This window comes from Stenotrophomonas sp. STEN023, from assembly GCF_056760135.1.
In genome coordinates this window covers 1-56,899 of record NZ_JBRREF010000026.1, presented here as the reverse complement: position 1 = coordinate 56,899, position 56,899 = coordinate 1, and the positions used below count along the sequence as shown (strand labels likewise).

Genomic DNA, 56,899 nt, shown 5'->3' with positions numbered 1-56,899 from the left:
CCCCCCCCCCCCCCCCCCCCCCCCCCGGGCGGTGCGGGGGGCGCGTACCCGGCCGCCCCACCCCCCCCCCCCCCCCCCCCCCACCGGGGGAGTGGGGTTGGGGCGAGGGGAAGCTTCTAACAAGCAGACCCAGCTCCTGACTTTCCTCTGCAGCGCCCGAGCCGCGACTCAAGCCCCAGCCAAGGCCTGCTCCAGATCCGCCAGCAAGTCATCGATATGTTCGATGCCCACCGACAGACGCACGGTATCCAGCGTCACCCCCGCCTTCTCCAGCTCCGCCGCATCCAACTGACGGTGCGTGGTGGATGCCGGATGCGTAGCCAAGGACTTGGCATCACCAAGATTCACCAGCCGCGTGAACAGCTGCAGCGCATCCAGGAAGCGCGCCCCCGCCTCTCGCCCACCCGGCAAACCAAAGGTCAGCACACCCGAGCCCTGCCCGCGCAGGTACTTCTGCACCAGCGCATGCTCCGGATGGTCGGGCAGTGCCGCGTAGTTCACCCAAGCAACTTTGGCGTGCTTCTGCAGGTAATTGGCTACCGCCAACGTATTGCTGTTGATGCGGTCCATGCGCAGCGCCAGCGTCTCGATGCCCTGCAGGATCTGGAACGCGTTGAACGGTGAAATCGCCGCGCCCATGTTGCGCAACGGCACCACCCGCGCACGGCCAATGAAGGCCGCCGGGCCAAGTGCCTCGGTATAGACCACACCGTGGTAACTCACGTCCGGGGTATTGAGACGCGGGAAGCGTTCCTTGTGCTCAGCCCACGGGAAACGACCAGAGTCCACGATCGCACCGCCAAGGCTGGTGCCATGGCCGCCGAGATACTTGGTCAGCGAATGCACCACGATATCCGCGCCGAAATCGAACGAGCGCTGCAGATATGGCGTAGCCACGGTGTTGTCGACGATCACCGGCACGCCGTGGGCGTGGGCGATCCTGGCGATGGCTTCGATATCAGTGATGTTGCCGCGCGGGTTGCCGATCGATTCGACGAACACCGCCTTGGTGCGCTCATCGATCAAGGCCGCAAACGCCTGCGGATCGCGGTAGTCGGCAAAGCGGGTCTGGATGCCGAACTGCGGCAGCGTATGCGCGAACAGGTTGTAGGTGCCGCCATACAACGCGCTGGAAGCCAGGATGTTGTCGCCGGCTTCGGCAATGGTCTGGATGGCGTAGGTAATCGCGGCCTGGCCCGAGGCCAGCGCCAACGCACCGATGCCGCCCTCCAATGCAGCAATGCGCTTTTCCAGCACATCGGTGGTGGGATTCATGATGCGGGTATAGATATTGCCCTGCACCTTGAGGTCGAACAGATCGGCACCGTGCTGGGTGTCGTCGAAGGCGTAGGCAACGGTCTGGTAGATCGGCACCGCGACGGCGCGGGTGGTCGGATCGGGGGAATAGCCGCCATGCACGGCGATGGTTTCAGGCTTCCACTGCGGATCGGTCATCGGAGTGCTCGCTAAGGAGTGACCGCTGACGATAGCCGAGGATGGATGGCAACCGGTGGACGGTTGCAGGGGTTACTTGTGAGGGGGCGTTATTTGCTGATGCCTTTTTGAAGCGTGCATCTCCAGCCAGGAGCTTCCCCTCACCCCACCCCCTCTCCCGCAGGCGGGAGAGGGGCTAATACACTAGCCGCCGACACGATCCTAGCCCCTCTCCCGCCTGCGGGAGAGGGGTTGGGGTGAGGGCAGCTCTTAGAGCTTTTGAAGCGTTGGCTCAGGCTCTCAACCCTTACCAAACTGCAAATGCCCGCCACCACCGGCTTCCACCTTGATGGTGTCGCCGCTGACGAACTCGCCGGACAGAATCTTCTGCGCCAGCGGGTTCTCCAGCTGGGCCTGGATCGCACGCTTCAACGGGCGTGCGCCATAGATCGGGTCGAAGCCGACATTGCCCAGCACATCGAAGGCCGAATCGGAAACCTCCAGGCGCAGACCACGTTCGCCAAGCCGCTTCTCCAGCCCACGCATCTGGATGCGCGCGATCTGCTTGATCTGCTGCTTGTCCAGCGGGTGGAACACGACGATGTCGTCCAGGCGGTTGATGAACTCCGGACGGAAGTGCGCCTGCACCACGCCCATCACCGCGGCCTTCATCTGCGTATAGGCTTCCGGGCTGTCGTCGCCACTCATGTCCTGGATCTGGTGCGAGCCCAGGTTCGAGGTCATCACGATGACGGTGTTGCGGAAGTCCACCGTGCGGCCCTGGCCGTCGGTCAGACGACCGTCATCCAGCACCTGCAGCAGGATGTTGAACACATCCGGATGCGCCTTCTCCACTTCGTCCAGCAGGATCACGCTGTACGGGCGACGACGCACCGCCTCGGTCAGGTAGCCACCTTCTTCGTAGCCCACATAACCCGGGGGCGCACCGATCAGACGCGACACGCTGTGCTTCTCCATGAACTCACTCATGTCGATGCGCACCATCGCGTCCGGCGAATCGAACAGGAAGTCGGCCAGCGCCTTGGTCAGCTCGGTCTTGCCCACGCCGGTCGGGCCCAGGAACAGGAACGAGCCACTCGGGCGATTCGGGTCCGACAGGCCAGCGCGGGAACGCCGCACCGCGTCGGAGACCACGCGGATCGCTTCTTCCTGCCCAACCACGCGGTTGTGCAGCATGTCTTCCATGCGCAGCAGCTTGTCACGCTCGCCCTCCAGCATCTTGCTGACCGGAATACCGGTCCAGCGTGAGACGACCTCGGCGATTTCCTCGTCGGTCACCTTGTCCTGCACCAGCCGGAAGTCCTTGCGGTCCACTTCCTGCGCGGCAGCGAGCTGCTTCTCAAGATTTGGCAGCAGGCCGTACTGGATCTCGCTCATCTTGGCGAAGTCCTGGCGACGCTGTGCGGCTTCCAGATCCAGCTTGGCCTTCTCGACCTGCTCCTTGATCTTGGTCGCGCCCTGCAGCGCAGCCTTCTCCGACTTCCAGATTTCGTTGAGGTCGGAGAACTCACGCTCCAGCGTGTCGATGTCGGCTTCCAGATCGGCCAGGCGCTTGCGCGAGGCGTCGTCCTTCTCCTTCTTCAGCATCTCGCGCTGGATCTTGAGCTGGATCAGACGGCGTTCCAGACGATCAAGCTCTTCCGGCTTGGAGTCGATCTCCATGCGGATGCGCGAAGCGGCCTCGTCCATCAGGTCGATGGCCTTGTCCGGCAACTGCCGGTCGGTGATGTAGCGGTTCGACAAGGTCGCCGCCGCAACCACGGCCGGGTCGGTGATCTCCACGCCATGGTGCACCGCGTAGCGTTCCTTCAGGCCACGCAGGATGGCGATGGTGTCCTCGACCGTCGGCTCACCGACAAACACCTTCTGGAAGCGGCGCTCCAGCGCAGCGTCCTTCTCGATGTACTGACGGTACTCGTCCAGGGTGGTGGCGCCGATGCAATGCAGCTCGCCACGCGCAAGCGCCGGCTTGAGCATATTGCCCGCATCCATCGCGCCCTCGCCTTTGCCGGCGCCGACCATGGTGTGCAGTTCGTCGATGAACAGGATGATCTGGCCTTCATTCTTGGACAGGTCATTGAGCACGGCCTTCAGCCGCTCTTCGAACTCGCCGCGGAACTTGGCACCGGCAATCAACGCGCCCATGTCCAGCGACAGCACACGCTTGCCGCGCAGGCCCTCGGGCACTTCGTCGTTGATGATGCGCTGGGCCAGACCTTCGACAATCGCGGTCTTGCCCACGCCGGGTTCACCGATCAGCACCGGGTTGTTCTTGGTACGGCGCTGCAGCACCTGGATGGTGCGGCGAATTTCCTCGTCGCGACCAATCACCGGGTCGAGCTTGCCGCTCTCGGCACGCGCGGTCAGGTCGATGGTGTACTTCTCCAGCGCCTGGCGCTGCTCTTCGGCATTTTCGCTTTGCACGGTTTCTCCGCCGCGCAGCTTGTCGATCGCGGCCTTTATCTTGTTTTTATCAGCACCAGCAGCACGCAGGGCCATGCCGGCCGGGCCGCCATCGTCCACTGCCGCCAGCAGGAACCACTCGCTGGCGATGAACTGGTCGTTGTGCTGCTGGGCCAGCTTGTCGGTGTTGTTGAGCAGGCGATTGAGATCGTTGCCCATCGACAGGCTGCCGGCCTGGCCGGACACCTTGGGCAAGGCATCCAGCGCCTCGGTCAGCCGCTCGCGCAGCACCGGCACGTTGACGCCGGCCTGGGCCAGCAAGGGCCGGCTGCTGCCACCGGGCTGATCGAGCAGCGCGCTGAGCACATGCACCGGCTCGATGATGTTGTTATCACGGCCAACCGCCAGCGACTGGGCATCTGCCAAGGCTTTCTGGAAATTGGAGGTGAGCTTATCCATCCGCATGGGTCTTCTTCCTCAAAGTTGGGAGGCCAGCAGTGCTGGCGATACTGATTCAGATGCGGTTGCAACGGCGTGATTCAAGGGTGAATAGCGCCCTTGTTCAGCTGCAATCACAATCCAGCTCCAGTATCACCAGCTGCCGTCGCCGCAACCTTGATCCAACGCAAGCGGCAGCGCGGCTCAGCCGCGCGTGATCGCCGTGCGCAGCGCCCGCAGCTGCTGCTTCACCGCCTGTTGCTGCCCGGCATCCATACGCAGCAGGGCTTTCTGCCCGATTGACAGTGATTGCAGGGCCGGATCGACGAAGCGATAGCGGCCCTTGCCGTTCGGCTCCACCGCCAGCGGACGGGTCGGCTCGGGGGTCTGCAGCAAGTGGTCGATCACCGCCACCAGCCTGTCGTTGAAATGACCGTCGGGGTGGCCGATATCGCGGTAGGCCTGCTGCAGCAGCGGGTAGAAGCGCTTGTAGGCGGCCGCCACGGCACCCGCATCGGCGCGAACGAAGGCATCCACGTAGGGCGCGTAGCGCGTGGCATTGGCGGCTGCCAACTGCTCACCGCCAGCACTGCCCTGCTCCACCTGCAGCGCGCCGGGCAAAGGCCGTAGCGCCATCGCCGCACCGGGCAGACTGGGCTGGGTGAGGTTGTCGACATGCACCACCACGCGCTGGATCAGCTGCTCACGCAGCAGTACGGCCAAGGCATCTGCGGGGAACAATCCGTTCAAGGCCTGCCAGCTGGAGGCATCACTGTCGGCCAGGGCGGGCAAGGCCGGATCGGCAGCCACGTCGAGCGGATACTTCGGCTCGGCCGCTGGTTCGGGTGTAGCCGGCGCTTGGATGGCCGGTGTAGCCGGGCTATCCACCAGCGGAGCAACGCTTGCCGTTGCCTGCCGCAGCTGCGCCACATCATCACGGAACAACCACCAGCCAGCACCGCCTACCGCGGCGACGCCAACCACGGCCCAGGGCCACACTGCTTTGCGCTTCTGCATCACTTGCACCTTTATTGCATGTGATGGTGTGACCCCGGCAATCCCGCTGGGTTCCCCCAGCGGCTCAAACCCTGTACAGCCAAGCCCTGTGCATCAACGCTGTTTCTGCAGTGACATCAATCCGATGACGACCGCCAACACCGCATAGGCAGCGGTCACCTGCAAGGTGATGGCCTGGCGCAAGCCTTCCAGCTGCCACGGCAGGTAGATGCCGCCGCGCGGATCAGTGGAATGGATCACACCGAACGCACTCAGCGCGGCAGCCACGAACAGCAGACTCACCGCCACGCCAGCGCGACGCTCGATCAAGGCCACCAATGCTGCCGCCCAGATCATCGCGGAGATGATGAAACCATTGCCGAGCAGCTGCAGCGTGGCCACATCCGACAGGCCGTGGCCGTCGACCGCCGCATACAGCGCTGCCGCCGCATCCGGCGCCACCCAGGTGCCGAACTTGATGTTGATCAGGTAGGCAATCGCCGGCAGGAACGCCAGCGCGACCGCGATCGCGTGCTCACGCTTGGTCTGCTGAAACGCCTGTACGGTGATGTCCAGGCCGACGAAGACGATGATCGGCGCCAACACCGCCACCGGCAGCCACTGCACCAGCCCGGCGACCACACCGAGCATGCCGCCGATGCCGATGAACAGACCGGTCAACAGCGTGTAGCCGGTGCGTGCGCCCAGGCGCTTGTAGGCCGGCTGGCCGATGTAGGGCGTGGTCTGTGCGACACCGCCGCAGACGCCGGCGATCAGCGTGGCGATGGCCTCGACCAGCAGGATGTCGCGGGTGCGGTAATCGTCACCGGCAGCGCGTGCGCTCTCGGCCACGTTGATGCCGCCAACCACCATCAACAGACCGAACGGCAGCAGCAGCGACAGATACGGCACGGTCAACGGCAGGCCTTCGACGAAGCCCAGCGTCGGCAGCGGCAAGGCCGCAGCGAAGGAGATAGCCGGCGGCCACTGGAAGCCGGTCAGTGCACCCGCCGCGCCCAGCCCGTAGTACAGCACCACACCAACCAGCAGCGCGAACAGCACGCCCGGCAAACGCAGCGGCACCACGCCACGCGCAACCAGCACATAAAGCAGCACGCCCAGCGTGACCAGGCCGACCAGCGGCTGGCGCATGCTCTCGATCAGCGGCAGGAAGCCGAGCAGGGTCAGCGCCGCACCACCGATGGAGCCGAGCAGCGCCGCACGCGGCACATGGCGGGTAACCGCATCGCCGACGAAGGACAGCACCAGCTTGAGCAGGCCCATCACCACCAGCGAGGCCATGCCAAGCTTCCAGGTGGCCATTGCCGCTGCCTGAGGGTCCATGCCCAACTGCTTGAAGCCGACGAAGGCCGGGCCCAGCACCAGCAGTGCCATGCCGATGCTGGTCGGCGCATCCAGCCCCAGCGGCATCGCGGTGACGTCATCGCGGCCAGTGCGGGCAGCCAGGCGGCGTGCCATCACCGTGTACATCAGGTTGCCAATCAGCACACCGAAGGCAGTGCCGGGAAACATGCGGCCAAACACCACATCGGCCGGGAACTGGAAGATGCCGACCAGCGCCATCGCGATGAAACCGAGGATCGACAAGTTGTCGACCACCAGACCGAAGAAGCCATTGAGATCGCCGGTGACGAACCAACGTGGGCGGGAGGCGGATGCAGAAGAATTCATGGGGGATATCGTCAGGAAAGCGGAGCGATGGTAACGCTGGAAAAATGCGTGCGGATGGAACAGATCATTCGTTCGTGGGCAGCTTCACCCAGCCCTGCACCGAGCCACGATGGGGATTGCGGTAGCGCAGCTGCAACCAGCCATCGGCTTCGTCCAGCAGCTCGACGCGGTCGCCCTTGAGCAGGTAACGCTTGGTGGCAGTGTCGCCGGCCCGGCTGTACAGCAGCAGCTTGTCCGGCACCACCGATGCGCTGCGGCCTGGCATCGGCGCGTCCTTCAGCGGCGGATCGAAGGCATTCCAGATGGCGGTTTCGAGCCGCTTGCCTGCGGCATCCCAGGTGCTCCACACCGTGAGGATCTCCGCATCTTCCACTTCAGCCAGCGCCAACACCTGCGCGAGCGCTTCGGTATCGAGGAAGGCATTGCGCATCGAGCGGTACAGGTAGACCCTGTCGCCCTCAAAGCGGTAGATATCGCTGTACCACATCGGCCCGCTACGACAGCTGCTGCTGAGTGTGCGTGTGGCCGGGTCCGGAGTCAGCGACCAGAAGCCTTCGCAGCTGATCTCCGGGCCCTCGGGTGCGGCCAATGCGCGGAACTGGCCACTGGCCGGCTCGTACAGGTAAACCGTGACCGATTCGTTGACCTGGCCCAACGTGGCACTGGAATCCAGGTCCTGGTAACCGTCGAAGTTGTAGTCGGCGTGGCCCAGGCGCGTACCGCCGCCGTCCTCGTTCGTGGACGCCGGCAGCACCTGCCGGGCTGGCGAGCGGTTGCTGCCCACCTCCACGCTGCCGTCGCCGAGCAAGCGCGCATGCGCGCTGACGCCGGCTGCGACCTCGAAGCGGATCTGGCTGTCATCTGCCGCGAATGCTGGCGCTGCCAGCAGCGAAAAAACTGCAACCAGCAGACCATGGGCGGCAAAGCGGCAGCGGGACGTGGATATCAGGGGCGTCATCGAGAAGCTCATCTGCCGTTGGCGACTGCCCGCAGGCTAGCCGATCCAGTGCGGATCAGAACGAAACCTCGACCGCCTGCCGCGACCACAGCACCGACTGGTGCCTGGTGGCCTGCTTCCAGGCCAGGCGGATGGCTTCGATGTCGTTGCGGCGCTGCGGGCTGTCCTCATGCAGGATCACCAGCACCTTGGTGCGCAGCCGGTTCGGCTCGGGTGCGCCGCGGAACAGCCACTGGCCGTAGGCATCGAACACGGTCAGTCCGTCGGGGAAGCGCGGGGTGACTTCCTTGTCGAGGAAGGCGCGCCACTGCGCATCGCTGATCACATCGGTCTGCGCACGTGCCGATGGCCCGGTTTCCTCGCCGACGCCGAAATACAGCTCGCTGCGCACCCAGCCACCGGCTTCGGCCGGTCGCGCGGCATCACCGTGCAATTGGGCACTGGGCGCAGGTTCGGCAGCAGGCGGAGCGGCGTGGGCACTGGCGGCAACGGCAAACAACAGGGGCAACAGGACAGCGTGCAACTTCATGGAAAACCTCCGGACAGGAACAACACGGTGGCATCCAAGGCACCGCAGGGGATATCGCGTTTGGTTATCAGCCCATTGCCAGCAGGACTTGCATCCCGGGCGCTGTTAACGCGAAGATAATATATCGCTTCATCCGGATGGATGTAAGTGTTAACTGAAACCTTTCCGCCATCCGCGCCTCCCCCACGTCCCGCCTTCCCCACAGTTTCTGGAGTTTCCATGTCCCGCCCCACCTCGGCCCCGCTCGGCCTGGCCATCGCGCTGGCGCTGTCTTCCCCCGCTTTTGCCCAAAATGCCCAGCAGGCCACCAACCTGGACACGGTGATCGTCACCGGCACCCGTGCGGTCGACCGCACCGTGCTGGAATCCACCTCGCCGGTGGACGTGCTCAGCGCCGAGGACATCCGCAAGGCCGGCGTGGTCAACGGTGAGCTGGGCAGCGCGCTGCAGGCGCTGCTGCCCTCGTTCAACTTCCCGCGCCAGTCCAACTCCGGCGGCGCCGACCACATCCGCGCCGCACAGCTGCGCGGCCTCTCGCCCGACCATGTGCTGGTGCTGATCAACGGCAAGCGCCGCCACAACAGCGCGCTGGTCAATACCGACAGCAAGATCGGCAAGGGCACCACGCCGGTCGATTTCAACGCGATCCCGGTCAGCGCGATCAAGCGCATCGAGGTGCTGCGTGACGGCGCCGGCGCGCTATACGGCTCCGATGCGGTGGCCGGCGTGATCAACGTGATCCTCGACGATGCCCCGGAAGGCGGCGCCATCGAAGCCAGCTTCGGCGCGCACCACACCGACCTCAAGCCGATCGACCGCACCCTGACCGACGGCCAGACCAGCTACTTCAGCGCCAAGGTCGGCACCGCGCTGACCGACGACGGCGGCTTCCTGCGCGTTGGTCTGGAACTGAAGAACCGCGAAGCCACCAACCGTGCCGGCTTCGACCAGATCCCGCCGTGGGAGGCGCAGACCCCGGACAATCTGGCCCTGGCCGGCAAGCGCAATTACGCACTGGGCGATGGCGCCAGCAAGGACCTCAACGCCTGGTTCAATGCCGAGATTCCGTTCGGCTCCGCCTCCAAGGCCTACGCCTTCGGTACCTACAACCAGCGCGACACCGAAGGCGCCAACTACTTCCGTTACCCGGATGGTGAGGCCAACTGGAAGGAGCTGTACCCGAACGGCTACCGCCCGATCTCCGAAGGCGAGAACCTGGATGTGCAGCTGGTGGCCGGCGCCCGTGGCGAACTGGGCGACTGGAACTACGACGCCAGCCTCGACCACGGCCGCAACGAGTTCACCTACCGCCTGCGCAACTCGCTCAATGCCTCGCTCGGCCCGACCAGCCCAACCCGCTTCAAGACCGCTGATTTCAGCTTCGCCCAGACCGTGGCCAACTTGGATTTCGGCCGCATCTTCGTGCGTGCCAATGACACCCACAGCCTCGGCTTCGGCATCGAAGGCCGCAACGAGCGTTATGAAACCAGCGCCGGTGACCCGGCCAGCTATGCAGCCGGCCCCTACACCGACCGCCCGACCGGTTCGCAGGCCGGTGGTGGCCTGACCCCACAGGATGAAGCCGATCTGTCGCGCGACGTGATCAGCGCCTACACCAGTCTGTCGTCCACGTTCGGCGAGAAGTTCTCCACCGATATCGCCGCGCGCTACGAGCACTACCAGGACTTCGGCGGCGAGCTGACCGGCAAGCTCGGCGCGCGTTACGCCTTTGCCCCGGCCTTCGCCCTGCGTGGCTCGATCTCCAACAACTTCCACGCGCCGTCGCTGAGCCAGATCGGCTACGAATCCACTTCGACCGGCTACACCGCCGGTGGCCAGCTGGTGCAGGGTCGCCTGTTGTCGGTCAACAATCCGATCGCGCGCGCCCTTGGCGCCACCGACCTGAAGCCTGAGAAGTCGGTCAACTACAGCCTGGGCTTCACCAGCCAGATCGGCAGCCATTTCGACCTGTCGCTGGACCTGTTCCAGATCGACATCGATGACCGCATCGCACTGTCTGAAAGCATTACCGGCGATGCACTGACCGATTTCGTGCAGCAGCAGTTCGGCATCGGCGGGCTGGAAAGCGCGCATTACTTCGTCAACGCCGCCGACACCCGCACCCGCGGCGCCGAGTTCGTCGGCAACTGGCGGCAGTCGCTGGGTGACGGCGAGCTGCTGTTGACCGGCACCTGGAGCTACGCCAAGACCGAGCTGAAGAACGTGGTCGCCACACCGTCGCAACTGCTGGCGCTGAATCCGGACTACGTGCTGTTCGGCGTCGAGGAAAGCAACACGCTGACCGACGCCGCCCCGCGTACCCGCGCGCAGCTGGCAGCCAGCTGGGCCAATGACAAGTGGTCGTTGAGCAGCCGCGTAAGCCGCTATGGCAGCGCGACGCGTGTGTTTGATTTTGGCGGCGGCTACATCCCGACCCAGACCTACCAGGCCGAATGGCAGCTGGATGCGGAAGTGGAATACCGCATCACCCCGCAGTGGAGCGTGGCTGTTGGCGGCCAGAACCTGACCGACAACTACCCGGACAAGTCGAACGAGGACATCTACTACTTCGGCAACCTGCCGTATGACGTGCTGTCGCCGATCGGCAGCAACGGCGCGTACTGGTATGGGCGGGTGCGGTTTACGTTCTGATTTGGGTGCTTTTCGGGGAGGATTATTTGCTTAAAGCCTCCCCTCACCCCAACCCCTCTCCCGCGCGCGGGAGAGGGGCTCGCACCGCTTGCACTCGTAGTCCACTGGCCCCTCTCCCGCCTGCGGGAGAGGGGTTGGGGTGAGGGCAAGCTCTTAGCTAATGCCCCCACTCCCCCCGAATTCATCCAGCTTTAACAGCGCTAGGCGCTCCTTACGCCTGCCGGCTCATTTCAGTCCGGTTCATCCCTTGCGGAGGCGTATATGTTCGAGTCGTTGATTCGCGAAGCGGCCAGCCGCTTTCATCTCGGTGACAATGCAGGACGCCTCGTGCGCCAGCTTGTCGATGTCATTTTCGATCCTGCCAACGGCGGCTTTGCCGGCCTGAAGAAGCGCTTTGCCGATGCAGGCCTGGATGGCCTGTTTTCGTCGTGGATAGGCAACACACCCGGTGACAATGTCCTGCAACCGGACCAGTTCAGTGCCGGCTTCGGCCAGAACCTTGCCGGCGGTATTGCCAGCAAACTCGGCATTCCGTCCGCAGCAGTCAACATGGCCGGCGCTTGGCTCCTCCCCAAGATCGTTGGTCAATTGACGCCCGGCGGCAGCATCCCCAGTTCCCGCCCAGCGGACTACGATCGCTGGTTCGGCACCAGCACACCTGCCGCTGGTTACAGCGGTGGCAGCACGGTACCGGCGAAGGCATCGGGCGGCTTCTGGAAATGGTTGATTCCGCTGATTCTCCTGCTTGCTGCATTCCTGCTGTTCCGCAGCTGCAAGAAGGAGGAGGTTATTGCGCCAGCGCCGGTCGAACCGGTTGCAAGCACACAGCCAACTGCTCCCGTGGTCCAGGCCAACCCGCGCTTTGGTTTCGACAACACCGACGGCAAGGTCACGGTCAGTGGCCAGGTCGCCAGCGAGGCCGACAAAACGCGTCTGTGGGACGCGCTGAAAGCCAACTTCGGTGAAGGCAATCTGGCCGGCAACATCACCGTCGATCCGGCAACCTTGCCAGCCGGTTGGTTGGACAAGCTGATCGCCGCCTTGCCGGAGCTGAAAGCCAAGGGCCTGAAGTTCGGTTTCGATGGCGACAAACTCAACATCGACACCAGTGGACTGTCCGAAGCAGATCGCTTCACCGTCAGTGACAAGTTGCGCAGCCTGTTTGGAGGCTTCGAGATCAGTGGCTTGTGGGATCGTGCGGCGGCGGCATTGTCAGGGCTCAAGGCCGGCTTCAGCGGCGATGACCTGGTCAAAGCCCTGAACCTGATGAACATCTACTTCGACACAGGTTCGGCCACCATCACCCGCGACAGCCTGGAAACGCTGACCAGCGCAGCGAATGCGATCAAGCAGGCACCCGCCGGCACGAAGATCGAGGTGGGCGGGCACACCGACAACACTGGTGATGCAGCGGCCAACGTCACCTTGAGCCAACAGCGTGCAGATGCGGTGGTTGCCAAGTTGGCCGAGCTCGGTGTTGCTGCCGATGCGCTCACCGCCAAGGGCTATGGCCAGGAAAAGCCGCGTGCCAGCAATGACACCGATGAAGGCCGCGCGCAGAACCGTCGGATTGAGTTTGCGGTTACCAAGTGATGTTCTGCATTGGGTGGGTTCGCTTGCTTTCAGAGCGCCCTCACCCCAACCCCTCTCCCGTAAACGGGAGAGGGGCTCGCATCGCTCGCACTCGTAGTGCAGCAGCCCCTCTCCCGCCTGCGGGAGAGGGGTTGGGGTGAGGGCGCTCTTGAAGCACGTAGAGCAAGCCCCATTCACCGCAAATGACTTTCGTGTAACAACCCCTGCGGCATAGTGTCCGCATGCTTGATGACCTACAGCGACCGCCCCCTCCGGCGCTGGCAGATGACGACGCACTGTTTCTCGACGTAGATGGCACCCTGCTCGCCTTTGCCGACCATCCGGACAAGGTAGCGCCCGACCCGTCCCTGCTCGCGCTGCTGGCCAGCGTGCAGCAACGTCTGGGTGGCGCGCTGGCGCTGCTCAGTGGCCGCCCCGTCAGCCAACTGCAGGCGATGTTCGCGCCATTGCGCCTGCCCATGGCTGGCCTGCACGGCGCGCAACTACTCACTTCCAACGACGCAGAACTCACCCAGGCAGACACCGCAGCCTGGCTGCACGCACTACACCAGCGCGCGATGCAACTGGCACACGCCCATCCCGGCGTCATGATCGAAAACAAGGGCCAAGCGCTGGCCCTGCACTGGCGCAATGCGCCGGATGCTGGAGAGGCTGTCATTGCATTCGCAAACGCACAACTACCCCAACTGCATGATGTGCGCCTGCAACCAGGCAACCACGTGATCGAGTTCGTCGGCAGCGGTCATGACAAGGGCCGCGCCCTGCAGCACCTGATGCATTCCCCGCCTTTCCAGGGCCGGCGCCCGGTTTTCATCGGCGACGATCTCACCGACGAACACGGCTTCCAGGCCGCTCAGCAACTCAAAGGCATTGGCGTACTTGTCGGCCAACGCAGCGACAGCCTGGCCGCTGCAACGCTGCCCGACATCACCGCCGTACACGCTTGGCTGCGCGCAGCCATCACCTGACCCACCCGGAGGCAACAGCGACGCCAGCGGCGCTCGCGCAACAAGGAGAATGCAATGCAAGACGCCACCCTCGATCTTGGCGTAGTTGGCAACGGCAGTTTTGGTGCACTGATAGACAAGCACGCGCGTGTGGTCTGGAGCTGCCTGCCCAGCTTCGATGGCGACCCGGCCTTCTGCGCCCTGCTCAACCCCAATCAGCACCCCGGCGGTGACTTCGGCATAGAGTTGGAGGACTTCCTCGACAGCGAGCAGTCCTATCTCACCAATACCGCCATCCTGCGCACCGTGCTGCGCGACACGCATGGCGGCGCGGTGGAAGTCATCGACTTCGCCCCGCGCTGGCGCCAGAACGAACGCTTCTACCGCCCGCTCAGCCTGATCCGCCAGGTCACGCCACTGTCCGGCAATCCACGCATCACCGTGCGTGCGCGGCCGCTCGCCGATTGGGGTGCGCGGCAACCGGAGACCACCTGGGGCAGCAACCACATCCGCTGGTTGTTGCCGGATCTGGTGCTGCGTCTGACCACCGATGTACCGGTGCGCTTCGTCCGCGATGCCCTGCCCTTCGTACTGAATCATCGGGTGCACCTGGTGCTCGGCGTGGACGAGTCACTCAATCGCTCGCTCAGCGGCTATGTGCAGGAAACCATGCAGCGCACCCGCGATTACTGGCGCGAATGGGTACGTTACCTGTCGGTTCCGCTGGAATGGCAGGACGCGGTGATCCGCAGCGCCATCACCTTGAAGCTATGCCAATACGAGGACAGCGGCGCGATCATCGCGGCCATGACCACCTCCATCCCGGAAGCCCCCGGCAGCAGCCGCAACTGGGACTACCGCTATTGCTGGCTGCGTGATGCTGCCTTTGTGGTGCGCGCGCTCAACCGGCTCGGCGCCACCCGCACCATGGAGCAGTTCCTCGGCTACATCTTCAACCTGGCCACCACCGATGGCAGCCTGCAGCCGCTGTACGGCATCGGCTTCGAGGCCAAGCTCGATGAGGAAGAAGTGGCATCCCTGTCCGGCTACCGCAACATGGGGCCGGTGCGCCGCGGCAACCTTGCCTGGGTACAGCGCCAGCACGATGTCTACGGCAGCGTGGTGCTTGCCTCCACCCAGCTGTTCTTCGACCAGCGCCTGCAGGACCCGGGCGATGCGCATACCTTTGCGCGCCTCGAGCCGCTCGGCGAACAGGCGTTCGCACTGCATGACGTACCCGATGCCGGCCTGTGGGAGTTCCGTGGCCGCACCGAAGTGCACACCTATACCAGCGCGATGTGCTGGGCAGCATGCGACCGCCTGTCCAAGATCGCCACCCGCCTGAAACTCGAAGGCCGCGCCATCTATTGGCGTGAGCGCGCCAACCAGATCCACACGCGGATCATGCATGAATCCTGGAGCGAACCGCTTGGCCATTTCACCGATACCTTCGGCGGCCATCGGCTTGACGCCTCCTTGCTGTTGCTGGCCGATATCGGCTTCATCGATGCCAAGGATGCGCGTTTCATCGCCACAGTCGAAGCCATCGGCCGCGATCTCAAACATGGCAATTCGCTCTACCGCTATATCGCCCCGGATGACTTCGGCGAACCGGAAACCAGCTTCACCATCTGCACGTTCTGGTACATCGATGCATTGGCCGCGATCGGCCGCATGGATGAAGCGCGGGAGATGTTCGAGATCCTCCTGCAGCAGCGCAACCATCTGGGACTGCTGTCCGAAGACCTCGCCTTCGATGGCCAAGCCTGGGGCAACTTCCCGCAGACCTATTCGCATGTGGGTCTGGTAACCGCAGCCATGCGCCTGTCGCGCAGCTGGCAGGAGGCTTCGTGAGCCGACTGGTTGTCGTCTCCAACCGGGTGGCGTTACCGGGCGAAAACCGCGCCGGCGGGCTGGCTACCGGCCTGCTGGCGGCGCTGAGCGAGCGCGGTGGGTTGTGGTTCGGCTGGAGCGGGCGCAGCGTCAACGTTGACAGCGGAGCCTTGCACGAAGCGCAGGAAGGGCCGATCCGCTACCTGACGATGGACCTGTCCAAGAACGATCTGGACAGCTACTACAACGGATTTTCCAACCGTGCACTGTGGCCGCTGCTGCACTTCCGCCTGGATCTGGTGGATTACGACCGGCGCAAGCGCGAGGGCTACTGGAAGGTCAACAGATTGTTCGCCGATACGCTGGCACCGCTGCTGCGCGAGGACGACACGGTCTGGATCCACGACTATCACCTGATCCCGTTGGCCGCCCTGCTGCGTGAGCGCGGCGTGGGCTGCCGGATCGGCTTCTTCCTGCATGTACCGGTGCCCTCGGCCGACCTGCTGCAGGCGCTGCCTGACCACCGCTCACTGTTCTCGGCACTGTATTCGTACGATCTGCTTGGCTTCCAGACCCGCCGTGACGCGGATCGCTTCCAGTCGTACGTGCGCCTGTTTGGAGGCGGCCAGCTGATCGACAGCGAGTGGATCCTGGCGCCAAATGGACGCCGTGTGCGCACCTCGGCTTTCCCGATCGGCATCGACACCGAGCACATCGCCCGCCAAGCCCGCAGCGCGGCAAGCAACAAGCCTGTGCGTGACCTGCGGCAAAGCCTGCAACACCGCAAGCTGGCTATCGGCGTGGACCGGCTGGATTACTCCAAGGGCCTGCCGGAGCGCTTCCATGGCTTTGAGCGTTACCTGCAGCGGTATCCGCGCGAAAAAGGCGACATGACCTTCCTGCAGATAGCGCCGGTATCGCGCGGCAGCGTCAACGAGTACCGCAAGCTGCGCGGCGAGCTGGAGCGACTGGCCGGGCACATCAACGGCGGTCATGCCGAGGCCGATTGGACGCCGCTGCGCTACGTCAACCAAAACTACGCGCACAGCACGCTGACCGGGTTCTACCGGCAGGCGGCGGTGGGCTTGGTAACGCCCCTGCGCGATGGCATGAATCTGGTGGCCAAGGAGTACATCGCCGCGCAGGACCCTGAAAACCCGGGTGTGCTGGTGCTGTCACTGCTGGCCGGTGCTGCGGATGAATTGAAGCAGGCGCTGCTGGTCAATCCGCACGATCTGGATGGTGTTGCCGATGCGATTGCGACAGCGGCGAACATGCATCGCAGCGAGCGCATAGAGCGTTGGCGGGCGATGATGGAGCACCTGCGTGCGCATGATATCCATCGTTGGCGACGGGATTATCTGTTGGCGTTGGAGGGGCTTCAGGGCTGAGGAGGAGGCAAGAGCTTGCCCTCACCCCACCCCCTCTCCCGCAGGCGGGAGAGGGGCCAGGATCGCGTCCGCTGTACGTGCATTAGCCCCTCTCCCGTTTACGGGAGAGGGGGTGGGGTGAGGGCAAGCTTCTAGCGCGCAGACCCCTGTTCAAACCCACTCAATCCAAAAACCGCGCACGCTGCTCCGCCGTCGGCAGAAAGCAGCTCTCATGCCGCCCAAACCAGCGATACCGGTTCCGCGCCAACCAGCGGTACGCCGGATCGCGCACGGCAGCCGGCAACACCCGCGCAAGCCCAGCCAAGCGCCAAACCCCGCCCAATCCGGTCACCACCCGCAGAATCGCGTCGGTGTCGGTATACGCCACACCATCGGCGACCAACAGGAACGACAAAGGATCGTCCGGATCCAACCCATGTGTGGCCAACAAAGCACGCCCTTGCCCGCCCTGCATCGCCGCGAACCGGTAGCGACCGGCCCGGTCGAACCGCAGCAGGAAGCGCACCCAGCGGCTGCACAGCGCGCAGACACCATCAAACACGATCACCGCCGGCTCAGCCATGCGCGTCCTCCGGCAGCAACCAGCCTTCGTAGCGGATCAGCCGCCCGATCAGCGGCATCGACACATCCACCAGGAACTCATAGCGCCCGGCCTGCTCACGCTCGCGGCAGTGCACCTGCGCGAACCAGCGCCTCGGCAACGGCAACACACCGAAGGCCCAGACACGCTCGGCCCGCCACAGGATCTGGCCAGCCTCTTGGTGCAACCCGAAGCGAAAGCGCACCGCGCCAAGCTGCTCGAACAGCTGTCCATCACGCTGCCACAAACGCGACGCCATGCGCGCGGGGCCGAATTGGCGGTTCCAGCGCTCTCCACTGGCATCAACCAGGAACTCCACCGTCACCGGCACGCTGGAAGTCGGCGGCAACCGCGCCAGCCTGGCGCAGGGCGCTACCAGCCAATGCGAACCGCGCAACACTTCACCCTGCCCACTCCAGCGCTGCCGTTGTGGAATCGAGTGCAGTGCACGCACCTGCGGCGCCAACTGTTCGAATGCAGCGCCCAAGACCTGCGCGAACAGCGGCAGGCTCAAGGCTCCATCCATACCAGGGTGGCGATACGGCCACTACGACGGTCACGGCGGTGCGAGAACCAGCGCTGCGGATCAGCCATGGTGCACAGGTCGCCGCCATGGATAGCGGCTGACTGCATGCCTGCGGCCACCAGCCGCTGTCGCGCCAGCCCGGGCAGGTCCACCAGCCAGTGATTGGGCCGGGTGGCGACGAAATGACTCTCAGCGGCGCTGGAATGCGCCAGGAAGGCCTCGCGCACGTCCACACTGACCTCGTAAAGGGCGGGACCGGCCGCAGGGCCTATCCACGCTACCAGCGCCTCAGCGGGCGTGTGCATGGCGGCCAGTGTGTTTTCCAGCATGCCGCGCGCCAAGCCGCCCCAGCCCGCATGGGCGGCCGCCACTTCACTGCCATCGCGGGCAGCGAACACCACCGGCAGACAGTCCGCGGTAAGGATGGCCAGCACCACGCCGGGCACCGAGGTCACCGAGGCATCAGCGGTTGGCTCGGCGTCCAGCCCCTGCGCCTGCGGTGGTGCGTCGAAACGCAGGGCCACGCTGCTGTGCACCTGGCGCAGCCAGTGCGCAGCCGAAGGCAGCTTGGCCAACTGCTGCAGTTCGTCGCGGTTGCGCTGCACCTGGGCCGGTTCGTCGCCATCGGCGGCGGTCCGGTTACCCAGGTTGAAGCGGTCAAACGGGGGCTGCGAGCCGCCGGCGCCATGGCGCATCGTGGTGAAAGCCCGCACCCTCGGGGGCGCGGGCCAGTCAGCCAGCCACAGCGGGCTCGCCTCGGCCATTACCAGCGGCCCCGCTCGCGCTCGGCGAAGGCCTTGGAGTCCTCGCGCAGCGCCTTCATCAGCGCCAGCAGATCGGCAGGCACCGGTGCGGTGTTGCTGATCGTCTCGCCGGTGATCGGGTGCTGGAACTCCAGCGTCTCGGCGTGCAGGGCCTGGCGCTTGAAGCCGCGCAGTGCCGCGACCAGCTCGTCGGTGGCGCCCTTGGGCAGCTTCAGCGAACCGCCGTACAGCGGATCACCAACGATGGCGTGCTTCAGGTGCGCCATGTGCACACGGATCTGGTGGGTACGGCCGGTTTCCAGGCGGCATTCCAGCGCGGTATGTGCGCGGAAGCGCTCGCGCAGGCGGTAATGGGTCACCGCCTCCTTACCGTCCTCGCGCACACCCATCTTCAGGCGGTCGCGCGCGTGGCGGTCGATCGGAGCGTCAGCGGTACCGCCGGAGACCAGCGCACCGACCACTACCGCCAGGTACTGGCGGTGTACTTCGCGCGCGGACAGCTGCTCGACCAGCGCGGTCTGCGCCTGCACGGTACGGGCCACCACCATGACGCCGCTGGTGTCCTTGTCGAGGCGGTGGACCACACCTGCGCGCGGCACCTTGGCGATCTCAGGGTCACGGAACAGCAGCGCATTGAGCAGGGTGCCGCTCGGGTTGCCGGCGCCCGGGTGGACCACCAGCCCGGCCGGCTTGTCGATCACGAACACGTGCTCGTCCTCGTACAGGACCGACAGCGGGATGTCCTCCGGCAGGGCGTGGACTTCGACCTCCAGCACCGCATTCAGGGTGGCGATTTCGCCGCCGCGGACCGGATCACGCGGGCGGACGGGCTCGCCATCGAGCAGAACTGCGCCGGTTTTGATCCACTCGGTCAGGCGCGAACGGGAGAATTCGGGGAACAATTCGGCCAGGACCGCATCGAAGCGACGACCGGCGGCGGAATCGGGAACCTGCGCGTGGCGCGGGCTGGAAGAGGTGTTCTCGGACATGGGTAAAGACCGGCTGTAGACGAAATTATGGGGTCCTGACGACAACAGTCAGTCGCAGGACAGGCCACTAGGCTATCATCGCCCCTTCGTATTCCTGCCGCGTCCTGCCCTGAACCCATGATCCGACGCTCTTCGCTGCTGTCCGCGCCCGTCCGCCTCACCGCCCTGCTGCTGGTTTTGGTCTTCGTCGCCACTGGTTGCCATCGCGGCGCCAAGAAGGATGCCGATGAAGGCGCGCCGGTCGAACAACTGTTCGAAAAGAGCCACAAGCTGATGGAGGGCGGCAACTGGTCTGGCGCCGAAACCAGCTTCAAGCGCTTGATTGCACAGTACCCCTACGGTCCGTACACCGAGCAGGCGATGATCGAAAGCGCCTATGCCCAGTACAAGGCCGGCAAGAACGATGACGCCGTGTCGAGCATCGACCGCTTCATCCGCACCTACCCGACCCACCGCAATATCGCGTACCTGTACTACCTGCGCGGTCTTGCCAACGGCAACCGCGATACGGTTTTCCTGCGCCGCGTATGGTCGCTGGATCCGAGCCGTCGCGACCTGTCGACCCCGCGCCAGGCCTATGCCGATTTCAACATCGTCACCGAGCGCTACCCGAACAGCCGTTACGCCGCCGATGCGCGCCAGCGTATGGTCGAACTGCGCGACGTGTTCGCCCAGCATGAGCTGGACGATGCCCTGTACTACGCCCGCCGCGGCGCCTGGGTATCCGTGGTTGGCCGCGCCAATTACCTGCTGGAGACCTACCCGCAGAGCGCCTTCCAGTACGACGCAGTCGCGCTGCTGGGCGAGGCCTACACCAACCTGGGCAACAAGACCCTGGCCGACGACGCCCGCCGCGTGCTGCAGCTGAACCAGCCGGAGCACCCGTGGCTGGCTGGCAACTGGCCGAAGTACCCGTGGATGATCCGCAAGCTGAACCCGTTCGCGGGTGAGCGCTCGGTGGCCACCGGCCAGAGCAATGCCACGATGAACCGCGGCAAGTAAGCTGCGTCGGTAGTGGTATCAGAAAGGGGCCCCAGGGCCCCTTTCGTGTTTCTGGGGTTCGGCAGCGGGGAGTTGGGGGCTTGGGCTTGGGCTGTGGCATTCCCTTCTCCCGCTTGCGGGGGAAGGTGCCCGAAGGGCGGATGGGGGGAGCCTTGTGCTTTGTGCTTTGTGCCTTGTGCTTTGTGCCTTGTGCTTTGTGTTTTGTGCTTTGGGCTTTGGCTCTGGAGCTTCGGCAACCGCTGTCTCAGTTCACAACCCCGGCTCCGTCCCGCCCTCACCCCAACCCCCGCTCCGCGCCCCGGCCCCTGCGCTGGCGCAAGGTCGTTCAAGGAGCAGCGAACCAGTGGTTCGCAAGCTGCTCCTCTCACCCCGCTTGCGGGAGAGGGGCTCGCAGACCGCGCGCACTGGCAGTGCGCCAAAACAAAAAGCGGCCCCGTCTCCAGGGCCGCTCCACATCACTCGAACAACCTCAAACTCAGAAGCTCTGCGTATACCGCATGTACAACTGCCGACCATAGCCGTTGTACAGATAGTTGTTGAAGTTGGTCGGTGAGTACGCCACGTCGTACACCGGCGCCTTGTTGGTCAGGTTGCGCACGCCCATCGAGATGCTCGCCTTCCACGGGGTGTTGTAGGCGAATTGCAGGTCATGGGTGATGTAGGCCCCACCGCAACGCTTCACATAGCCCTCGGACTTCAACTCCGAGCAGCTGTAATCGCCCTGGTAGTAGTCCACGTAATAGCCCGGCTCGTAGCCGATCATGTTCATGGTCCAGGCCACACTCCAATCACCCCGCTCCCAGCGTGTATTGAGGTTGGCACGCCATTCCGGATAGCCACTGGTGCCCACGTACTCGTCCGAGCCGTAGCGGCTGTCGACCTTGTAGCTGTGGGTCCAGGAACCCTGCAGCGACGACGTCAGCTTGCCCCAGTTGTCGAAGTCGAACTGGGTACGGATGTTGAGGTCCACACCATCGGTCTTGACCAGGCCTTCATTGCCGTAGCCGGCATATACCGACTGAATCGAACCGTCGGTATTGCGTACCACCGACAGATTGTCCGGCAGGAACTGGCCCAGCTCGGTGCGGTTGATCACCGTCTGCGCGGAATACCACTTGATCTGGTTCTCGATCTTGGTATTCCAGTAGTCCACGGTGATGTTGGCCCAGGAGAACGGGTCATACACAACGCCGAAGCTGAACTGCTTGGAGGTCTCAGCCTTCAGATCCGGATTGGCGACATGGTAGCCGTTGATCTGGATCGAGCTGGAAGCAGCCAAGCCATAAGCCAGCGCGGTGGCTTCATCGGTCACCGTGTCAGCTGAGAACGCAGTCTGCTGGTTCAGCGCCTGCAAGGTGGGCGCGCGGAAGCCTTCACCGTAGGAGGTACGGAAGGTCAGGTTCTGCAACGGCTGGTAGCGCAGCGACAGCTTGGGCGAGGTTGCGTCGCCGAAGTCGGAGTAATGGTCGTAACGCAGCGCCACGTCCGCCGAGAAGTTGTTGAAGATCGGCAGACTCCACTCGGCATAGGCCGAGCTCAGCGTGCGATCACCCCAGGCCGAGTTGCCCGAGGAACCACCGACGTTGCCGGCGGCAGACTGCTGGTCGTAGATGTCCGAGTAATCGTGCTTGCTGTACTCGCCGCCGACCGCCAATGCCGACACGCCACCAGGCAACTCGAACAGATCGGTGGTCAGCTGCGCATTGAACTCCTGCTGCTTGTAATAGGTATTGCGATTGATGGTGGTTGCGATGGCATCAAGCACGGCAGCCGAATTGGAGTACGGGTCAAATACGTTGTACTCGCCGGATTCGAAGTACTTCTCCGCCACCGGGATGTTGACGTAGTTGTAGCCGGTGATGGTTGCGCGCGACTCATTGCTGCGAACCCCGAAATCGACTGCAGTGCTGTCGGTCAACTGGCCATGCAGGCTGAGGTTGACGTCGTGGCTGTTCTCGTCGGTATAGGTAAAGCGATTACCCAAGGCAGCGAACCGGTGCTTGATGTAAGCATCCTGCCCGGTGGTGTTGTTCGGGCTGTCGGCGCTGACGAAGATGCTCTCTGGCACCGGCGCGTAGACGCTGTCGCTGTTCTTGCGGTTGACGTAGATATCGGCATTGACGGTCCAGATGTCGTCGATGCTGTACTCGCTGCGCAGGAACAGGTTCTTGTTCTTGATGCTCGCCGTATCAGCCATGTCGCCGACATAGTTGTACAGGCAACTGGTACGGCCCGAGCTGCTGGTGCTCTCGTAGAAATTGGTGCCCGAGCAGCCGCCCGGCACCACCGAACTATTGTTGGTGTACAGGTTGGAGCCGGGAATGGTGCTGCCATCGGCGGCCGTCAGCACATTGAGGTAGTTGTTGGAATACGAGGAACCAGCCACCGTATCGGACCACGGGTAGTCGCGCACGAAGCTGATCTTCTGGTTGGTGTAGGAGATACCGCCCATCACCGAGCCGCGCTCACCTGCGGCGCCAAACAGCACCGAGCCTTCCGACGCGTCGCCGCCGTACTTGTTGTCGGTGATGCCGGCACTGACCTGGAACCCTTCGTAGTTCTTGCGGGTAATCACGTTGACCACGCCCCCAATGGCATCGGCCCCGTAGATGGCCGAAGCACCATCGGTCAGTACTTCGATGCGCTCCACTGCCGCCGCCGGAATCGAACTCAGGTCCTGCCCTTCTCCGGTCAATGGCGATACCGCTGCACGGCGACCATCAATCAGGATCAAGGTGCGACCTTCACCCAGCCCGCGCAGGCTCAGGCCGGCGAACGACTGCGCCGAACTGCCCGAGCTCGGCACGAACGAGCCAAAGGAGTTGAAGCTTGAGCTCTGCAGGATGTCGGCAACGGTTGCCTTGCCACTCACCTCGATGTCTTCGCGACCGATCACGGTAATCGGCAAAGCACCTTCAACGTCTGCGCGCTTGATGCGCGAGCCGGTGATTTCGATGCGGTCCAGGTTGGTTGCGCTGCTGCTCGAGGTCTCCTGCGCCAGCGCTGTGCCGCTGATCGACAGGCCAATGGCAACAACCAAGGTGCCCCGGCGCAGACCGGAGTTCATCAATTTCTCTTTCATTTCGCGTGTTCCAGATGAAGAAGGACACGTCCTGATCGCTCAGAACCGTTACTGAGCCGATGCATTGAAGAACATCAATCGCATTGGCCTGACGGAAAATTAACGATCCAATTTCGCCGCTGTTTTTCGCTGCGTGGCAGCGAAGCACCCTGTTTTTGTCAGTGCGTGTCAGCAAGCACAAGGCCCGTCATCGATGCGACTTGCGCTACGCAGGAGCCTTCTATCAGCCGCGCCCATGCGCATAAAAAATGCCACTGACGGAGCAGTGGCAAGGAGAGAGAGATGAACCGGTGTTTTCTTGTGAGCACATCCTGCGCCCTCAACATGTAGGGAATTTGTCTAAAACCCGCTTTTTCTTGTGCGGTGATAGCCAAATTGCCATGACGCGGTTGTCATCCGACTTGCAACGACACACGCTGCCACATTTGTTGTGATCCGCAGCAACCCGGATGCCTGCTGTACCCATCGCGCCACCATTTCCGAACAAACAGAAGGGGCCTTCCGGCCCCTTCTGTTTACATCCGTGCAAGCTGTGAAGACGTCAGCCGCGGTAACCGTTGGTAATGGGATAGCGGCGTTCGCGACCGAATGCGCGCCGCGATACCTTCGGACCTGGCGCAGCCTGGTGGCGCTTCCACTCGCTGATGCGCACCAGCTTCAGCACCCGATCCACTACTTCCGGCGCATAGCCGGCGCTCACTATGTCTTCGCGCGACTGCTCCTGGTCGATGAAGCGATACAGGATGCCATCCAGAACATCGTAAGCCGGCAGCGAATCCTGGTCGGTCTGGTTGTCGCGCAGTTCTGCCGAAGGCGCGCGCGCGATGACCGCCGGCGGAATCACCGGCGCGCCCCCCACCGTATTGCGCCACTTGGACAGGCCATAGACTTCCGTCTTGTACAGGTCCTTCAGCGGCGCATAACCACCGCACATATCGCCATAGATGGTCGCGTAACCCACCGCGTACTCGCTCTTGTTGCCGGTCGTGAGCACCAGCCCGCCGAACTTGTTGCTCAACGCCATCAGAATCACGCCACGGCTACGCGACTGCAGATTCTCTTCGGTGACATCGGCCGCTTGCCCTTCGAACATGGCTGACAACGACTGCATCAAGCCCTGGAACGCCGGCTCGATCGGCACCGTCTCCAGCTTCACGCCCAGCGCCCGGCACTGCTCAACCGCCAGGTCATTGGACAGATCCGCGGTGTAGCGCGACGGCATGCTGACCGCGGTGACGTTATCGGCGCCGAGCGCGTCGACCGCCATGGCCAACACCAAGGCCGAGTCGATACCACCGGACAAGCCCAGCCACACCTTGCTGAAACCGTTCTTGCCGCAATAATCCTGGATGCCACGGGTGACCGCGCGCCAGGCCAGCGCATCCATGCTTTCATCGCCGTCATCGATCCAGCGCAGCGGCATGAAGCTGCGCGCTGCAGCGTTGTATTCGACCAGCAGCATTTCTTCGGTGAAGGCCACAGCGGCCGGATGCACGGTGCCGTCGCCATCGGCCACGACCGAGGCGCCATCAAACACCACCGCATCCTGACCGCCGACGGTGTTGACGTAGGCGATGGCCGCACCGGTCTGGCGGCTGCGCTCGGCCAGCAGCGCATCGCGCTGGGCATGCTTGCCGCGTTCGTACGGCGAGGCATTGGGTACCAGCACCAGCTCGGCACCGGCCTTGACGGTGGCGGCCAGCGGTTCGGGGAACCACAGGTCTTCGCAGATCACCAGGCCAACCCGAATGCCGTTGACCTCGAACACGCAGTTGCCGCCATCCGGGTCCACGTCGAAGTAGCGGCGCTCGTCGAACACTGCGTAATTGGGTAACTCGCGCTTGCGGTAAGTGGCGGCAACGCTGCCATCGCGCAACACGCTGGCAGCGTTGTAGACCACCGCACCGGCGCTCTGCGGCCAACCGACCACGGCGACGATGCCCTGCACCTCGGCGGCTACCCGCGCCAATGCCTGTTCACAGCTGCGCAGGAAGCCTGGGCGCATCAGCAGGTCTTCGGGCGGGTAGCCGCTGATGGCCAGTTCCGGGAACAGCACCACATCGGCACCGTACTCGTCACGCGCCTCTTGCATCAGCTCGATGATGCGGCTCGCGTTGCCGTCCACGTCCCCGACCGGGAAATCGAATTGGGCCAGTGCGATGCGTAGCGATTCGGACATATCAACAACCTTCTGCTTGGCCCCGCACCCTGCGGGGGCTTGGTGTTACCGATGCCGCACGCAGGATGCTTTCGCAGACCGCGGCGGTATGGCTCAGGGCTTCATTATTCCAGAAGCGCAGCACGCGGTAGCCGTTGCGTTGCAGGAAGGCATCCCGGCGCAGGTCATTGGGGTCGGATGCATGCTGGCCACCGTCCAGTTCGATGACCAGTTTCTGCTCCAGGCAGACGAAATCCACGACATAGGGCCCGATGGGGTGTTGCCGCCGGAACTTGAAGCCGAGCAGATGGCGACCTCTGAGGAAGTACCAGATGCGCTGCTCGGCATCGGTCATGCGCCGGCGCAGGGCTCGGGCGCTGTTGGTTTTGCTGCCTTTGCGCATGGGCGCCTCCTTGTGAGGAGACGATTGCTTGGCGGGGGTGGGGTTTGGAATCAGGGGAAACTGGTGAACTTTTTGGGAATAGCTCCTTGCAGGGGGCGTGAGGAGCAGAAGCAAGAGCAAAAGCTTGCCCTCACCCCTACCCCTCTCCCGCAGGCGGGAGAGGGGACAGCAACAGCAACAGCATCGATGCCAAAGCAAAGCCACAGCCAAAGCCAAAGCCAAAAGCCAAGGCCAAAGCCAAAGCCAAAGCCAAAAGCCTTGCACCGGCCACGGCTTAGCCAAAGCTACTTCGGCAGCCTCAAATCGCAGCCGCAATCAGAGCCGAATCCAAAGCAACAATCAGAAGCCAACACCCAGGGCTCCTACTAGCTCTGCTCTGGCTCTGGCTTTTTGGGCTCTGGTTTTTCGGCTTCGGCTTCGGCTTTGGCTTTGGCTTTGGCTTTGGCTTTGGCTTCGGCTTTGGCTTTGGCTTTGGCTTTGGCTTTGGCTTCGGCTTCGGCTTCGGCTTTGGCTTTGGCTTTGGCTTTGGCCTTGCCGTGGCTTTGCTTTCCCCTCTCCCGCCTGCGGGAGAGGGGTAGGGGTGAGGGCAAGCTCTTCCGTTTTGGTTTTGGTTTTGGCCTTCCTCAGCCCCCCCCAATTAACCAACCCCAAAAACAAGAAAGGCCACCCGAAGGTGGCCTTTCTCAAATCACTGAAGCGCAGTCTTACTTGACCAGCTTCGCGATGGCAGCGCCCAGGTCGCCCGGCGAACGGACGGTGACAACGCCAGCAGCTTCCATCGCCGCGAACTTGCCCTCAGCCGTGCCCTTGCCGCCCGATGCGATTGCACCGGCGTGGCCCATGCGCTTGCCGGCCGGAGCCGATGCACCAGCGATGAAGCCGACAACCGGCTTCTTCACGAACTGCTTGATGTACTCGGCACCGGCTTCCTCAGCGTCGCCGCCGATTTCGCCAACCATGATGATGCCTTCGGTCTGCGGGTCTTCGTTGAACAGCTTCAGGCAGTCAACGAAGTTCAGGCCGTTGATCGGGTCGCCACCGATACCGATGCAGGTCGACTGGCCCAGGCCCACTTCCGTGGTCTGCTTGACCGCTTCATAGGTCAGGGTGCCCGAACGCGACACGATGCCGATCTTGCCCGGCATGTGGATGTGGCCCGGCATGATGCCGATCTTGCACTCGCCCGGGGTGATCACGCCGGGGCAGTTCGGCCCGATCAGCACGGTGTCCGGATGCGAACGGGTCAGCACGTTCTTGACGCGCAGCATGTCCAGCACCGGGATGCCTTCGGTGATGCAGACGATGACCTGGATGCCGGCAGCAGCCGCTTCCAGGATCGCGTCAGCCGCGTACGGCGGCGGCACGTAGATGACCGACGCATTGGCGCCGGTGCTCTGCACGGCATCGGCCACGGTGTTGAACACCGGCAGGTCGATGTGGGTGGTGCCGCCCTTGCCCGGGGTCACGCCGCCGACAACCTGGGTGCCGTACTCGATCATCTGAGTGGCGTGGAAGGTGCCCTGCTGGCCGGTAAAGCCCTGCACGATCACCTTGGTGTTCTTGTTGATCAAAACTGACATTGGATTTCCTTCGGTGTCGGATCAGGCGGCGTTCTTGACAGCTTCAACGATCTTCTTGGCGCCATCGTTGATGTTGTCAGCCGGGATGATGGCCATGCCGCTGTCACGCAGCAGCTGCTTGCCTTCTTCCACGTTGGTGCCTTCCAGGCGCACCACGACCGGAACCTTGACGCCCACTTCCTTCACGGCAGCGATGATGCCTTCGGCAATCATGTCGCAACGGACGATGCCGCCGAAGATGTTGACGAAGATGCCTTCGACCTTGTCCGAGGACAGGATCAGCTTGAAGGCTTCAATGACGCGCTGCTTGTTGGCGCCGCCGCCCACGTCCAGGAAGTTCGCCGGCTCGCCGCCGTTGAGCTTGATGACGTCCATGGTGGCCATGGCCAGGCCTGCGCCGTTGACCATGCAGCCGATGTTGCCGTCCATGGTGACGTAGTTGATGTCCAGCTCCGAAGCGATCACTTCGGTCGGATCTTCCTGGGTCTTGTCGCGCATGGCGACCAGCGCCTTCTGACGGAACGCGGCGTTGTCGTCGCTGTCGAACTTGCCGTCCAGCGCGTACAGGTTGCCGTCGTCCAGGATGGCCAGCGGGTTGATTTCAACCAGCGCCAGGTCCTTTTCGTTGAACAGGCGGTACAGGTTCACCATGATGTTGGCGAACTGGCCAGCCTGCTTGGCGGTCAGGCCCAGCTTGAAGCCGAAATCACGGCCGTGGTAACCCTGCACGCCTTCAACGAAGTCGACGTTGAGCGAGTGGATCAGCTCCGGGGTCTCAGCAGCAACCTGCTCGATCTCCACGCCGCCTTCCGAAGAAGCGATGTAGGTGATGGTCTTGGTGCCACGGTCAACCAGCACCGACAGGTACAGCTCCTTGACGATCTCACCGGCGGTGGTCACCAGCACCAGGTTGACCGGCAGCTCGACGCCTGCGGTCTGGTAGGTGGCCATCTTGGTGCCGAGCATCTTGGCCGCAGCGGCCTTGACGTCATCGGTGGTCTTGCAGAACTTGACGCCGCCAGCCTTGCCGCGGCCGCCAGCGTGGATCTGAGCCTTGACCATCCAGGGGCCCTGGCCCAGCGACTGGGCAGCAGCTACAGCCTCGTCCGGGGTCGCAGCGACCTTGCCGGCCGGGACCGGGATGCCGTATTCGGCAAGCAGTTGTTTTGACTGGTACTCGTGGAAATTCATGCGTCACCGTGGGAATAGGAACGACCGCACGCATCTCCTCGGGCCCCGGCTTGGGGCGCCGGCAGGGACCGCGGCGGGCCCACTATTGTGGCCGAGCCAGCGCCGGGGCGCAAAGAAGTCTGTACAAATGGCCAAGGCCGGCATGATTTTTGGCGGTTTTTCAGCAACTTGTCTCTGAATAGGGAGCAGGCCGCGCCTGTCGTGCAGCAGCCCCTGCGCACCTATACTTGGCGCGTTACGCTTGGATAGGAGTTCCGGCTTGGCCCCCAGCACCTCGCTCATCGACCGCATCGAATCGATACCGCGTCGCGAGCTGTATTTCTTCGCCCTGTACCGGGTGCTGATCGCCACCTTGCTGGCTGCGCTGGTCTTCAGCCCGCTTACGCCGTTCGCGGGCGAGGCGCACCAGCTGCCATTGGCCGAAGCCGTCACCATCCTTTATCTGCTGGTATCGCTGGCGCTGCTGACCTGGGGCCGCAACGAACGCTGGTTGCAGCCCATCGTGTTCGGCAGCCTGCTGGTAGACATCACCGCAGCCACGCTGCTGAGCCATGCCCTGCCCGGTGCCAGTGCCGGCATCTCGATGTCGCTGCTGTTCAACATCGCAGCGGCCGCATTGCTGCTGCCGCTGTCGCGGGCGATGCTGCTGGCCGCGCTGGCCGCAGCCGCCAGCGTCACCGAGTACGTGTGGCAGGCGTTCGAAGGCAGCGACAACCTGCGCACGCTGGCCGAGCTGGCGATGTTCGTCACCAGCTACCTCGCGCTGGCGTTCATCAGTTACCAGATCGGCAGCCGCACCCGCCGCACCCAGCAGCTGGCCGATCAGCGCGGTGCCGAAGTAGCCAACCTGTTCGAAGTCAACGAACTGATCATCCGCCGCATGCGCACCGGCGTGCTGGTGGTGGACACCAACGGCCAGATCACTTTGGCCAATGAAGCCGCCACCGCCCTGCTTGGCGACATGGAAGGCGCGCTGGCCACCGAGCGGGTTGCCTTGGCGGTCGCATCGCCAGAGCTGGCGCGACGCCTGCAGCGCTGGCGCAATGGCTGGCACGAAGACGAACAACCGCTGCAACTGGCGCCGGAAGAGGCCGAAGTGCTGCCCCGCTTCGCCCGCCTGCTGGCCGACAGCGACATGTCGCTGATCTTCCTGGACGACACCACGGTGGTCTCGCGCCGGGCCGAATCGCTGACCTTGTCGACGCTCGGACGGTTCTCGGCCAGCCTGGCCCATGAGATCCGCAACCCGCTGGCGGCGATCAATTACGCCACCCAACTGCTGGAAGAGTCCGAAGACATCGGCGAGGCCGACCGCCGCCTGCTGCAGATCATTCATCAGCAATGCCACCGCACCAACGGCATCGTCGAGAGCGTGCTCGCCCTGGCCCGACGCGAACGGGCCAACCCGGAGAACCTGGATCTGGCGGCCTTCGTCCGCCGCTTCGTGATCGAGTACCGGCAGACCTTGTCGCTGGAGAATGACAGCCTGGAAGCAGTGATCCGGGAGCCGTCCGTCGTGGCCATGATGGACCCGCGCCACCTGCACCAGGTGCTGACGGCATTGGTCCACAACGCCCTCAAATATGGGCGCATCGCCGACGAACCAGCACGCATCCGCATCCGTGTTGCCTCCGGCGAGCGCAATGCCGTCATCGACGTGATGGACCGTGGCCCGGGCATTCCCGATGCCATCGCCACCCAGCTGTTCCGGCCGTTCTACACCACCTCCGAGCATGGCACCGGGCTAGGGCTGTATATCGCCCGCGAGCTTTGCCGGGCCAACCAGGCCCAGCTGGACTACGTGTCCATTCCCGCTGGCGGTGCCTGCTTCCGGCTGACATTGAGCATCCCGAAAGCCGCATTCGACCGCAGCGGGCGCCAATGACTCAATCTTCGATGCAATCGTTTGTAGACAAGCATCCACCTCAGCTATCGTTCCATTCATGAACGCAACACACAGCGCCCTGATCGTCGATGACGAACGCGACATCCGTGAACTCCTGGTCCTCACCCTCGGCCGGATGGGCCTGCGGATCAGCACCGCCGCCAACCTCGCCGAAGCCCGGGAACTGCTGGCCAGCAACCATTTCGACCTATGCCTGACCGACATGCGCCTGCCCGACGGCAATGGCATCGAACTGGTCACCGAAATCACCCGCGACCACCCCGCCACGCCGGTGGCGATGATCACGGCCTTTGGCAGCATGGATCTGGCGGTGGAAGCGCTCAAAGCCGGCGCTTTCGACTTCGTCAGCAAGCCGGTGGACATCAACGTGCTGCGTGGCCTGGTCCGGCACGCCATCGAACTGAACAACGAAGCCCGCCCCCGCACCCCGCCACCGCCGGAAAGCGCTACCCGCCTGCTCGGCGGCTCGGCGGCGATGGACGAGCTACGCGCCACCATCGGCAAGGTTGCCCGCAGCCAGGCACCGGTCTACATCCTGGGTGAATCCGGCGTCGGCAAGGAACTGGTCGCCCGCACCATCCACGACCAAGGCGCGCGTGCCGCTGGCCCCTTCATTCCGGTCAACTGCGGTGCCATCCCCAGCGAATTGATGGAAAGCGAGTTCTTCGGCCATCGCAAGGGCAGCTTCACCGGCGCCCATGCCGACAAGCCCGGCCTGTTCCAGGCGGCCAACGGCGGAACGTTGTTCCTCGATGAGGTGGCCGAGCTGCCACTGCAGATGCAGGTGAAGCTGTTGCGTGCCATCCAGGAAAAATCCGTGCGCCCGGTGGGTGCGGCCACCGAGGTCACGGTGGATGTGCGCATCCTATCGGCCACCCACAAGGATCTGAGCACCCTGGTCCAGGATGGTCGTTTCCGCCATGACCTGTACTACCGCATCAATGTCATCGAGTTGCGGGTACCGCCGTTGCGCGAGCGTCGCGGCGACCTGCCGCAACTCGCCAGCACCATCCTGAATCGCCTTGCGCTGGCGCAGGGGCAAAAGCCGCCACAACTTGCGACATCGGCGCTGGAAGCCTTGGACGCCTACTCCTTCCCAGGCAATGTCCGCGAACTGGAAAACATCCTGGAACGTTCGTTGGCCTTGGCCGATAGCGACCGAATCGACGCCAGTGACCTGCGCTTGCCGCAACCACAAAGCTCAGCTCAACGCGCTGCACCGGGCCATGACCATCCTGCCATTGCCACCAACGCGGTCGTCGCCGTGCAGGAGGCAGTCGTCGACATCGATCCCGCCAGCTCCGCCCTGCCCTCCTACATCGAGCAGATGGAGCGCACGGTGATCCAGAAGGCACTGGAAGAAAACCGCTGGAACAAGACCAAGACCGCAGCCCAGCTGGGCATTACCTTCCGCGCCCTGCGTTACAAGCTGAAAAAGCTGGGCATGGAATAAGCCCAAGGTAGTGCCGAGCCATGCTCGGCAGGGGCATTACCAACAAACCCAACCGTAGTGCCGAGCCATGCTCGGCAGGGGCATTACCAGGAAACCCCAATGCCGAGCATGGCTCGGCACTACATCCAGCACTTAGTCCTTGGTGACGCGATTGATCTCGGCCAGGCTGGTAATGCCCTGCGAGGCCTTCAACAACGCCGATTGGCGCAGGTCATTGACACCGATCTTCTGTGCAGCTTCAGCGATATCCATCGCATTGCCGCCCTGCAGCACGATCGCTGCGATATCGTCGGTCATCGGCATCACCTGGTAGATACCGGTACGGCCCTTGTAGCCCTCGGTGCATTCATCGCAGCCCACCGGCTCAAACAGACTGATGCCCTTGGCGATCTGCTCGGCGGTATAACCTTCGGCCAGCAGTGCGTTCTCCGGCAGCTGCTGTGGACGCTTGCAATTGCTGCACAGACGCCGCGCCAGACGCTGCGCGATAACCAGCGTCACCGACGAGGTGATGTTGTACGGCGCGATACCCATGTTCATCAGGCGCGCAATGGTCTGCGGCGCATCGTTGGTATGCAGCGTGGACAGCACCATGTGACCGGTCTGCGCGGCCTTGATCGCGATTTCCGCAGTTTCGAGGTCGCGGATTTCGCCGACCATGATGATGTCCGGATCCTGTCGCAGGAACGAACGCAGTGCCACGGCGAAAGTCATGCCACGCTTGTTGTTCTGCTGAACCTGGTTCACACCGGGCAGGCGGATTTCCACCGGATCCTCGGCGGTCGAGATGTTGCGGGTATCGTCATTGAGGATACCCAGCGCGGTATACAGCGACACCGTCTTACCCGAGCCGGTCGGGCCGGTCACCAGCACCATGCCGTAAGGCTTGTGGATGGCGTCCAGGAAGAGTTTTTGCTGTTCCGGCTCGTAACCCAGCTTGTCGATACCCAGCTTGGCCGCGCTACCGTCGAGGATACGCAACACGATTTTTTCACCGAACAGGGTCGGCAAAGTGCTGACACGGAAGTCGATCTGCTTGGTCTTGGACAGGTTGAGCTTGATGCGGCCATCCTGCGGCACACGCTTCTCGGCGATGTCCAACTGCGACATGACCTTGAGGCGCGCGGCGATACGCTGATTCAGTTTGACCGGCGCCTTGGCCACGGTCTTGAGCAGGCCATCAATACGGAAACGGACCCGGTAGTCGTCTTCGTAGGGCTCGAAGTGGATATCCGAGGCGCCCTTGCGGATTGCATCCACCAAGGCCTTGTTGACGAACTTGACCACCGGCGTGTCATCGCCCTTGGCATCAACGCCGGTGTCGCCGCCGCCAGCCATCTCATCGTCGCCAGCGGCGACATCCAGATCGCCCATGCCCTCGTCGTCACCGCCAAGGCCATCGGCCAGCGAATCATTGCTGGCCAACCACATATCCAGGGTCCGGCGGATCTGTTCCTCATCGACCAGGATCGGCTCGACCACCAGGTTGGTCTGGAACTTGATCTCGTCCAGCTGCTGGGTCGGATTGCTGGTGCCCACGAACAACTTGCCGCCACGCTTGAACAATGGCAGCACATGATGCTTGCGCAGCAGCTCCTCGCTGACCAGCTTCATCGCGCTCTGGTTGGTATCGAAGACCGACACATCCAGCAGCGGCATGCCGAATTCCATGGCGTTTGCAGCCGCCATATGCGCGGCGCTCACCAGCTTCTTGTCGGCCAGCCACTGCGCCAACGGCACCTTGGCGTCACCGGCCTGGGCCATCGCGGTACGGGCGACAGCCTCATCCAGCGCCCCGTCCTGGACCAGGCGGCGGGCGATGCCGGTGATTCCGACAAGATTGGCAGTGGCAACGTTCATTGAGGCATCCCCTGAAAGCAGGCCTCCAGATTACCTCAAGCCCCTATAAACCGGCAGTCCATCCGCACCAAGGCCACCAACCCGGCTACTATGCCAACGGGGAGAACTTCTGGTATTCAAACGTGCGTGAACTGAGCATCATCCTGCCTGCAAAGAACGAGGCCGAGGGGCTGAAGCGGACATTGCCTGCCCTGCGGGAGGCGTATCCGGCTGCTGAAATCATCGTCGTTGACGACGGATCAACCGACCAGACCGCGGCAATCGGCCGGGAACACGGCGTCAGCGTACTCAGCAGCCCGTACTCCATGGGCAACGGCGCGGCGATCAAGCGCGGCGCCCGTGCCGCCACCGGGCAGACCCTGGTGTTCATGGATGCCGATGGCCAACACAGCGCCAGCCATATTGCCCAACTGCTGGCAAAGCTGGCCGAAGGCTACGACATGGTGGTGGGCGCCCGCGACAGCAGCGGCCAGGCCAGCGTGCATCGGGGGCTGGCCAATGCCTTCTACAACCGCCTGGCCAGCCACATGACCGGCCACAAGATCGACGACCTAACCTCGGGCTTCCGTGCGGTGCGGGCGGACAAGTTCCGCGAGTTCCTGCACCTGCTGCCGAACGGCTTCAGCTACCCGACCACCAGCACCATGGCGTTCTTCCGCAGCGCCTATCCGGTCGCTTACGTTCCCATCCCGGTCGCCAAGCGGGTTGGCAATGGCAGCCATATCCGGCCGCTGAAGGACGGCATCCGGTTCTTGCTGATCATTTTCAAGATTGCGACGTTGTACTCGCCTATGAAGTTGTTTGCGCCGATTGCGTTGGCATTCTTTATTACCGGGCTCGGCTATTACGGCTATACGTTTGCAACCATGCATCGACTGACCAACATGAGCACGTTGTTGTTCAGTGCAGCTGTGATTGTTTTCCTTATCGGTTTGATCTCCGAGCAGATAACCAACTTGACCTACCGCCGTGATAGTTAATGGCGAACCTGACCCGAACACCCAAATGAGAGGAAAAGACTCGTCGGTGCATTACTCCGCAAGGATGGGGGTGGTCGCACCAAAACTGGGCTGGGCTCCCCCTATCCGCTATCTGTTGCGGAGAGCACGGATCCTTTCGCTTCTAAAGCGACAAGGCTCTCCTCTGAAGCTTCTCGAGATCGGATGCGGAGCTGGCGCGTTACTCTGTGACGTCACTCGGCTCGGCCACTCCGCGCAAGGATTGGAAACCTCAGAAAAGGCATTGGAACTAGGCAACCAACTTGCATTAGCTGCTGGAAGTCCGCACCGCATTTCCTCAACACCCGCACCCGACTGGAGAGGCCACTTCGATTGCGTCTGCGCCTTCGATGTCCTCGAGCACATCGAGGATGACGTCACTGCGCTACGAGAATGGCTGAGCTGGCTAGCGCCCGATGGAATCTTGATCCTCTCCGTCCCTGCACATCGCTCGCGCTGGGGCGCTGGAGATGACTGGGCTGGACACTGGCGCCGCTATGAGCGTGAAGAGTTGGAGGCATTGGTCACGAATAACGAACTCGAAATTGATCACTTCGAGTGCTACGGGTTTCCGCTCGCCAATGCTACCGAAGCGATTGGCAATCGAAGCTATCAAAAAATGTTGAACGAGCGCTCAACCCATTCAAAGGCTGAAGCGACGGCAGCCAGCGGCATAGACCGCCGAAACTATTTACGCCTCAATAGTTGGCTAAACACACCACCAGGCCGCTGGGCAATCTCCATTTGCCTTGCATTGCAATATCTAACAAGAAACCGCAACTGGGGCAGCGGCTATCTCGTGATGGCAAGTCGAAAATGAAATACGCCCGTCGCCTAATCGGCATTATCGCGGCGACGCTACTTAGTGCCTATTTCATTTGGTTCTGCTGGCACAACCTCGATCTACAGCTCCTGAAGAGCAGCATCTCTAACGCGGGCACACTGTCGGCACTACTTGTGGCCAGCCTGTGCTACATGATGATCTATCCGATAAGCGGCGCTGCATGGCGCCGGCTACTCCTGCGTCAAGGCCATAGTTGCAGCAGCGCCCGCCTGACGACTGTTCTCGGCGTCACCCAGCTCGCCAAGTACATCCCTGGAAATATCGCTCAACATGTCTGCAGAACGGCGTATGCCTTGAGGCAGGGCATACCAATCAGAACGTACGTTTCGTCCGTTGTCCAAGAAACATTTCTCGCCGCCTCTGCGAGCATCCTTGTCGGCACAACGCTACTTGCCTCAACCGCATGGCAATCAAATATCGTCAACTACAAGGCACTGGTAATCGGTGCTCTTGCGGCCAGCTGCGCCGGCATCCTGATCTTCTGCATCAACCTGCCCGTCAAGGACACCCCCTACTCCAATAAATGGCTGGACAAGTTGATAAACCTCACCGGCGGCTTGCCAGGCACTTCCACGACCCTGACAGCGCTTTTGGCATACTGCAGCAACTACCTGCTCATAGGCCTTGGCATCTGGCTCATTGCATCAGCACTTGGCCTTTCCAACGTCATTGACTACGGCGTTGCAACGTCCGCGTTCGCGATTGCATGGATCCTGGGCTTTCTTGCACCAGGTGCGCCGGCAGGCCTTGGCGCGCGGGAGGGTGTAATGCTCCTCGTACTGAAAGGCCACGGAACCGATGATCAGACTATCCAACTGGTGCTCTTAGCTCGAGCCAGCAGCATGCTTGGCGACCTGACTGCCTTCATAATTACCTTCGTACTTTCAACCATTCTGAATAGAAGCGATCTTGACCCGCATGAAAAGTGACTTGGAGGCAACAGGCGAGCGTGTCATCGAGGACGCCTACATGCATTCGATTGGCGCATACACAATTTTTGTGATGCATGCCGCCAGCTACGGTTATGTAGAGAGCATCTGCAAAGGGAAAAAGGTTTTAGACCTTGGCTGCGGCTCCGGCTATGGGACGACGCGAATATCCCACGTTGCAACCGAAGCCCATGGGGTGGATGTATCCTCCGCCGCCATCGACTATGCAACAGAGAAGTACCGGAAAGACAACCTACATTTCCGAACGATAGAGCCTGGATGCCCCCTTCCGTATTCGGACGGCTCGTTCGACGTTGTACTCTCTTTTCAGGTTATTGAACACGTGCTCGACGATAGCGGATACATCGCGGAGGCGAGCCGCTTACTCGCACCGGGAGGAACATTGGTGGTAATAACTCCGGATAGGCAAAACCGGCTTTTCCCATGGCAGAAACCATGGAACAGATGGCACCTTCGAGAGTACGACATCAACTCTTTGTTCGATCTGGTGAACAAGCATGTTCGAGTTACCGCGAAACTGAAGATGGGTGCTCCATGGAAGATCGCCTCCGTGGAAATGAAACGGTACAGACTGACCAAATGGCTGTGTCTACCCGTCACTCTGCCGTGGGTACCCGAGTCGCTCCGTATCGGCGGATTGAATCTTATTCATCGCCTCGTCGCAAAGCCAAAGTCACCGCCGGACACGGCAACCATCAAGGAATTCAGCTTTGATGAGACTGCCATGATCATCGGACCGGAGCCGAAGAATTCTCTGAACCTCATCATCGTCGCGCAAGCTCCTGGTGCGCCCGAGCATGCGTAGAAGCTCCACGAGCACCCTTTTCATCGCAGGAGCTGGCCTGCGCGGCGAGGGATACCCCAACGCTTGGAATACGGTGAGAATTCTCAAGGAGATTGAGGGCCTGCAGGTCGTCGACTGCAGTACATGGCTTCCCGATCACATCAAACTGTGGCGAGTGGCAGCGAATCCTGGTGCCCGATCGCTATGGACGATAGCCCGCATTCTTGTATCCAACCTCAGCTCCGTCGCCACGCTTCTTTTTCGAAGCCCCAGAGCGAGTTTGACCTACATCCCTTACCCTGGATTCATCACGCTCTGGTTGCTTTCTTGGTTACCCAAGGCAGCGCGCCCACGCTGCATCTGCGATGCATTCATCACAATTTGGGACTCAATCTATCAGGATAGAGGCTTGGGAAACAGCCAGAGTATAGCTTCGCGATTCCTAAAGAGCATTGAGGCCCGCGCCCTAAGTACCGCAGAGATCGTGATCTCAGACACTGAAGCAAATGCGAATCACATCAGCCAGGTATTTGGAATACCGCGCGAACGAATCCGAAGCTTCCCATTAGCACTACAAGTCGCCACAACGACACCCGAAACAGCCAATCCAATGGCTCCCAATACGCGAACTCGAGTTCTCTTCATCGGTACGTTTGTCCCGCTGCAGGGAACACTCACAATAGCAAGAGCAATACACCTGCTTCGTCACGAGCCCGACATCGAGTTCACCTTGATCGGAGACGGCCAGCAAGCCGATGAAGCAGCACCTTGGATTGAAAGCAACTCCTCAGCAACTTGGCTGCGATCCTGGCAAACACATGACGAACTGGCAAATCAGCTGCACCATGCCGACATATGCCTCGGCATATTCGGCGGTGCGGGCAAAGCGGCAAGAGTACTTCCATTCAAGATCTATCTAGCACTTGCTGCGGGCAGGGCTGTTATTTCGCAGAACACGGGCAGCGCACCTGAGAACGCCCCCCCCCCTCCGCTTTATCGAACATCGGAAGACGCAGAATCGCTCGCTGACGCAATTCTATATCTAGCAACCAATCCTGAGCTAAGGACGGAATTAGGACGGAACGCATCCAGCTACTACAAGCATCACCTTTCATCGAAGACGCTTCAGCGAGCTTGGCAGAATCTTCTCGGAGAGCTAACAGACAGCCCTAAGTCCTGAGCTCTTAGGGCTGGTTATACATTTTATTCAACACCACGCGAAGCTGCAGCAGCCCAGTGCTCAACGCTCCACTTTCGATCAGGACTACCCCTAAAAAATGGCCAAGGGCAGCATAGGATCGACGCGAAGGGGAGTAGGGTCAGTCAGGGCTGAAACTGACACTGTGCGCTACCAGTGTTGCAGTCAACATCCCTCTTGACACCCGCATTTCCCCTTTCCCGGGCAGTGAAGGTTACCGTTCGCGGATTCGCAAAATCAGCAGTAGTCAAACCCAGATCCGTCGCCGCGTCGCAAGCCGTCGGCTCAAATGCGGGTGGCAACGTGTAGTTAGCCAACTCTGTCACGGAAGTACTCATATATGCCCGGGCCTCAGCCAAACACGCCGCATTCGCCGAACGCTGCGTGTAGTTCCGATACTGCGGCAACGCGATAGCTGCGAGTATTGCAATGATCGCAACTACGATCATGAGCTCGATAAGCGTAAAACCCTTGTTTTTTTTTGACATCCCCAGCTCCCCAATTCCCCCTAAGTAACAAGAACTAACGCACGAACCGTGCCAACATTCGCCCTCTTCTGCCACGGGAAGATCACACATCCCAGGCCCTAGGCCGAATGTCATTTGCCAACACTCTATCGGGCTTCAGTGCAGTTGAGCACCACGCTCGATCAACCGAAGCTCCTTGACCCAGTCCCCCCTTCCTGCCGCCTCTAACTGAGACTGCATATTGGAGATCGCCGGATCACCCGGCCGCGAAACCCGCACTGCCTCTTTCAGGTACTTCAATGCGTCGCGGGGGCGCATTGACTCATTGTGAATATAAGCCCCAATTCGCAGATACTCGCCCGAGTTGAGCGATGCCCGGCTCGAAACAACATCTATTACTTCAAACAAGTGCCTTTCATCCACCGGGAATCCCTTCTCTGCATTCCCGAGAAAAACCCATAATACATTTACATTCTCAACGTTCATCGGCGCAACCTTCAAGCGGGCCAAAAGCTTCCCCCAATCATCCTCAGCCTCTTGCCCCACAATTTCTTTGAAAGTCACAACGTTCGCCATTAATGGCACGGATCCCGTCCGAGCTGCACCCATCTCATTTATCACAATAGCCTGACGTAGCAGCGGACTACTGGGATCCATCCCACTCCGATCTGCGTAAACCGAACTGAGCATCAACCAAGACCGCCCAGAGTCCGGCGCAAGCGCAACACTATTCTCCGCAAAGCGCAGCGGATCACCCCAGGTATAGGCCCGATACAAGGTTACCCCCCCAACCGCGCAGATCAATAGAAGCACAATAGCTTTGAACCATCGATGCAAAACTTCAAACCGCATCGAAATCAACATCGTCAAGTCAAACATAAAAATGACGACGCCCAGCAAAGGAATCTGGTTTCGGTGCTCAAACGCCAGCTCGAGATTAACTATGTTGCTAGCCACCGCGTGACCGGCAAAGAAAATGAAGACCCCCAAACTGAATAACGGACGCGTACGCAGCCACATAATAGCCCATGCCATCAGCCCGAGCATCACCGACCACGCAAACATTGTGGAAGGCGGACTAAGCAAGCCACGCGAAACAATCAGATCATCGTAATAGAACGGCATGGACGAAGGCAGCGGCATCAGCATCTGCTGCAGATACATCAACAGAACCCTGCCTTGGGTCAAAATTCGCTCGTAGCTTGAAAAATCTCGACCTGGATAAGCATCCCAGTGCCAATAGCGTGGAATAACAACCAAGACGTAAGCAAGAACTGCAAGAATGGTGACAGCTATGTAGCCCCAGCGCCATGCAGCCGCCACATCGAGGCGCTTAGCCGCGAACCGAAAAACAGTCAACTCGACTGCAAGCGTATACGCCGGCAACAAAGCCGCATCCTCCTTGCTCGCCATCGCCAGCGCCCAGAACAGCCCGACCAAAACAACATACAAGCGACTACGAAGACCCTCGCACTGTGCCTGCCGCATCATCAGATATGCCCAAAGCGCCAACACAATAAATAGCGTGCATAGTGTCTGCATTCGCTGCACTACATAAAGCACAGAGGATACTTGAAGAGGATGAATAGCCCACAGCAACGCCAGCACTAAGGCCGCAGTCTCTGCGCGACTAGGCCGACACTGCACCAATAACAACAACTGACGAAACAGGAAAGCAAGAGCCACCGTGGTTAGAGCATGAATCAAAAGATTGGTTATCTTGAAATTCCGAGCATCCAAACCACCGCGCAAATGATCAAGCGCAAAGGTGAGCATCGGCAATGCACGCGAACCACGCCCCGGCTCGAAGCTGTAAGCAGCATAAAGTAGGTCTTCTGAATCCAGCTGCGTGACATGCAGGCTCGTATTCGTCACGATATTAGGCTTGTCGTCGAAAATAAAACCACCGCCCAGCCCCGGCAAGAAACAGCACACAGCCAACAGAGCGACCACCAGTGCCCGCAGCAAAAAATGATTCAGCGTGTTAAACATTGAGTACCCGGTAAGTTCCCATCGACCGCCGTTAATAAGCAAGTCAAACTCAAAAAGAAAAGCGCCTTACGGCGCTTTTCTTAGGAAACGTCTAATAGCTACCAATTACGGAGCTGGAAGCAGATCGCAGGAGCCGCTGCCGACATTGCACTTGGTGTTCTGCTTGATATCGTCATTACCCTTGGTCTTCGAGGTAAACGTCGCAGAACCACCAGAACTGTACTCTGCAGTGGTCGGAACGGCACCAAGCGGCTCACAAGCCTTCGCCTCGGCAGCGCCGTACGGCGGTGCGGTGCGGTTATCAGCCAGATTGGCCACAGCTGCGCCCATGTAAGCCTTGGCTTCGGCCAGGCAAGCGCCGTTGGCCGAACGCTGGGTGTAGTTACGGTACTGCGGCAGCGCGATGGCGGCCAGGATGGCAATGATCGCAACCACGATCATCAGTTCGATCAGGGTAAAGCCTTGCTGCTTCTTCATGAGTACATCCCCTAGAGGTGTGAATTGTGAACATGGTTACAGGCGAATGCCTGCCCCGCATGGGGTTACAAAGCAGGTTACGTGCCAACTGGACCAACACCCCCTACTCCCCGAGACAATGATGGCAGCATCCATGAATAAGGGAAGCCCCTCACCATGAAATCCTGATCGGCACCTCATGATGCCCCTCTGCGTCACATTGTGACCACCTTTCGCATGCCCAGCCCGCCCAGCCTGATCCACAAGGGCGTGACGCCGATCATCAAAGTCTTCACAAAGAGGTGTGCCGAAAGGCAATCGAACCGCTACCATGCGAACTGGTGTCCGGGCTGGGGAAGCTTGGACGGGGAGAAAAAAGTGGCCGTTACCCGCAACGCAATCAAGAACGATACGGCTGGGCGCAGTACCAGCCAGATGCTGCCGTTTGTCTGGGAGGGGACGGACAAGCGCGGCGTCAAGATGAAAGGTGAGCAGGACGCCAAGAACGCCAATGTGCTCAAGGCTGAACTGCGGCGACTGGGCATCACACCCATCGTCGTCAAGCCAAAGCCGAAGCCGCTGTTCGGCGCGGCGGGCAAGCCCATCAAACCCAAGGACATCGCCTTCTTCAGCCGCCAGATGGCGACGATGATGCGATCCGGCGTTCCCATCGTGACTGCGCTGGAGATCATTGGCAGCGGCCACAAGAACCCACGCATGGCCAAGATGGTCGGCCAGATCCGAACCGACCTGGAAGGCGGCTCCTCACTCTATGAGGCCATCAGCAAACATCCGGTGCAGTTCGATGAGCTGTACCGGAACCTCGTGCGCGCTGGCGAAGGCGCAGGCGTTCTGGAAACGGTGCTCGAAACCATCGCCAACTACCAGGAAAACCTGGAGTCACTGAAGGGCAAGATCAAGAAGGCCCTGTTCTACCCGGCGATGACCATCGCCGTCGCACTGCTTGTCAGCTCAATCCTGCTGATCTGGGTCGTGCCCCAGTTCGAGGAAGTGTTCAAGGGCTTTGGCGCCGACCTGCCGTTCTTCACTCAGATGATCGTGGCGGCATCGAAGTTCATGGTGGGATGGTGGTGGTTGATCCTGCTTATCACCGTGGGTTCCGTGGTCGGCTTCATGTTTGCGTACAAACGGTCGCTGCCCATGCAGCACTCGATGGACAAGCTGGTGCTCAAGGTTCCGGTCATCGGCCAGATTCTGCATAACAGCGCCATCGCCCGCTTCGCCCGCACCACCGCTGTGACCTTCAAGGCCGGCGTGCCCTTGGTCGAAGCACTGAGCATTGTGGCCGGCGCAACTGGCAGCAGCGTCTACGAGAAGGCCGTGCTGCACATGCGTGACGACGTAGCTGTCGGCTACCCGGTGAACATGGCAATGAAGCAGGTCGGCCTGTTCCCGCACATGGTGGTGCAGATGACCGCCATCGGTGAGGAAGCTGGTGCCTTGGATACCATGCTGTTCAAGGTGGCCGAGTACTTCGAGCAGGAAGTGAACAACGCCGTAGATGCGCTCAGCAGCCTGATCGAGCCCATGATCATGGTGTTCATCGGCGTGGTGGTGGGCGGCATGGTCATCGGCATGTACCTGCCGATCTTCAAGCTGGCCTCGATTGTTGGATAATTAGCAAATGGCATTTCTCGACCAGCATCCCGGCCTCGGCTATCCCGCCGCGGTCGGACTGGGACTGCTGATCGGCAGCTTCCTCAACGTGGTGATCCTGCGCTTGCCCAAGCGCATGGAGTGGCAGTGGAAGCGCGATGCGCGGGAAATCCTCGAGCAGCCCGATATCTACGAGCCGCCACCGCCAGGGATCGTGGTTGAGCCTTCGCACTGCCCGCACTGCAAGCACAAGCTGAGCTGGTACGAGAACATCCCACTGTTCAGCTGGTTGATCCAGCGCGGCAAGTGCCGGCACTGCCAGGCGCCCATTTCCATCCAATACCCGATCGTGGAACTGGTCACCGCCTTGATGGTGCTGGCCAGCGTCTGGCAATTCGGCTTTGGCTGGCAGGGCTTTGGCGCGATCGTGCTGAGCTGCTTCCTGGTGGCGCTGTCCGGCATCGACCTGCGCACCCAGCTGCTGCCCGACCAGCTCACCCTGCCTCTGATGTGGCTGGGTCTGATTGGCAGCATGGATAACCTCTACATGCCGGCCAAGCCCGCCCTCATAGGCGCGGCGGTTGGTTACCTGTCTTTGTGGACGGTGTGGTGGCTGTTCAAGCAGATCACCGGCAAGGAAGGCATGGGCCACGGCGACTTCAAGCTGCTGGCGGCGCTCGGCGCCTGGTGCGGGCTCAAGGGCATCCTGCCGATCATCCTGCTGTCCTCGCTGGTTGGCGCCATCATCGGCTCGATCTGGCTGTACTCGCGCGGCCGCGACCGAGCTACGCCTATTCCGTTCGGTCCCTACCTGGCCATCGCCGGCTGGCTTGTCTTCATGTGGGGCGACCAGATGATAGCCGGCTACATGCGCCTATCAGGGCTACAGCAATAAGGCAGCACAAGCGACAATGGCCCTTCAAGGGCCATTGTTGTTTTGGAGTCATTGCATGAGCAGCTTCATCGTCGGGCTGACCGGTGGCATCGCCTCGGGCAAGAGCGAAGTCAGCAGGCGCTTCGAGGCGCTGGGCATTGCCGTGGCGGATGCGGATATTGCGGCGCGGGAAGTCGTGGCTGTCGGCAGCCCTGGCCTTGCGGCGATTGCCCAATTGTTTGGCGCTGAGGTTCTGCTGGACGACGGCAGTCTGGATCGGGCCTGGTTGCGTCAGCGTGTGTTCGCCAATCCGGAGGAGCGCCGGGCGCTGGAGGCTATTACGCATCCGGCCATTCGTGCGCGGGTGCGCGAGGTTTGCGAAGCGGCGGAGAGCCCCTATGCCATTGCAGCGATTCCCTTGCTTACCGAGGTTGGCGGGCGAGCCAGCTATCCGTGGCTGCAGCGCATTCTGGTGGTGGATGCGCCGGAGGAGGTGCAGCTCGCGCGCCTGCTCAGCCGCGACAACATCGATGCGACCTTGGCCGAGCGCATGATCCAGGCGCAGGCGAGCCGTTCACAGCGCCTGGCGCTGGCTGACGATGTGATCGTCAATGACGGGCATCCTGATGCGCTGCAGGCGTGTATTGAGGCGCTGGATGTACGGTATCGGGAGCTTGTTGGGGTTGTGCGCTGAGCATCTTATGCGGCAATGCGGAGAACGCCCTCACCCCAACCCCTCTCCCGCAAGCGGGAGAGGGGTTTACAGCCTAGCGGCTTCGAGACCTAACAGCTCTGAAAGTGTAGCTCCACCACTATGGCTCAGCCCTGCTCCGGCGCGAAGGTCAGCGTTGCGATGACGCCACGCTCCTTGCCGGGGCGAATATCGACCTGCCAGCCATAAAGCGCGCAAAGTCGGCTGACAATCGACAAGCCGATGCCGCCGCCCTGCGAATGACCTGCATGAGTGCCACGATACCCGCGCTGGAACAGACTGGCGGCGTCTTTCTCGCTCAGCCCAGGACCGTTGTCGATCACTTCCACGCCGTTCACGCCCACCCGCACCAGCACCCGCCCTTCCTGCGAGTACTTCACCGCATTGCCGATCAGGTTGCCCAAGGCGACCGACAACGCTGATTCGGGCGCATCAATCACCAACTCGCGCGAGCCTTCCAGCACCAGCTCCAGCGGCTTGCCACCGAGCTGGGCACGGTGTGACTCCAGCAATTGCTCGGCAACGCGTGCGACATTGCTGCTGCCCTGCGCGCGCTCATTGCGCGACAGCAACAACAGCGAGCCGATCAAGTCACTGCACTGCTGTTCGGCACGCTGGATGCGCTGCAGACGTTGCAGCACCTTGTCATCCAGGTTGGGGCGGGTCAGCAGCAGTTCGGTAGCGCCACGGATCACCGCCAGCGGCGTGCGCAACTCGTGACTGACGTCGGCATTGAACTCGCGATCGCGCTGGACCACTTCGGTCAGGCGTTCGGAGTAGTCATCCAAGGCCTCGGCCAGCTGCCCGACCTCGTCATCCGGGAAGCGTGGGGCCAAAGGCTCGGGATGGGTATTGCCGCCACGGTACGCGCGCAGCCGCGATGCCAGATCGGAAACTGGCCGCATCACCCTCGAAGCAGACCACCACCCCAACACCCACGACAGCAGACTGAAGATGACCACCGACAGGAACAGCGCGCGGTTGAGCTGCTGCTCACCTCGTAACGCCTGCCCCATGTCATAGGCGATGAAGAACCAAGCGTCCGGTGTTTTACGGACACCCACCTTGTACGAGAAAGGTTTGCCCTCGGCATCCTCACCATTGATGGTATGGATGCCATCCTTCAAGTCCTCCCATTCGGGATAGTCACGGCGCAGGCTGTCGAGCTTGTCCGGCCGGAACAGGAAGGCGCGCATCTGCTGCACCGGCGCAACCACGTCGGTGCCGCCGCTGCGCATGTAACTCTGCCAGGAGGCATCGAGGTTGCGATTCATCACATCCTCGACCAGCTGGTTTTCCACGCGCATGCGCGCCCAGTTCGTCGCGAAGGCGAACAGTGTTGTCAGGCAGAAGCCCAGCAGTACGAAGGAGACGATGATGCGGCTGCGCAGGCGTCGACGGTAACGCCCGCGCCTGCGCACGGCCTCAGGCAGACCTGTTTCAGGCATCGGGTGCGGAGATGCGGTAGCCGATACCATGGCGGGTCTGGATCATCGGCACTTCGAAAGGCTTGTCCACCACGGCGCGCAGGCCATGGATGTGCACGCGCAGCGAATCCGAGTCCGGCAGTTCTTCACCCCATACGCGGGTCTCCAGCTCCTGCCGGGTAACCACCGCAGGGGAGGCTTCCATCAGCGCCTGCAGGATCTTCAGCGCGGTCGGATTGAGCTGCAGCAGCTTGGCCTGGCGACGCACTTCCAGGGTGTCCAGGTTGTACTCCAGGTCACCCACTTCCAGCACACGGGTATGTGCGCCCTTGCCGCGTCGCGACAATGCATTGAGCCGTACTTCAACTTCCTGCAGTGCGAATGGCTTGATCAGGTAGTCATCGGCACCGGAATCGAAACCTGCCAACTTGTTGTCCAGTGAGTCACGCGCGGTAAGCATCAGGACCGGCGTCTGCTTGCGCGCATCGTTGCGCAGCTTGCGGCAGACTTCGATGCCGTCCATGCCCGGCAGATTGAGATCCAGCACGATCGCGTCAAACTCGTGCACCACGGCCAGATGCAGGCCGGTCACGCCATCGGCGGCGAAATCGACCGTGTGTCCACGGTCCTCAAGGTAGTCACCAAGATTGGCGGCAATGTCGCTGTTGTCTTCGATTACAAGAATGCGCACGTGTGCGATTACCTTCGTATTTGGAAATAGCCAGCAGGCCTTGCCTGCCAGCGCAGAATTACACCACAGGCCTTGTTAACAACTTCACAGCAGCAAGATCCGGGAGACACCCGTGCTTCATTCGTTGCGCTTGATGAGCTTGCCATCCTGTGCCTGATGAAGGTTCTGCTCTGACTCCCGCCGCATGCGGTTGCGTTCTGCGACAGTGAGGCAGCTCGTTGTGGTCATCTGCGAGCCTACCCGCTTTTCGCGCTTGCATACCAAGCGGCTGTCATCACGAGCCTTGCTCAAGATGCCGTTCACCAACTCCTGATCATTGAAAACAGCGACCTTCTTGTCGGCTGACAAAGCGTCTGCCGTTCCATCGCCGATCGCCAGCGACATGCGTTCCAGCGCTTCGATCACGCGCCCGCGGTCTGCCGAGGATATTTCACGATACACCTCATCTCCCTGCAGATCCGCCCGCACCTTCTCTTGTTGAACCTGGAAGGGAATGGATGCCTGCAAAGGGGGCTCGGCAGGTTTTGCCACAGCCAAGACAGGTATCAACAGCGCTACCAATAACAGACCACGCGGCATAGCGAACCCACTCCTTAGGAATTGGCTCACTCTAGCGCTGTGTGAAGATCACAACAACTGCCAACTGGAAACACAAACCCAAACAAAAACAAGGCCCTGACGAAAACCGCCAGGGCCTTAAAATTCCCGATCACCGGACCCACTGAGGAGGGCTGGGTACAGTGGAAACAGGCTAGGGCCAGCCGGATTAAAGGCTTGTTAAAACCATGCAAACAAATTGCATCCCGGCCCTCAGCGTTTGAGGCTGGTCACGTATTCGATCATGCGCCCGGCTATGTCGTCCCCGGAAACCCCCTCGATGCCCTCCAGCCCCGGGGTCGAGTTGACCTCCAGCACCAGCGGCCCGCGTTTGGAGCGGATCAGGTCGACACCGGCAATGCCCAGCCCCAGCGCCTTGGCCGAGCGAATGGCCACCTGCTGCTCGGCCTTGCTGCACACCACCCGCTCGGCAACGCCGCCAGCGTGGAGATTGGAGCGGAAGTCCCCGTCCTGCGCCTGCCGGCGCATGGTCGCGACGACCTGGTCCCCCACCACCAGGCAGCGCAGGTCCGCGCCCTGGGCCTCGGCGATGAACTCCTGCACCAGGAAGTTGGCGTACAAGCCACGCAAGGCCTCGACGGTGCCCTTGGAGGCACTGAGCTTCTCGGTGAGGATCACTCCCCTGCCCTGCGTGCCTTCGCTGAGCTTCACCACATGCGGCGGCGGCCCGAGCATGGACAGCAGGTCGTCGGTATCGTCCGGGTTGTCGCCGAATACCGTCACCGGCATGTCGATACCCTTGGCGGCCAGCAACTGGTGCGCACGCAGCTTGTCGCGGGCGCGCAGGATCGCATCGGAAGGGTTCGGAGTACGTGCGCCCATCATCTCGAACTGGCGCAGCACGGCCGTGCCGTAGCGGGTGATGGAGGAGCCGATGCGCGGGATCACCGCGTCTATCCCGGTCAGTGCCTTGCCCTTGTAGTGCATGCCAAAGCCACTGGAGGTAATGCGCATATAGCAGCGCAGCGGGTCGAGGATGCGCACGGTATGGCCGCGGGTGCGTGCAGCTTCGACCAGGCGGCGGGTCGAGTACAGCTTGGTATTACGGGAAAGAATGGCCAGTTTCATCGCGGCGGGAATGGTCGATAGGCGCGCAGCATATCGCGGCGTTACCGGTTCCGGATGATCTGAATCGTGGCATTGGCAGGCCCTTCATGGACGGGTAAACAAGACCCGCCACCGCGCCGAATGCACTCCCCGACAATCCGCCAGGAATGGAGCGGGCGAAGGGAATCGAACCCTCGTCAGTAGCTTGGGAAGCTACAGCTCTACCATTGAGCTACGCCCGCTTTGGCGAGGCTGAAGTCTATGCGCCACGCAGGGACAAAGCAATGTCCCCGACTGCGCGTTCCCCGCTCAAAAAAGGCCTTGCCGGGCGGGTTTGCCTGCAGATCAACGCCAGCAACAAGGCCCTAGCCGGGGTAAGCGCAGCGCACCCGGGCACCAACATCTACGCACCCAAAGCCCCGGGTACGCTGTGCTTGCCCCGGCCATGCGCTGTCCGCGTCGCAAGCACCTGATGCATTCCGGCGCAAAAAAGAGGCGATGCCGCAGATGCGACACCGCCTCCCACACACAACACCTAGCTATTTGCTACTACGGCGACTTAGAAGCTGCCGCCGAAGCTGGCAAACACGGTGGCATCACGCGCGGACTTCTGCATCGTGGTGGTGCTCAGGCCGATATTGCTTTGCAGGCCGAACAGGTTCAGACGCGCGCCCAGCACCGCGGTGACGTAGTTGCGGTCGAACTCCAGCCCCGGCACCTTGTAGGTGCCGACGTCAACCATGGTCTGCAACCAGGCGCTGGCTTGCTTGCCATCTTCGAACTCATGGTCGTAGGTGACCTGCACATAGGGCTTCACCCCGCCGCCATCGAAGCGGGCCTGCCAGCCGATGCGGCCAACGGTCGAATCCAGGTCCTGGTCGGTGTAACCAAACGCGGTGGCGCTGGCATTGCTTTCAACGTAGCCGTCCAGCTTCACCTTCTGCCAGACCACGGCGGCCACCGGACCGTGGCGGAAGCCACCGGCCTGGCCGAACTCGTAGCCGGCATTGATCGCGGCGGTCAGGTTGCTGCCGTCCGGCGAGCCCTTGTGCTCACGGGTAGCCGGGCCGAGCTGCACCTTGCGGGTGACGTCATAGCCCAACCAGCTGTAGCTCAACTGGCCATTGACCCAGGCGCGCTCGCCGTACCAACCAGCGAACAGGCCCAGGGTGGTGTCGTCCTGGGTGAAGTCACCCTTGCTGTTGCCGAAATCGGCGTCCATGCGGCCGTAGCCGGCGAAGCCGCCGAGCACCATGCCGTCACGCGCCCAATCCACACCGAACAGGCCGGCCGGTGCCAGGCCATCGTAGAGATCGGCATGGTCATAGCGCTGCATGTCACCGCGCACATTACCCCACCAGCTCAGGCCATCAGCCGGACGCGAGCCCACATGCGCACCAACCTGATCGGCACGGGCGCGACCGGTGGTCTGTGCCGAATGGCTCAGGACCTGCTGCAAACGCGGCGCTTCCAGCACCGAGATGGCGTACTGGCCGAGGATCTGGTGGGCAGCCGTGGTCGGATGCACGCCATCAGCGAACACGTAGGTGTTGTTGGCATTCGGTGCAACCAGGCTCAGCGGTGAACAGGTCAGCGACGAGGCTGAGGTACAGGCCATGTTGCTGACATTGGTGAAGCCGTAGGTAGCCGGATTGGCGACGATTTCCTGCAGGATGGTGAACGTATCCACCGGAATCACCTGCAGACCCGCCTGCTTCAAACCACCAAACAGCGCGTTGTTATAGGTCTTGGCCAGCGCGGTGCCCTGCGCCATGCCAACCGCGCCGCCCGCACGCGAGGCCGGGGTCAAACCGATATCCGGCAGGGTCGGCACCACCACGTACTGGGCACCGGCAGCCTTCAGCGTGCCGACAATCCCGATCTGATCGGTCACAGCCGCGCCGATGATGGCCTGCGCCTGGGCCGGCGCTGCCTGCACCGCGAACAGGTCATTGGCACCGCCCCATACGGTATACAGCGCATTGGCGTCAGCTTTGCCGCCGTTCGCCGCCAGGTAGGTGGCCATCTGCGTCTTCATCGACGGCGTTGCGCCCAGCGCACCCACCGTATCCACGCCTACGCGTGCACCACCGACGGCATAGTTGTCACCGGTCTGGCCATTGCCATTGGGGCTGGCATTGGTGCCGTACTGGTCAGCGATGTAGTCCGCCCACACCCAACCCGGGTTGGTGGTGAAACGGCCGACCAACGACGCATTCGGATCCAGCTTCACCAGCACAGGACGGAAATAGCCGGTATCGGTCAGGCTGTCACCGAAGAACACCGTCTTGGAGTACGGCGACTGCGCCATGGCCGGCGCCGCAGCCAAGGCGATGGCAACAGCCACGGCGGCGCGCAGCGGGCGAAGGGAAAGAGACATGTTGAACTCCTGGGTGGGGGAAAGCGGTCAGACATACGCTGCCGCACGTTGTTATGTTTTCATTACTGCGTAAGACACACACGCTGCGCCGCCGCAAACTGTCTGTTGGCTGGGCTTTTGTGGCCGCTCTGGCGAGAATGGCGGCATGAACATCCATCTGAATGGCGAACCGCGCCAGCTGCAGCCTTCCCTTACCCTGATCGAGCTGTTGGCCGCCGAAGGCCTGGCCGAGCGCCGCGTGGCGGTTGAGATCAACGGCGACATCATTCCGCGCAGCCAGCATGCGAGCCACACCCTGCAGGACGGTGACGTGGTGGAAATCGTGCACGCACTGGGCGGCGGCTGAGGCACCGCAGCCAGGTAGTGCCGAGCCATGCTCGGCAGAGGCCTTCCCAGCGATGGTTGCAGTACCACCGGTAGTGCCGAGCCATGCTCGGCAAGAGGCCTTCCCGGCGATGATTGTAGGAGTGGCGTAAGCCGCGAAGCTGGCGATCCCTGAAAGACCCCAAAGCCAACCCCTCCCCAGCCCTCCCCTTGCCTGCGGCAAAGGGAGGGAGCGACAGCGGCGGCTGCCAGCACCACCTGTAGAGCCTATGCATGCCGCGCCGGGGCTTTGGCAGTCATGCTGCACTGGGGTTCTGGTGATGCCCCTGCCGAGCATAGCTCGGCACTACATTCTGGAAAGCCCATGCCGAGCATGGCTCGGCACTACAGGTCGGCGGGATGGGTGATAATTCGGGCATGAATGCAAATGTCCCCACCGATTCGCTGGTCATCGCCGGCAAAACCTATTCCTCCCGGCTGCTGACCGGCACCGGCAAGTTCAAGGATCTGGAAGAGACCCGCCTGGCTACCGAAGCCGCTGGCGCCCAGATCGTCACCGTGGCGATCCGCCGCACCAACATCGGCCAGAACCCGGGCGAGCCCAACCTGCTCGACGTGCTGCCGCCGGACCGCTACGCCATCCTGCCCAATACCGCTGGCTGCTATACCGCCGAAGACGCTGTGCGCACCTGCCGCCTGGCGCGTGAGCTGCTGGACGGCCACAACCTGACCAAGCTCGAAGTGCTGGGTGACCAGAAGACCCTGTACCCGGACGTGATGGCCACGCTCAAGGCCGCCGAACAGCTGGTCAAAGACGGCTTTGACGTCATGGTCTATACCTCCGATGACCCGATCCTGGCCAAGCGCCTGGAAGAAATCGGCTGCGCCGCGGTGATGCCGCTGGCCGCGCCAATTGGTTCGGGCCTGGGCATCCAGAACAAATACAACCTGATCGAGATCATCGAGAACGCCAAGGTGCCGATCATCGTCGATGCCGGCGTCGGCACCGCCTCGGACGCAGCCATCGCCATGGAGCTGGGCTGCGACGGCGTATTGATGAACACCGCCATTGCCGGTGCCCGCAACCCGGTGTTGATGGCCAGCGCCATGCGCAAAGCCGTGGAAGCCGGCCGCGAGGCCTTCCTTGCAGGCCGCATCCCGCGCAAGCGCTATGCCAGTGCTTCCTCTCCGGTAGATGGGCTGATCGGCTGATGACCAATCCTTTTGACAGCGCGGGCTCCAAGGCACCGCCCAAGCCCTTCACCGTCACCGAAGGCCGCCGCGAGATCCGCAGTTTCGTCCTGCGCCAGGGCCGCTTCACCCCGGCCCAGCAGCGCGCGTTCGACGACCGCTGGCCGCGCTTCGGCATCGACTTCAATGGCGAGCCGCGCGACCTGCAGGCCACCTTTGGCCGCAAAGCGCCCAAGGTATTGGAAATTGGTTTCGGCAACGGCGCCGCACTGCGCTACGCCGCGCAGTTCGATACTTCCAAGGACTACATCGGCATCGAGGTGCACGCTCCGGGCGTAGGCCGCCTGCTCAATGCATTGGCCGATGACAATGCCGACAACGTCAAGCTCTACCACCACGACGCGGTCGAGGTGCTGGAGAAGGAAATCGCGGACGGCGCCCTTGATGAGATCCGCATCTACTTCCCCGATCCCTGGCACAAGAAGCGCCATAACAAACGTCGTCTGGTGCAGCCGGGCTTCGCCGAGCTGCTGGTGCGCAAGCTGCGCGTCGGCGGCCGCCTGCATTGCGCCACCGACTGGGAAGACTATGCCGAGCAGATGTGGGACGTGCTCGACGCCACACCCGGCCTGGTCAACCGCGCCGGCCCGCGTGGCGCGGTGCCGCGCCCGGACTGGCGCCCGCAGACCCACTTCGAGACACGCGGCCAGAAGCTGGGCCATGGCGTCTGGGATCTGTTGTATGACAAGCCCGGCAACACGGACGCCGGCTGAGTGATGAGGACGCGATGACAGCTGCACGCTTCCATGAGATTGCCGAACACGCTGCCTGCGCAGCGTTGATGGCAGATTGCACTGTCAAACCGTCCCAGCCCTCCTCCTTGAAGTCACTGCCCTGATGGATACCGCGCTGACGCTCACCACCGATATGAAGCTCGTGCTCGGGCTGGTGGGCTTCACGATGGCCATGTTCCTGTTCGAGCGCATCCGCGCCGACGTGGTGGCCTTGGTGGTGATGGTGGTGCTGGGCGTTACCGGCCTGATTGCCCCGGAAGAAATCTTCGGCGGCTTCTCCGGTAACGCGGTGATGAGCATCATCGCCACCACGATTCTCGGCGCAGGCCTGGATCGCACCGGCGCGCTGAACCGGCTCGCTGGTTGGTTGCTGCGGCGTTCGCATGGTCTGGAACAACGGCTGTTGTTGCTGACCAGTGCGACTGCCGGCTTGAACTCTTCGTTCATGCAGAACCCGTCTGTGATGGCGCTGTACCTGCCGGTCGCCTCGCGCCTGGCTTCGCGTACCGCGCTCACCCTCAAGCGCCAGCTGCTGCCGATTTCCGCCGCCATCGTGATGGGTGGCGCACTGACCATGGTCGGCAACTCACCGCTGATCCTGCTCAACGACTTGTTGATGTCGGCCAACAACAACCTGCCGTCCGGCACCGCCACCATCGAGCCACTGCGCATGTTCGCGCCGCTGCCGATCGGCGTCGCCCTGCTGATCGCCTCGCTGCTGTACTTCCGCTTCTATGGCAGCCGCAAGCTGCAGGAAGAAGAAACCGAAAGCGAGGATGGCCAGGCCCCGGCCCGAACAGAAAGCTATTTCGCCAAGGCCTACGGCATTGAAGGCGATGTCTTCGAACTGCTGGTCACCGCCGAGAGTCCGCTGGTCGGCATGACCGTGGGCGAGGCTGAGAACCTGTTCGACGCCCCGCTGTTCCTTGCACTGAAAACCGGCGATGACACGCGCCTGTCGCCACCGGCGGACATGCGCATCTGGGTAGGCAGCGCACTGGGCGTGATGGGTCCACGCCGGCAGGTCTCGGACTTCGCACAGAACCAGTTCCTGCGCATGTCCTCGCGGCTGAAGCAACTGGGCGATCTGTTCAATCCGGCCCGCGCCGGCATTTCCGAAGCAGTGGTGCCGCCGACCTCGCGCCTGATCGGCAAGACCGCCGGCGAGCTGCGCCTGCGCAAGGAACGCGGCATCAGCCTGCTGGCGATCAACCGCGACAAGCAGGTAATCCGCGAGGACGTGCGCAATACCGCACTGCGTGCCGGCGACATGCTGGTGTTCCACAGCATCTGGCAGGACCTGGCCACCGCCGCTGAGAGCCGCGACTTCGTGGTGGTCACCGACTACCCCAAGGGCGAGCAGCGCCCGCACAAGTTCAAGATCGCCATGGCGATCTTCGCGCTGACCATCATCATCGCACTCACCTCACACCTGCCGGTAGCGCTGACCCTGCTCACCGGCGTGGCCGGCATGTTGCTGACCGGGGTGCTGCGCATGGACGAGGCCTATGCGGCGATCAACTGGAAGACCATCTTCATGATGGCCGGCCTGATCCCGCTGGGCTGGGCAATGGACAGCAGTGGCGCGGCGGCATGGATTGCCGGCCATACCATCGACAAGCTGCCGGCCGGTATTCCGGTATGGGCGCTGGAGATCGCATTGGCCTTGTTGACCACCGCCTTCTCGCTGGTGATCAGCCATGTCGGCGCGACCATCGTGATGGTGCCGATTGCGGTCAACCTGGCCTTGGCTGCGGGCGGCAATCCCACCGCGTTCGCGTTGATCGTGGCCTTGTCGGCGTCCAACAACCTGATGACCGCATCCAACCCGGTGATCTCGATGGCGATGGGCCCGGCCAAGTACACCCCACGTGAGATGTGGCGGGTCGGCGGACCGCTGTCGCTGCTCTACACCGTGATCGTGGTGATCATGATCAACATCATGTTCTGACAGGCTCGGGATCTTGTAGGAGCGGCGTCAGCCGCGAAGCCAGCACACCTGCCGGCGCTAGCGGCGGGAAAACACCAGCCACGCAGCGAACAGCGGCTTGTATCAATCACTAGACACTATCGGCCTTGCAGCACCACTGGCTTCGCGGCTCACGCCGCTCCCACAAAAGCTCGCTGAACCTACTGGCGATCAGCTTCAGCCCAGCAACACCTTCTCGTCGCTAACCAGCACCGGCACCGCGCGCAGCGAATCGCCTTTGCACGGGCCCGCCACGCAGATACCACCTTCCAGCTCGAACGAAGCGCCGTGCACAGCACAGACCAGATGCCCCTCACGGCTCTTGAGGAACTGACCCGGCGCCCAATCCAACGCGCGCCCGGCGTGGGGGCAGACGTTCAACCATGCCCGCACTGCATCGCCATCGCGGTACAGCACCAGCGTCTCGGCATCGCCATCGATCACCGCCACCACCGCATGAAAGCCTTGATCAGGCACGGCAGCCAGAGGGCAAAGTTCGATTCCGGAAGCAATGGCGCTGGACATTGGAACACCGATACAAGTAAGCCGCTCATTGTCGCATGGGCAGACGCGGCCCAAAACGAAGCTGACTCACGCCCTTGTCCCGCCCCCTATTCAGACAGCAATTAACGACAACTTCACGCAATTGCCCTCTGCGCCCCTGATACTCCACGGCAGACACAACGTCATCCAACTTTCATGAATATCCGTTACGTCCAATTTGCCAAGCTGCGCAACCTGTTCGAGCCGCGCAAACCGCGCAACCCGTTGGTGCGCATTGCCTTGGGCCTGCTGGGCATCGCAATTCTTGCGGTGCTGATTGTTGGCGGTATTTTTGTTGGTGCGGCCATGATCCTGGGCGGCATCGCCTGGAAGCTGCTGGCAGCCCGCAAGGCCCGCGCCGTGCGCAAGGCCGACCCGACCGTGGTCGATGCCGAATACCGCGTAGTCCGCAAAGCCGCCCTGCCGCAAGCGCGCTGAGCCTGCTCCTGTAGTGCCGAGCCATGCTCGGCAGAGGCTTTACCGACGCCGTCAGACTGTGGGAGCGGCGCAAGCCGCGAATTCGGCACCGCTGAAATCACCGGCATAACCGCAATCTGATCCACCATCTGCTTCGCGGGGGGCGCCGCGGCCGCAAAAAAAAAATAACCGGGACCGGGGAATTTTTGGGGGGGGGGGGGGCCG

General features: G+C 62.1%; 47 protein-coding genes and 1 tRNA gene. 21 read left to right on the top strand and 27 right to left on the bottom strand.

The features are described from left to right. Window positions 1-168: 168 nt before the first annotated feature. From ACVOLV_RS09835 to ACVOLV_RS09810, 6 genes are all read right to left on the bottom strand, one after another. The gene (locus ACVOLV_RS09835; protein WP_481554224.1) at window positions 169-1,455 is read right to left on the bottom strand and encodes an O-acetylhomoserine aminocarboxypropyltransferase/cysteine synthase family protein; all 1,287 of its coding nucleotides are present in this window, start codon (window positions 1,453-1,455) and stop codon (window positions 169-171) included. Window positions 1,456-1,734: 279 nt separating this feature from the next. Beyond that, a complete protein-coding gene (gene clpB, locus ACVOLV_RS09830) occupies window positions 1,735-4,323 on the bottom strand; it encodes an ATP-dependent chaperone ClpB (RefSeq protein WP_481554223.1) in 2,589 nt (862 codons plus the stop codon). A gap of 177 nt (window positions 4,324-4,500) precedes the next feature. Beyond that, window positions 4,501-5,313, bottom strand: a complete 813-nt coding sequence (locus tag ACVOLV_RS09825; RefSeq protein ID WP_481554222.1) for a DUF3014 domain-containing protein — start codon at window positions 5,311-5,313, stop codon at window positions 4,501-4,503. A gap of 93 nt (window positions 5,314-5,406) precedes the next feature. Then, window positions 5,407-6,984, bottom strand: coding sequence for a hypothetical protein (locus tag ACVOLV_RS09820; RefSeq protein ID WP_481554221.1), 1,578 nt, complete (start codon window positions 6,982-6,984; stop codon window positions 5,407-5,409). A 64-nt stretch (window positions 6,985-7,048) separates the two neighbouring features. Beyond that, window positions 7,049-7,942, bottom strand: coding sequence for an XAC2610-related protein (locus ACVOLV_RS09815; protein WP_481554220.1), 894 nt, complete (start codon window positions 7,940-7,942; stop codon window positions 7,049-7,051). A gap of 55 nt (window positions 7,943-7,997) precedes the next feature. Next, the gene (locus ACVOLV_RS09810) at window positions 7,998-8,471 is read right to left on the bottom strand and encodes a DUF3574 domain-containing protein (protein WP_481554219.1); all 474 of its coding nucleotides are present in this window, start codon (window positions 8,469-8,471) and stop codon (window positions 7,998-8,000) included. 219 nt (window positions 8,472-8,690) lie between these two features. Here ACVOLV_RS09810 and ACVOLV_RS09805 point away from each other — a divergent pair, with 219 nt between their 5' ends. The 5 genes from ACVOLV_RS09805 to otsA all read left to right on the top strand — a co-directional run bounded on the left by ACVOLV_RS09805 (window position 8,691) and on the right by otsA (window position 16,887). After that, window positions 8,691-11,123 carry a TonB-dependent receptor plug domain-containing protein gene (locus tag ACVOLV_RS09805; RefSeq protein ID WP_481554218.1) on the top strand — a complete coding sequence of 811 codons (2,433 nt, stop codon included), beginning with the start codon at window positions 8,691-8,693 and terminating at the stop codon, window positions 11,121-11,123. A gap of 261 nt (window positions 11,124-11,384) precedes the next feature. Further along, on the top strand, window positions 11,385-12,716 hold the full coding sequence (locus ACVOLV_RS09800; RefSeq protein WP_481554217.1) for an OmpA family protein: 1,332 nt from the start codon (window positions 11,385-11,387) through the stop codon (window positions 12,714-12,716). Between the two features lie 221 nt (window positions 12,717-12,937). Then, a complete protein-coding gene (otsB, locus tag ACVOLV_RS09795) occupies window positions 12,938-13,684 on the top strand; it encodes a trehalose-phosphatase (protein WP_481554216.1) in 747 nt (248 codons plus the stop codon). Between the two features lie 54 nt (window positions 13,685-13,738). Further along, a complete protein-coding gene (locus ACVOLV_RS09790; protein ID WP_481554215.1) occupies window positions 13,739-15,517 on the top strand; it encodes a glycoside hydrolase family 15 protein in 1,779 nt (592 codons plus the stop codon). Beyond that, on the top strand, window positions 15,514-16,887 hold the full coding sequence (otsA, locus tag ACVOLV_RS09785) for an alpha,alpha-trehalose-phosphate synthase (UDP-forming) (protein WP_481554214.1): 1,374 nt from the start codon (window positions 15,514-15,516) through the stop codon (window positions 16,885-16,887). Before ACVOLV_RS09790 ends, otsA begins: the two co-directional genes overlap by 4 nt. A 160-nt stretch (window positions 16,888-17,047) precedes the next feature. Here the strand turns inward: otsA and ACVOLV_RS09780 are convergent, their stop codons facing one another. The 4 genes from ACVOLV_RS09780 to rluD are packed head-to-tail and all read right to left on the bottom strand — an operon-like array spanning window position 17,048 to window position 19,746. After that, a complete protein-coding gene (locus ACVOLV_RS09780; RefSeq protein ID WP_481554213.1) occupies window positions 17,048-17,449 on the bottom strand; it encodes a thiol-disulfide oxidoreductase DCC family protein in 402 nt (133 codons plus the stop codon). Then, window positions 17,442-17,975, bottom strand: a complete 534-nt coding sequence (locus tag ACVOLV_RS09775; protein ID WP_481554227.1) for a DUF4166 domain-containing protein — start codon at window positions 17,973-17,975, stop codon at window positions 17,442-17,444. The genes ACVOLV_RS09780 and ACVOLV_RS09775 overlap by 8 nt, the downstream gene beginning before the upstream one ends. Window positions 17,976-17,977: 2 nt before the next feature. Continuing rightward, on the bottom strand, window positions 17,978-18,757 hold the full coding sequence (gene pgeF, locus ACVOLV_RS09770) for a peptidoglycan editing factor PgeF (RefSeq protein WP_481554212.1): 780 nt from the start codon (window positions 18,755-18,757) through the stop codon (window positions 17,978-17,980). After that, the gene (rluD, locus tag ACVOLV_RS09765; protein ID WP_303747208.1) at window positions 18,757-19,746 is read right to left on the bottom strand and encodes a 23S rRNA pseudouridine(1911/1915/1917) synthase RluD; all 990 of its coding nucleotides are present in this window, start codon (window positions 19,744-19,746) and stop codon (window positions 18,757-18,759) included. The genes pgeF and rluD overlap by 1 nt, the downstream gene beginning before the upstream one ends. Before the next feature lie 117 nt (window positions 19,747-19,863). Between rluD and ACVOLV_RS09760 the strand changes: the two genes are divergently transcribed. After that, a complete protein-coding gene (locus ACVOLV_RS09760) occupies window positions 19,864-20,748 on the top strand; it encodes an outer membrane protein assembly factor BamD (RefSeq protein ID WP_296252643.1) in 885 nt (294 codons plus the stop codon). Between the two features lie 475 nt (window positions 20,749-21,223). Here ACVOLV_RS09760 and ACVOLV_RS09755 read toward each other — a convergent pair whose 3' ends face one another. From ACVOLV_RS09755 to sucC, 6 genes are all read right to left on the bottom strand, one after another. Beyond that, on the bottom strand, window positions 21,224-23,830 hold the full coding sequence (locus ACVOLV_RS09755) for a TonB-dependent receptor plug domain-containing protein (protein ID WP_481554211.1): 2,607 nt from the start codon (window positions 23,828-23,830) through the stop codon (window positions 21,224-21,226). A 541-nt stretch (window positions 23,831-24,371) separates the two neighbouring features. Continuing rightward, window positions 24,372-26,009: an NAD+ synthase gene (locus tag ACVOLV_RS09750; RefSeq protein ID WP_481554210.1), complete on the bottom strand. Its 1,638-nt coding sequence runs from the start codon at window positions 26,007-26,009 to the stop codon at window positions 24,372-24,374. Window position 26,010: 1 nt separating this feature from the next. After that, window positions 26,011-26,391 (bottom strand): endonuclease domain-containing protein, encoded by a 381-nt coding sequence (locus ACVOLV_RS09745; protein WP_481554209.1) that lies wholly within the window; start codon window positions 26,389-26,391, stop codon window positions 26,011-26,013. Between the two features lie 365 nt (window positions 26,392-26,756). Further along, window positions 26,757-26,981, bottom strand: a complete 225-nt coding sequence (locus ACVOLV_RS09740) for a hypothetical protein (protein WP_481554208.1) — start codon at window positions 26,979-26,981, stop codon at window positions 26,757-26,759. Between the two features lie 114 nt (window positions 26,982-27,095). Beyond that, window positions 27,096-27,971, bottom strand: coding sequence for a succinate--CoA ligase subunit alpha (gene sucD / locus ACVOLV_RS09735; protein WP_481554207.1), 876 nt, complete (start codon window positions 27,969-27,971; stop codon window positions 27,096-27,098). A 21-nt stretch (window positions 27,972-27,992) separates the two neighbouring features. Beyond that, window positions 27,993-29,162: an ADP-forming succinate--CoA ligase subunit beta gene (sucC, locus tag ACVOLV_RS09730; RefSeq protein ID WP_346499776.1), complete on the bottom strand. Its 1,170-nt coding sequence runs from the start codon at window positions 29,160-29,162 to the stop codon at window positions 27,993-27,995. Between the two features lie 259 nt (window positions 29,163-29,421). Between sucC and ACVOLV_RS09725 the strand changes: the two genes are divergently transcribed. Next, complete coding sequence (locus ACVOLV_RS09725; RefSeq protein ID WP_481554206.1) at window positions 29,422-31,047, top strand: sensor histidine kinase; 1,626 nt, start codon at window positions 29,422-29,424, stop codon at window positions 31,045-31,047. A 58-nt stretch (window positions 31,048-31,105) separates the two neighbouring features. Next, window positions 31,106-32,521: a sigma-54-dependent transcriptional regulator gene (locus ACVOLV_RS09720; RefSeq protein ID WP_481554205.1), complete on the top strand. Its 1,416-nt coding sequence runs from the start codon at window positions 31,106-31,108 to the stop codon at window positions 32,519-32,521. Window positions 32,522-32,653: 132 nt separating this feature from the next. Here ACVOLV_RS09720 and pilB read toward each other — a convergent pair whose 3' ends face one another. Continuing rightward, window positions 32,654-34,381 (bottom strand): type IV-A pilus assembly ATPase PilB, encoded by a 1,728-nt coding sequence (gene pilB, locus ACVOLV_RS09715; RefSeq protein WP_481554204.1) that lies wholly within the window; start codon window positions 34,379-34,381, stop codon window positions 32,654-32,656. Between the two features lie 122 nt (window positions 34,382-34,503). On the opposite strand from pilB, the gene ACVOLV_RS09710 reads away from it, so the two are divergent. From ACVOLV_RS09710 to ACVOLV_RS09690, 5 genes are all read left to right on the top strand, one after another. Beyond that, window positions 34,504-35,361 (top strand): glycosyltransferase family 2 protein, encoded by an 858-nt coding sequence (locus ACVOLV_RS09710; RefSeq protein WP_481554203.1) that lies wholly within the window; start codon window positions 34,504-34,506, stop codon window positions 35,359-35,361. Window positions 35,362-35,386: 25 nt separating this feature from the next. Continuing rightward, entirely contained in the window at window positions 35,387-36,199 is an 813-nt protein-coding gene (locus ACVOLV_RS09705) for a class I SAM-dependent methyltransferase (protein ID WP_481554202.1), read from the top strand. After that, window positions 36,196-37,152 (top strand): lysylphosphatidylglycerol synthase domain-containing protein, encoded by a 957-nt coding sequence (locus ACVOLV_RS09700; RefSeq protein ID WP_481554201.1) that lies wholly within the window; start codon window positions 36,196-36,198, stop codon window positions 37,150-37,152. Before ACVOLV_RS09705 ends, ACVOLV_RS09700 begins: the two co-directional genes overlap by 4 nt. Then, window positions 37,142-37,978, top strand: a complete 837-nt coding sequence (locus ACVOLV_RS09695; protein WP_481554226.1) for a class I SAM-dependent methyltransferase — start codon at window positions 37,142-37,144, stop codon at window positions 37,976-37,978. The genes ACVOLV_RS09700 and ACVOLV_RS09695 overlap by 11 nt, the downstream gene beginning before the upstream one ends. Before the next feature lie 73 nt (window positions 37,979-38,051). Further along, complete coding sequence (locus ACVOLV_RS09690) at window positions 38,052-39,137, top strand: glycosyltransferase (RefSeq protein WP_481554200.1); 1,086 nt, start codon at window positions 38,052-38,054, stop codon at window positions 39,135-39,137. A 143-nt stretch (window positions 39,138-39,280) separates the two neighbouring features. Here ACVOLV_RS09690 and ACVOLV_RS09685 read toward each other — a convergent pair whose 3' ends face one another. From ACVOLV_RS09685 to ACVOLV_RS09675, 3 genes are all read right to left on the bottom strand, one after another. Then, a complete protein-coding gene (locus ACVOLV_RS09685) occupies window positions 39,281-39,643 on the bottom strand; it encodes a prepilin-type N-terminal cleavage/methylation domain-containing protein (RefSeq protein ID WP_481554199.1) in 363 nt (120 codons plus the stop codon). A 135-nt stretch (window positions 39,644-39,778) separates the two neighbouring features. After that, a complete protein-coding gene (locus ACVOLV_RS09680; protein ID WP_481554198.1) occupies window positions 39,779-41,614 on the bottom strand; it encodes a hypothetical protein in 1,836 nt (611 codons plus the stop codon). A gap of 105 nt (window positions 41,615-41,719) precedes the next feature. Continuing rightward, the gene (locus ACVOLV_RS09675) at window positions 41,720-42,091 is read right to left on the bottom strand and encodes a prepilin-type N-terminal cleavage/methylation domain-containing protein (RefSeq protein ID WP_481554197.1); all 372 of its coding nucleotides are present in this window, start codon (window positions 42,089-42,091) and stop codon (window positions 41,720-41,722) included. Between the two features lie 357 nt (window positions 42,092-42,448). On the opposite strand from ACVOLV_RS09675, the gene ACVOLV_RS09670 reads away from it, so the two are divergent. From ACVOLV_RS09670 to coaE, 3 genes are read left to right on the top strand one after another with little or no spacing between them, the layout of a single operon-like run. Further along, window positions 42,449-43,708, top strand: coding sequence for a type II secretion system F family protein (locus ACVOLV_RS09670; RefSeq protein WP_481554196.1), 1,260 nt, complete (start codon window positions 42,449-42,451; stop codon window positions 43,706-43,708). A gap of 7 nt (window positions 43,709-43,715) precedes the next feature. Continuing rightward, on the top strand, window positions 43,716-44,582 hold the full coding sequence (locus ACVOLV_RS09665) for a prepilin peptidase (RefSeq protein ID WP_481554195.1): 867 nt from the start codon (window positions 43,716-43,718) through the stop codon (window positions 44,580-44,582). 55 nt (window positions 44,583-44,637) lie between these two features. Next, window positions 44,638-45,255 carry a dephospho-CoA kinase gene (coaE, locus tag ACVOLV_RS09660; protein ID WP_481554194.1) on the top strand — a complete coding sequence of 206 codons (618 nt, stop codon included), beginning with the start codon at window positions 44,638-44,640 and terminating at the stop codon, window positions 45,253-45,255. A gap of 125 nt (window positions 45,256-45,380) precedes the next feature. On the opposite strand, the gene ACVOLV_RS09655 is transcribed toward coaE, so the two are convergent. From ACVOLV_RS09655 to ACVOLV_RS09630, 6 genes are all read right to left on the bottom strand, one after another. Continuing rightward, window positions 45,381-46,721: a sensor histidine kinase gene (locus ACVOLV_RS09655; RefSeq protein ID WP_481554193.1), complete on the bottom strand. Its 1,341-nt coding sequence runs from the start codon at window positions 46,719-46,721 to the stop codon at window positions 45,381-45,383. Beyond that, entirely contained in the window at window positions 46,714-47,391 is a 678-nt protein-coding gene (locus ACVOLV_RS09650) for a response regulator transcription factor (RefSeq protein ID WP_303747220.1), read from the bottom strand. Before ACVOLV_RS09650 ends, ACVOLV_RS09655 begins: the two co-directional genes overlap by 8 nt. 117 nt (window positions 47,392-47,508) lie before the next feature. Further along, entirely contained in the window at window positions 47,509-47,970 is a 462-nt protein-coding gene (locus ACVOLV_RS09645; RefSeq protein WP_481554192.1) for a hypothetical protein, read from the bottom strand. 231 nt (window positions 47,971-48,201) lie between these two features. After that, window positions 48,202-49,077 carry a 30S ribosomal protein S6--L-glutamate ligase gene (gene rimK / locus ACVOLV_RS09640; RefSeq protein WP_481554191.1) on the bottom strand — a complete coding sequence of 292 codons (876 nt, stop codon included), beginning with the start codon at window positions 49,075-49,077 and terminating at the stop codon, window positions 48,202-48,204. 147 nt (window positions 49,078-49,224) lie between these two features. Then, a tRNA-Gly gene (locus ACVOLV_RS09635) sits at window positions 49,225-49,298 on the bottom strand. A 317-nt stretch (window positions 49,299-49,615) separates the two neighbouring features. After that, window positions 49,616-51,403 carry an autotransporter outer membrane beta-barrel domain-containing protein gene (locus ACVOLV_RS09630; protein WP_481554225.1) on the bottom strand — a complete coding sequence of 596 codons (1,788 nt, stop codon included), beginning with the start codon at window positions 51,401-51,403 and terminating at the stop codon, window positions 49,616-49,618. Between the two features lie 178 nt (window positions 51,404-51,581). On the opposite strand from ACVOLV_RS09630, the gene thiS reads away from it, so the two are divergent. From thiS to ACVOLV_RS09610, 4 genes are all read left to right on the top strand, one after another. Continuing rightward, window positions 51,582-51,782 carry a sulfur carrier protein ThiS gene (gene thiS / locus ACVOLV_RS09625; protein ID WP_481554190.1) on the top strand — a complete coding sequence of 67 codons (201 nt, stop codon included), beginning with the start codon at window positions 51,582-51,584 and terminating at the stop codon, window positions 51,780-51,782. A 395-nt stretch (window positions 51,783-52,177) separates the two neighbouring features. Beyond that, window positions 52,178-52,972: a thiazole synthase gene (locus ACVOLV_RS09620; RefSeq protein ID WP_282272409.1), complete on the top strand. Its 795-nt coding sequence runs from the start codon at window positions 52,178-52,180 to the stop codon at window positions 52,970-52,972. Continuing rightward, on the top strand, window positions 52,972-53,724 hold the full coding sequence (gene trmB, locus ACVOLV_RS09615; RefSeq protein WP_481554189.1) for a tRNA (guanosine(46)-N7)-methyltransferase TrmB: 753 nt from the start codon (window positions 52,972-52,974) through the stop codon (window positions 53,722-53,724). The genes ACVOLV_RS09620 and trmB overlap by 1 nt, the downstream gene beginning before the upstream one ends. A gap of 124 nt (window positions 53,725-53,848) precedes the next feature. Beyond that, complete coding sequence (locus ACVOLV_RS09610) at window positions 53,849-55,696, top strand: SLC13 family permease (protein ID WP_481554188.1); 1,848 nt, start codon at window positions 53,849-53,851, stop codon at window positions 55,694-55,696. 195 nt (window positions 55,697-55,891) lie between these two features. On the opposite strand, the gene ACVOLV_RS09605 is transcribed toward ACVOLV_RS09610, so the two are convergent. Beyond that, the gene (locus ACVOLV_RS09605) at window positions 55,892-56,239 is read right to left on the bottom strand and encodes a Rieske (2Fe-2S) protein (protein ID WP_481554187.1); all 348 of its coding nucleotides are present in this window, start codon (window positions 56,237-56,239) and stop codon (window positions 55,892-55,894) included. Between the two features lie 174 nt (window positions 56,240-56,413). Here ACVOLV_RS09605 and ACVOLV_RS09600 point away from each other — a divergent pair, with 174 nt between their 5' ends. Then, entirely contained in the window at window positions 56,414-56,695 is a 282-nt protein-coding gene (locus tag ACVOLV_RS09600) for a hypothetical protein (protein WP_481554186.1), read from the top strand. The last annotated feature ends 204 nt before the right edge of the window (window positions 56,696-56,899 follow it).

Coding starts and splice junctions, on each gene's coding strand:
- ACVOLV_RS09685 (WP_481554199.1), bottom strand. CDS start 39,643: ATGTCAAAAAAAAACAAGGGTTTTACGCTTATCGAGCTCATGATCGTA.
- ACVOLV_RS09805 (WP_481554218.1), top strand. CDS start 8,691: ATGTCCCGCCCCACCTCGGCCCCGCTCGGCCTGGCCATCGCGCTGGCG.
- ACVOLV_RS09745 (WP_481554209.1), bottom strand. CDS start 26,391: ATGCGCAAAGGCAGCAAAACCAACAGCGCCCGAGCCCTGCGCCGGCGC.
- ACVOLV_RS09665 (WP_481554195.1), top strand. CDS start 43,716: ATGGCATTTCTCGACCAGCATCCCGGCCTCGGCTATCCCGCCGCGGTC.
- pilB (WP_481554204.1), bottom strand. CDS start 34,381: ATGAACGTTGCCACTGCCAATCTTGTCGGAATCACCGGCATCGCCCGC.
- rimK (WP_481554191.1), bottom strand. CDS start 49,077: ATGAAACTGGCCATTCTTTCCCGTAATACCAAGCTGTACTCGACCCGC.
- sucC (WP_346499776.1), bottom strand. CDS start 29,162: ATGAATTTCCACGAGTACCAGTCAAAACAACTGCTTGCCGAATACGGC.
- otsB (WP_481554216.1), top strand. CDS start 12,938: ATGCTTGATGACCTACAGCGACCGCCCCCTCCGGCGCTGGCAGATGAC.
- sucD (WP_481554207.1), bottom strand. CDS start 27,971: ATGTCAGTTTTGATCAACAAGAACACCAAGGTGATCGTGCAGGGCTTT.
- ACVOLV_RS09760 (WP_296252643.1), top strand. CDS start 19,864: ATGATCCGACGCTCTTCGCTGCTGTCCGCGCCCGTCCGCCTCACCGCC.
- ACVOLV_RS09790 (WP_481554215.1), top strand. CDS start 13,739: ATGCAAGACGCCACCCTCGATCTTGGCGTAGTTGGCAACGGCAGTTTT.
- ACVOLV_RS09600 (WP_481554186.1), top strand. CDS start 56,414: ATGAATATCCGTTACGTCCAATTTGCCAAGCTGCGCAACCTGTTCGAG.
- coaE (WP_481554194.1), top strand. CDS start 44,638: ATGAGCAGCTTCATCGTCGGGCTGACCGGTGGCATCGCCTCGGGCAAG.
- ACVOLV_RS09645 (WP_481554192.1), bottom strand. CDS start 47,970: ATGCCGCGTGGTCTGTTATTGGTAGCGCTGTTGATACCTGTCTTGGCT.
- ACVOLV_RS09810 (WP_481554219.1), bottom strand. CDS start 8,471: ATGAAGTTGCACGCTGTCCTGTTGCCCCTGTTGTTTGCCGTTGCCGCC.
- ACVOLV_RS09780 (WP_481554213.1), bottom strand. CDS start 17,449: ATGGCTGAGCCGGCGGTGATCGTGTTTGATGGTGTCTGCGCGCTGTGC.
- ACVOLV_RS09620 (WP_282272409.1), top strand. CDS start 52,178: ATGAATGCAAATGTCCCCACCGATTCGCTGGTCATCGCCGGCAAAACC.
- ACVOLV_RS09675 (WP_481554197.1), bottom strand. CDS start 42,091: ATGAAGAAGCAGCAAGGCTTTACCCTGATCGAACTGATGATCGTGGTT.
- ACVOLV_RS09655 (WP_481554193.1), bottom strand. CDS start 46,721: ATGCCTGAAACAGGTCTGCCTGAGGCCGTGCGCAGGCGCGGGCGTTAC.
- ACVOLV_RS09815 (WP_481554220.1), bottom strand. CDS start 7,942: ATGACGCCCCTGATATCCACGTCCCGCTGCCGCTTTGCCGCCCATGGT.
- ACVOLV_RS09825 (WP_481554222.1), bottom strand. CDS start 5,313: ATGCAGAAGCGCAAAGCAGTGTGGCCCTGGGCCGTGGTTGGCGTCGCC.
- pgeF (WP_481554212.1), bottom strand. CDS start 18,757: ATGGCCGAGGCGAGCCCGCTGTGGCTGGCTGACTGGCCCGCGCCCCCG.
- ACVOLV_RS09680 (WP_481554198.1), bottom strand. CDS start 41,614: ATGTTTAACACGCTGAATCATTTTTTGCTGCGGGCACTGGTGGTCGCT.
- ACVOLV_RS09820 (WP_481554221.1), bottom strand. CDS start 6,984: ATGAATTCTTCTGCATCCGCCTCCCGCCCACGTTGGTTCGTCACCGGC.
- trmB (WP_481554189.1), top strand. CDS start 52,972: ATGACCAATCCTTTTGACAGCGCGGGCTCCAAGGCACCGCCCAAGCCC.
- ACVOLV_RS09605 (WP_481554187.1), bottom strand. CDS start 56,239: ATGTCCAGCGCCATTGCTTCCGGAATCGAACTTTGCCCTCTGGCTGCC.
- ACVOLV_RS09695 (WP_481554226.1), top strand. CDS start 37,142: ATGAAAAGTGACTTGGAGGCAACAGGCGAGCGTGTCATCGAGGACGCC.
- ACVOLV_RS09700 (WP_481554201.1), top strand. CDS start 36,196: ATGAAATACGCCCGTCGCCTAATCGGCATTATCGCGGCGACGCTACTT.
- ACVOLV_RS09705 (WP_481554202.1), top strand. CDS start 35,387: ATGAGAGGAAAAGACTCGTCGGTGCATTACTCCGCAAGGATGGGGGTG.
- ACVOLV_RS09755 (WP_481554211.1), bottom strand. CDS start 23,830: ATGAAAGAGAAATTGATGAACTCCGGTCTGCGCCGGGGCACCTTGGTT.
- rluD (WP_303747208.1), bottom strand. CDS start 19,746: ATGTCCGAGAACACCTCTTCCAGCCCGCGCCACGCGCAGGTTCCCGAT.
- thiS (WP_481554190.1), top strand. CDS start 51,582: ATGAACATCCATCTGAATGGCGAACCGCGCCAGCTGCAGCCTTCCCTT.
- ACVOLV_RS09720 (WP_481554205.1), top strand. CDS start 31,106: ATGAACGCAACACACAGCGCCCTGATCGTCGATGACGAACGCGACATC.
- ACVOLV_RS09835 (WP_481554224.1), bottom strand. CDS start 1,455: ATGACCGATCCGCAGTGGAAGCCTGAAACCATCGCCGTGCATGGCGGC.
- clpB (WP_481554223.1), bottom strand. CDS start 4,323: ATGCGGATGGATAAGCTCACCTCCAATTTCCAGAAAGCCTTGGCAGAT.
- ACVOLV_RS09610 (WP_481554188.1), top strand. CDS start 53,849: ATGGATACCGCGCTGACGCTCACCACCGATATGAAGCTCGTGCTCGGG.
- ACVOLV_RS09800 (WP_481554217.1), top strand. CDS start 11,385: ATGTTCGAGTCGTTGATTCGCGAAGCGGCCAGCCGCTTTCATCTCGGT.
- ACVOLV_RS09750 (WP_481554210.1), bottom strand. CDS start 26,009: ATGTCCGAATCGCTACGCATCGCACTGGCCCAATTCGATTTCCCGGTC.